The organism is Mycobacterium montefiorense, assembly GCF_003112775.1.
GTDB lineage: Bacteria > Actinomycetota > Actinomycetes > Mycobacteriales > Mycobacteriaceae > Mycobacterium > Mycobacterium montefiorense.
On record NZ_BFCH01000011.1, the window covers coordinates 175154 to 231577 of the forward strand.

Genomic DNA, 56424 nt, shown 5'->3' on the forward strand with positions numbered 1-56424 from the left:
GCGAGGACATCTATTTCGATCGGGTGAGTCAGATCGCGATGAACGGTTGGTCCGACGGGCGGGTGATGCTGATCGGCGATGCGGCAGCCGCCGTGTCGCTGTTGGCCGGGGAGGGCACCGGGCTGGCCATGCTGCAGGCCTATGTGCTGGCCGGTGAATTGCACCGCGCCGGCGGCGATTACAAGACGGCTTTTCACGAATACCAGCGCCTACTGCGGCCGTTCATCACCGGCAAGCAGCGCTCGGCTCAGAGGTTCGCCGCGACGTTTGCCCCGCGGACACGGCGAGGACTATGGGCACGCGACAAGCTCACCAGCCTGCTATCGCTGCCGTTCGTCGGCGACTGGATCATTCATCGGCAGCTCCGCGACGACTTCGACCTGCCGGACTACGGAATATAGGCAGCGGTCGTCGCGAGAAGCACTGTCCCAGAACAAAATTCCGGCTCAGCGGCCGTTGGCGTTCAGAAACGCGACGATCCCCTGCGTGACGGCCGCGGCGTACTTCGCCCGTTCATCGGCGCTTTCCATCCGCGCGGCTTCGTCCGCGTTCCTCATGTTGCCGAGTTCGACGAGCACTGCCGGGTACAAAGCGAGGTTCAGACCGGCGAGGTCGTCGCGCCCGTAGAGGCCGTCGGACCCGACGTAGGTCGACGGGTGAAATCCCGCCTGGACCAGGGCATCGCGCATGGTGTGCGCCAGTTGTATCGCCGGGCCGGACTGGACAGTGTTGCGCGGCGGGCTGGAATTGACGTGAAATCCACTGCCGGACGGCGGACCACCGTCGGCGTGGATGCTCACGATCGCGTCCGGATGCATCGCATTGGCCTGGTCGGCACGCTGGTCGACGCAGGGTCCGACGGAGCTGTCGTTGTCGCGAGACAGCACGGTGTTCACGCCCATTTGCCGCAGCGATTCACTGATCAGGCCGACGACCGCCCAATTGAACGCATGCTCGGGATAGCCGTCGTTAGTCGCGGCGCCCGAAGTTTGGCACGGTTTGGTGCCGCCCCGGCCATTCGGGACTTGCCGATTTATCGAGGCGTCATTCACGGCGTTGTGGCCCGCGTCGAGGAACACCGATGATCCGGCAACTCCAGCCGACGCGACTGGGGCGTCGAGAGTGGCGACAGCGAAAAGCACCGGTGCGACACCGGCAAGTTTCAAGACTTCGCGTCTAGAAGCAGATTTCGGCCGGCCGCACCCTGGTGGCGCAGGCGGTTCGTTCACCGCGCGATGGTAGCAATCCCCCTGCTATTGTCAGCACCAAGCCGATTGATTTGTAAAGGCACGACATCGGGACCCGCCAGCAGACCTTCGGCTATCGACCGGGATATCAGGCCAAATAAGACGACTACAAATCTTGTGCGTGTCGCTTTTGTGGTCTTCGCCAACGGTGGTCAACTGGTCTTGGAACTCAGAGGTTTGGGATGGATACCAATGGGCACTTATTTCGGCATGATCGCCGGTCAAATCATTCGAGTCGCTAACCCCATGGCCGTAGTAGCCGTGGGCCTCGGCACCACTTTCCTTGTCTCCCCTACTCCGTCGGCGTCGGCCGAACCGTGCCCCGACGCTCAAGTGGTATTCGCGCGCGGTACCGGTGAGCCCGAAGGTGTCGGCCCCACCGGACAAGCCTTCGTCGATAACCTGCGCGGGCGCGAAGGCGGAAAGTCCGTCGACGTCTACGCGGTGAACTACCCCGCCAGCAATGAGTGGGAGACCGGCGTGGACGGTATTAGGGACGCCAGCAACCATGTCATATCGATGGCAGGCAGCTGTCCCAAGACCAAGATGGTGCTCGGCGGCTTCTCTCAGGGCGCGGCCGTGATGGGCTTCGTCACCTCCGCGCAAGTGCCCGACGGGGTCGATCCCGCAACGGTTCCCAAACCGCTGGCACCCGAGATCGCCGACCACGTGGCCGCGGTGGTGCTCTTCGGAACACCTAACGTGCGCGCGATGAACTTCCTGGGTCAGCCGCCGTTGGTCATCGGGCCAACCTATGCGGGCAAGACCATCAAGGTGTGCGCCAACGAGGACCCGGTGTGCTCGGACGGCATGAACTTCGCCGCCCACGACACCTACGCCGACGACGGCAGCATGATCGACAAGGGTGTCTCCTTTGCCGTCAGCCGTCTGGACGCGGCCCCCGGCGCACCGGCACCAGTGCCGCACGCACCGACCGGCGGCTTCGGCAACTGACCGGCTTTACATACTAAAAAGTATGTTACGGTGACCGCATGTCCGCGGTTGCTAGCCGCTCGCTGCACGGAATCACCGACGAATTCGTCGCGCGGTTAGCGCAGCGCGCCGACGAAGCTGAGCGATTGCGGCGGCTGCCCGCGGCGACGGTCAGCGAGTTCAAAGAGACGGACCTGTTCCGGCTGCTGCTCCCGGCCCGGTTCGGCGGAATCCAAGCATCGTTTCCCGAACTGCTGGAACCGATTCGGCGGATGGCACACGGCTGCACCTCGAGCGCATGGACGTTAGGGTTCTACGCACTGCACAACTGGATGCTGTCGCTGTTCGACCCGCAGCTTCAGGACGAAGTGTTCGCCTCGGGCCCGGTGTTGGCGCCCGCTCCGCTGGCCCCGACCGGCCGCGGTACTCCAGCCGATGGCGGCGTGCGCCTGACCGGTCGGTGGTCGTGGTCGACGGGCGCGATGGATGCCGATTGGGTAATCGTCGGCGCGCTGGTCGAGCGAGACGACAGCATCGTTCCGGCACTCGTGGTGGTGCCCGCCGACCAGGTCGAGGTCGACGACGTGTGGCACACCGCGGGCATGCGCGGAACCGGTTCTCACGACGTGATCGTCACGGACGTCTTTGTCCCCGAACACCGCATCGCCAGCGTGGCCGATATCTATGGCGGCACCGCGCCGGGAGCGCATGTGCACGGGGCGGCCACCTACCGATGGCCGCTGGTGCCGGCTCTCGCGCTGGTGGCGTCGATGCCGGTGCTCGGCGCCGCCGAACGGGTCACCGAGCTGTTCGCCGAGCGGCTCGGCGGCCGCGTCCTAGCGTATAGCGGTGTGGCGCAAAAGGATCAGCCCGCCGCACAGATCAGGCTCGGCGATGCGACGGTGCGGCTGCGCGCGTTGCGCGCGCTGGTCGCCGAGACCGCCGCAGGGATCGACGAGCTCGTTGTCAGCGGTGAACGTGTTCGGCGATCGGTACGCGCCAACGCCCGGCTGGCGGCGGCGTACACGGTGCACGAGTGCCGCGCGATCATCTCCAACCTGATGGAGTCCGCCGGCGCCAGCGCACACTTCCTGTCCAGCCCGTTGCAGCGCGCCAAGCGCGATGTCGATATTGCAGCGGGCCATGTCGTATTCGATTACGACGTGAGCCGAGAGCTGGCCGGGGCGTTGGCGATTGGAGCCAAGATCTCGCCGATCGCGATGGTGTGATCGCTACTTCGGATCGGCGAGCATCATGTCCAGGAAGCGTTCGTGTTGAGCCGCCTTCTGCGCCTGGCCCGGCGTGGCTGTGAGGTGCAGCAGTCCGATCCCGGCCGCGAACGTCAACTCCGCGCGCAATCGGGCGTCCTCGACACTGAAACCGCAGTCCGCGTACGCCTTTGCGACCGAACGAAGCAGGCGGCGATCGGCGTCGCGGATGTTGGCGGCGGCGGCCTGGTCGGTGCGGGCCCACTCTCGCATGGCGCGTTCGAGCATCCAGTGCTGCGGCCGAACCAAGGCAATCATCATGGTGGACAGCCGTTCCCGGGGCGGCAGCGCATCGATCTCGTCCAGCGATTGCCGGTCCTGCTCGCGGAACGTGTTCCACGATTCGACGAGTGCGGCGCGGTAGCTATCCATATCCTCGAAGTGCCAGTAGAAGCTTCCGCGGGTAGCGCCGACTTGCCGGCAGAGCCGTTCGATCTTCAGGGCGCGTGCGCCCTCTTCGGCGAGCAAGGTGTACCCAGCCTGCAACCAGTCGTCGGCTGACAGGCGCGTCGAGGGCTTACGCGCGGCCACGTCGTGCAACGTTACGGGCAATCAGACCGCATCGTGAGACTTGTGCGAAATTAACGCCGCGTGTCGGTTGGGATCGTTGGCAGCCGCGCGGTTTCGTCCAGGTCGACATCGAGTGCGTTAAGCATCAACGCAAGCCCCGCGTACCTGCTGATAACCATCAGCACCTCCACGGTGGCCTCGGCTCCCAGTGCCTCGCGCACGCCCTCGAATAGTGCGGCCGCGACTGAGCGGGTGCTGACAAGTTCGGTTGTCAGTGTCAGCACCGCGAGCTCGGTCTCATCGAAATAGCCTGTTTGCCAATCGGACTCGGATATGACGGCGCCGATCTCGTCGGCGCTAAGCCCCGCCGTGCGCGCGACGTCGCGGTGCTGGCCGAGCTCGTAGGCGCAGTCCATCAGCGAAGCGGTCCGCAGCGTCACCAGTTCACGCAACCGCCGGGGCAGCACCGGACTGGTCAGGGCGTCGCGGCCGGCCAGCATCCAGCCGGTGAAGGCGTTCTCGGCGTTCGCCAGCGTGCGGTAGACGTTGAGATTGCCGCGCTCCCCGGTCAATTCGCGGGCCTGCTCGGTCATGTCTTCGGGCCGCCGATACGGGATGCGCGTCATTCGATATCCAAGTCGACGGCGTTGAGGACCAATGCCAGCCCGTAGTAGCAGCTGACGATCATCAGCAATTCGGTCAGCACCTCGTCGCCGAAGACGGCCTGGGCGGTCGCGAACGACTCGTCGCGCAGGTGGTGGGTGGTGCACAACTCGGTGACGACCTCGACGGCCGTGCGTTCGGTGTGGCTGAAACCGGCTCCGTCGAGTTCGCCGGTAGCAAGCGCGTCGAGCTGTTGCTCGGTGAGCCCGGCGGCGCGGCCCAAGAGCAGGTGCTGGGCAAGCTCGTAGGCCGAGCCCTGCAGGTTGGCCACCCGCAGCACGATCACTTCCCGCATGCGCGCGCTAAACGTCGGGCTGGCGTAGAGCTCGTCGACCATCTGCGACCAGCCGGGAAACACGTTGGGCGCGTTGGCCAGTAGCCGGAAGACGTTGAGGTTGCCGCGCCGGTCTGCCCACTCGCGAATGGACTCGGGCTGCTGGTCGAGGTCGGCGAGCTCGATGCGTGTCATGGCATCACTGTGCCGCGAGGGTGAACGTCCAGTCCAGCGTGACGAAGGGTTCGTCGGCTTTGGTTCCATCCGGCGCGATGCCCGGCTCGTGGCGCGTGAAGTCGGCCTTCAACGAATCCTGCGCCGAGAACACCGCGTCGCAGTCGATGTACGGGTCGTCTTTGAGGAATAGCTGCGTGATCAGCGACTGGTAGCCGTCGGCCTGGAACCAGAAGTGCACATGCTGGGGGCGCATCACGGATCGATTGGCGGCTCGCATGATCTCCCCGCACGGGCCGTCGGTGGGCACCGGGTAATAGCGCGGCGTGATCGAGCGATACCAGAATTCACCGTCGTCGTTGGTGGTCAGCAGCGCGCGCATGGCGAACTCGCCGTGCAGCTGCTCGGTCAGCTGAACATCGTAGAACCCGGTGCCGTCGCTATGCCAGGTGTCGACCTTCGCGCCGGCGATCGGCTCGCCGCTTTCGTCGACGACGCGGGCAGTCACGAACATCGGGGTTCCCGCGACGCCGTTGGAGATGTCGGCCCCGTTGGGGACGGTCGGGCGGCCCTCGACGTAGAACGGGCCCAGCAGCGCGGAGTCGGTGGCCGACCCGCCGGGGTTCTCGTTCATGGTGTCCAGCAGCATCGACAGCCCGAGGATGTCAGAGAGCAGCACCACCTCTTGACGGGTGGGGCTGGAGATTTTTCCGAGCTGTTCGACGAAGTCCATTGCGGTGAACCATTCGTCGCCGGTCAGCCGCACCTCCCGGGCGAAGTCGTGCAGATGCTGGGTCAGGCTTTGGAAAAGTTGGCGGAAGCGATCGTCGGTCGATGTGTCGAAGGTCTTCAGCACTTCGTCGGTAATCGTCTCTTCGGTGAGATTGGTCGCCATTGTGGTTGCCTTCCTTAGGGATTGATCACGACGCGGCCGGATACTTGGCTGGCGACCGCTTGATAGGCTGCCGCGCTGTCGTCGAGGGAATAGCGCGCGGTGATGGGCAGCGGGCGAAAGTCGCCGGATTCGAAGTGGGGCAACATCTTCTGCAGGATGTGCGCGGAGTCGACGACACTGAGTTTGCCGCTGTCGACGCCCAGGATGCGGGTTTCGTTGCGGTACAACGCCCTTATATCGATGTCGACCTTTGGCGAGCCTGCCGCACTGATGACCACCAGCCGGCCGCGCCGGGCCAGCGACGCAAGCGCCGCGTTCGTCGTCACGCCGCCGACCGCGTCGTAGACGACGCCGACTCCGCTGCCTTTGGTGAGCCGTCTGATTTCGGCGGCGACGTCGGTGTCCAGGGCGACGAACTCGTCGATCACCTTGGCGGCGGGTGTATCCGGCTCGGGTTTGCGACGGCTCACGCCGATCACCGTGGCGCCGAGCGCGTGCGCGATCTGGGCGACGGCGCCGCCCACTCCCCCGGAGACGCCGAAAATGGCGATCGTTTCGCCTTTGACCAGTCGCGCCGTCTCGACGGCGCCGGCCCAGGCGGTGACGAAGTTGACGCCGACGGTGGCGGCTTCGTCGAAGCTGAGCGCTTCGGGTTTGCGTGCCAGTGCTTCGATAGGCACTTCTATGAGCTCGGCGTGCGAGCCGTCGCGGGTGAATCCGACGTCGCCGCCGGTGCCCCACACTTCGGCGCCCTCCCATTCGGGCGGGCCGCTGACGACGACACCGGCGAAGTCGCGTCCGGGGATGCGCGGCAACACGGTCCAGTCCATCAGTCCGGCAACATTTTTCATGTCGGACGGGTTGACGGATGCCGCTTCGACGCGAACGATCGCTTCCTGCGTCGTCGGGTCCGGCAGATCGGCGACGTGCAGGACACTCGGATCACCGAACGTGTCGAAACGCAAGGCTCGCATGGCTGCTCCTCCAATGAGGTGATGGTCACTTTAGCTGCCAAGCCAAGGAAACACCTTCGGATCGATCGCGTCCAACGTTGAAAATCGATCAGAATGATCGCCGTTCGCGATAGATTGTTGGGATGGAGATGCGGCAGCTGGAGTACTTCGTCACGGTGGCCTCAGAGTTGAACTTTTCTCGGGCGGCCCAGCGGATCCACGTCGTGCAGTCCGCGCTGTCGGCGTCGGTAGCGAAACTGGAAAAGGAACTCGGCGTCGAGCTGTTCGACCGGTCAAAGCGCCAGATCGTGCTCACCGCGCCGGGCGAGGTTTTTCTGCAGCATGCCCGCGAAGTCATCCACACTGCGCAGCGGGCTCAGGCGTCCATGGCGGATTATCGCGATCAGCTGACCGGCACCGTCACACTCGGCACCCTGATGTCTTGGGGTGGGTTGAATCTGGCGACCGTACTCGAAGAGTTCCGGCGGCTGCACCCGCTGGTGACGGTTCAGCTGCGCCAAAGCCTCACCGGGTCGGCTGGCCATCTGGAGGCGATCGCCGACGGGAAGATGGACCTCGCCCTGGTGTCTCTGTCCGCCTCGCCATCTCGGCTTGTCGCGGTGCGCGAACTGACCCACGAGCCCATGGTCTTCGTCTGCAAGCCCGGCCATGAGCTGGCGGGTCGCCGGCACGTGAAGTTGGGCGACCTGGACGGGCAGGACTTCATCCAATTCCCGCGCGGGTGGGGGATTCGTCAGCGCCTGGATGCGGGTTTCGCCGCCGTCGGGGTGCAGCCGACGAGTGCCTACGAAGTCGCCGACTACGCGATCGCCGCCGAACTCGTCAGGCACCGACTGGCAGCGACCGTGCTGCCCGTCAGCGCGGCCGAACGATACCCCGACCTACGCGGTATCCCGTTGAGCCCGCCGGTGACGTGGACGCTGTATCTCGCATCCGCCGCGTCGCGAACCGGCGCCGTGACGGCACTCGTCGACACGATCAGCCGTTACATCGAGGGGTGAAATTCACTGTGTCGCATGAGATCTGCGCCGGGGGGTCTCGTCGTAGAAGTCGGCCCGAGTTGGCTCACGTTAGTGCGCGCGTCGGCGCGGATCGCGGTGAGGGTGTTGCCGAGGTCGTCGGGGTGGCGGGCCGGTGGTGCGGGTCTGGTTGTCAGCGTTGAATTTCACGACGCAGTTGCTGCGCGTATCGCGAACGAATTTCCTGATACCCAACCCGTTTGGGCTTTGATCCGGTGCTGGTCATGACCGGCGGCGGTGAGCTACCTAGTTGGTTGTTGGTGGTGGTTGGGGTTGGAAGGGTTGGTACCACCACCAGTTCGCGCGTTCGCCGGTGGGGCCGGGGCACGGCCGGACGGCGGGCGGGGCATGGGTGGGCGGGCGCGCAAGCGATTCTGCGCTGAGTGGTCGCCCGGAGCGGTCGGCGACCGTCAGGTCGCCGGCGGGTCCGGTGATGGTGATGACACCTCGGTGGTGCAGCCGGTGGTGGTACGGGCACACCAGCACTAGGTTGAACAACTCGGTCAAACCGCCGTCCTCCCAGTGCCGGATGTGATGTGCGTGCAAACCGCGGGTGGCCCCACAGCCCGCAACCGCACACGTTCGGTGGCGGTACTCCAGCGCGCGGCGAAGCCGCCGGTTGATCACCCGGGTCGCTCGCCCGGCGCCGATGACCTCGCCGTCGCGTTCGAACCAGACTTCACAGGTGGCATCACAGGTCAGATATTGGCGTTCAGACTCAGTAAGTAACGGACCCAGATGCAGCGCCGCGGCGCGCTGCTCAACATCGACGTGCACCACCACAGTGGTGTGCTGCCCGTGCGGGCGGCGGGCCGCCTCGGCGTCCCACCCCGTCTCGACCAGGCGCATAAACGCCTCGACAGTGCCCGGCAACGGCGGCACCTGATCGCAGGCCCGGTCATCCTTGTCGTGATCGTGCTTCCACTCGGCGATCAGCGCATCACGATAAGACGCCAGTGCCGCATCGAATTTCGCGGCGTCCAGGTGCGGGAGTTTGATCCGCCAACACGTGAACTCCTCGTCAGTGGACTGGGTGATCGAGGCCTGCGGACCCGGCCGAGCCGAGTCGGGTTCAGGTTCGGGTCGCGGTTCCAGATTGACCGCGGTACGCAACTGGCTGACCGTCGCCACCGGGGCCAGCTCCGCATAGTGCTCATCGGATCCCTCGCCCGCCCGCGCCGCGATCACCCCGATCTGATCCAACGACAGCCGACCCTCCCGCATGCCCGCCGCACAGCGCGGAAATTCCTCAAACCGGCGCGCGACCGTAGCGATCGTGTGGGCATTTGCCGATGACGAGCCGAGCTTCCACGACATCAACGCCGCCACCGACCGCGCCCCCGTCATTCCGCATAGCTCGTCGCGCTCCATCTCGGCGGCAATCTCCACGATGCGCCCGTCGATGGCGTTGCGCTGACCGGCCAACTCCGCCAACTCCTCAAACAACACCTCCAGACGCTCCGTAGGGCTCAACGCCACGGGAGACGATGCGGTCCAAGACATAACGACATCATCGCAGCCAGGTACGACAAATCTCGACCGCCCAATTCCACGCCGGCCACGCCTCGCGTCCGTATCCACAGTCACGAGTTTGTCCACAGACTCTGCCGACCATCGACCATGGGTGGCGGTGGCTCGTCGCAGCCACCGCCATCCCCAAATCGTCAGCCAAGTCAGGTCATACCGCTCAGCCCGCCGCTGTATCTGGCCTCCGCGCAGTCCCAAACCGGCGGCGCCGTCACGATCACGCGTTATGTCGATGGCTGAAATTTATTGTGCCGCGCGAGATCTGCGGCGGTCTCCGTCGTCGAAGTCGGCGCCTAATGCGGCGTAGGCGCCCACGTACTTGTTCGTGAGTCGGGCACGGTCGGACTCGGCCAAGTTCGCCAGGCGCTCGGGATCGGTGTTGTCGGCCAGATCCGCGAGCTTCACTTCCCGCGCGGTGGGGTGCTCATTGATGCGTTGGTAGTAAGTGGCCGACGGCTGGTCGTCGCGGCGGGTGAGTAACTCGATCGCGTCGATCGCCGCTTGTGAGATTCCGCGATTGGTCAGTTCCGCCGCGTCGATGCCGGTGTCCTCAATAAGGTCGTGCAGCAAGGCCGCGACGACGGCGTCGGTGTTGGCGGGGTCCACGTAGGAGGCCACGCGGCGGACGTGTCCCACGTAGGGCATGCCGGCCTTGTCGACCTGGCCCGCATGCGCCTCGGCTGCAATGGCGTCTGCGGTAGCTATGGGGTCCACGGGCGCCCTCCTTTCAGTCGTCGTCGGGACGGATGCCTTCCGACTTCAGGATGTCGAGAACATCAATCGCCGATGGATCATCGACGTCGACATCGATTGCGATGGGCTCGATTTCGCCGCCCTTCTCGTACAAGAAGCGCTCGCGGTACGCCCAGTAGGCGGCGTCGGCAATCGCCGTGACTGCCTTCCAGTTCAAGGCGGCGCCAATGCCGACTCCGATGATAGGCACCAGTTGACCAAGCTTTTTGATCGCCAACGACTCGCCAAAGTTGACGGCGAACTTCTGAACCACGTTGGCGAACGCTTGTTGATCGAGTTCGTGCCAAGCCTCATCTCGAGCAAGGCTTTCGGTCAAGATCGCAAGCTGTTGGTAGGCAGCGGCTTTCGCCGATGTTGAGCCTGCCAGCCCCAATCCGATGACTTGCATTACGAAAACCTCTTCGGCGGGGTTACGTGGATCGTAGCCGTAGTAGAGTGCATGCTTAGCCACCACTCCAGTGCACGCGGTCAACAGCGCTGCGGCATCGACACCCATCGCCGTGGCGACCGCGCCCAATCCGGGAACGGCCGCGGCTCCAGCAGTTGCCGCCGCCCCCGCGGCTGTCACCGCCTCACCCCCGCTGATCACCAGGCCGGCTGCCGCACCTTCTGCGGCTGCCGATAGCGAGTAGGCATGATGCAGCAGCGTGAACGACGCGACGTCGTCGATCGTCTTCAGGTCGAGCTTCTTGATGTCGTCGAGGTTTTGTACCGCATGACCTTTTTTCGCGTAGGCACTGATGACGCGCGAGTCGGACGTAGTGAGTTGGCTCGTCCGGCTCATGACCTTGCCCGCACCCTCGGCGGTTGTGTCCAGCAGTTCCACGACGGGTTCGGTCACCGTCTTGACTCCCGGCGCCTTCATCAGCTTGTTCATGAGCCCGGGGCCGATGCCGCTGATATCGAAGGGGATCAGTCGGCGCGACTCGCGACCGAGGATGCGCGCCTTATGTGCGGCGATCTTCTCGAGCTGTTTCTGCTCGTATTCAGATAGCGCCACCTGCTGCTCCCCACGTGATTGTTCTGAGCAACATCACAGCACACAAATGCCGACTGGATTAGTTTGCGATTGTGCCCCGTGCGGCCACACGAACGGGTGGGGCCCCGGGAGCGGCGGCGGGGTTTTAGGGCATTTGCCCACACTGTTTGATGTCTGGTGCGTCACCACCCGCAATCGGCCGGGCCGGTCATGTACCTAAGCGATGTTTGATCGTCACGCGTGTTCGCCGGTGTGAAAGGCGTCAAAGCTGCAGAATGGCGAAGTGGTTGGGGCAATGGACCAGGATGCAGTGCGCGCGATGGCTATCGAGTGGGTTCAGCAGCGATCACTAGGTGGCACGGTGCCGATCAGTCGTGATGCACTTGCCAACGACTTCTACATCGGAGACGTTCGGTTTCCACTCATCGACCGAGGCCGTGGGATTCGCAAGCCTTTGGGCTGGTCAACGGCACTGTCGATTCTGACGGTTTTCCCCAAGAGCGGCGTACGGCCATATGCAGACGCAACAGGAGCAGACGGCTTACACCGGTACAAGCTCCGGCGAGATCAACTGGGCACTATCGAAAACGAAAGCATGAGGGATGCGGTCCGTCTGAGAGCTCCACTCATTTGGTTGGTTGGAGTTGCGCCTGGCCTGTTCAACGTGGTCGCGCCCGTTTTCTTGATTGCAGAGGAGGCGAGCGAAGCTCAATTCGTCATGGCGCTGACAACCGGACAACTAGGAGTCGATGTCGACTCGCCCGTGGAATCTGCCTTGCGGCGCTACCTTTTTGCCGAGACGAAGCGTCGACTTCACCAGCCCGTCTTCGCGAGCCGAGTCATGCTGGCCTACGAAAGTCGGTGCGCGGTTTGCAGCCTGCAGCATCGCGAACTACTCGACGCCGCACATATTGTTCCAGATAGCGTCGCTGGGTCTTTGGGCGAACCCGTTGTGGCAAATAGCTTGGCATTGTGCAAGATTCACCATGCAGCCTATGATTCGAACATCCTTGGTATCCGGCCCGACCACGTCGTCGAGATACGGTACCAACTTCTCGACGAGATCGATGGCCCCATGCTGCAACACGGGTTGCAGCACCATCATGGACGCCAGCTCATGAAACTCCCCGCCAAGCGAACCGAGCGGCCAGACCCCGATCGGTTGGCTTTTCGCTATCGGGAGTTCAAAGTCGCATGATTGCAGTCCGAAGCCCGTTGAGGGGCCCCTGCAGCACGCACGAAAGCCGGAAAGCGAGTTGTGACGAACCGGCGCGTTGAACTACGAAGGTGCGTCCTGAGTTGTGACGGCTTTAGATGGCCTTGCCCTTCCGGCGAGCTGTATGTGGCCTGGAGCCAGTTACCATCTAGTTTTTGTTGAGGCCGAAGTGTCGAGTCAAGAGAACGTTTTTCCAATACGATTCGCGGTCGCGGACTTCGTCATCGGAGGTGCGCATAGACCAAAATTCCAGCAGCGCGAATCGGAGGTTGGACCGAGCGTAGTCAGAACCCTTCTGACCCACCAGCTCCTTGAGCGCAACGTTGTTGCCGTGCAGGCCATCGACATACTGGCGTAGTCTGGCCCATATCCCGGTGTCCCCGTAGGCAGCTCCGACGTAAGCCTTACCGGTAGCGATGTCGTGAATGACGTACACGCCCTTCATGTATTGCAGGGCTCCGCGCCAATCGTTCCACTCCTGTGCAACCGCAGTCTCCAAGACACCGATGGTGTGATTGATTCGGTTGTGCCCACGAAATGGCTCACCCGTGTACGGCAGCTTGGAGATAGACACCACCTCGATGTCGTCGAGGTAGGTGTCCATGTTTAGTCGGATTGCCCGACCTGTCGGTCGGAACCTCACCCACAGGCGCTGGACGTAAGGCCCCATCAGGTCGTCGCGCAATGCAATCCTGTACGAGTGGGCATTCGGCTTATCACCCCGAGCCATGACTTCGAAAATGCCGCCAAAGAGCCATAGAGTCGGGTCGTTTCGGTCCCGTGCAAGCGTGAAAATGAATCGGCGGTTGAACTCATTGCGGGCGGGCCGCCATCGGCTCCATTTGACCCACTCGTCCCATGAGCGTGTCAGGACATCGATCGGGTGGTCAGTGCCATTGAAGACCGCGCAGTGCAGCTTGCACTCGGCCGCGTCGAGGTCGCCTATCAGGCTTCGTAGTGAAATTGCCGTCATTGAGCGGAGGCTACTGTCCCGACCCAAGTTGCAACGGGCGGCCCCACACATCAGCAAGCGCGACAACGGCAGGCTCAAGCTCAGTGTTCCGCACCATACGTGCCAGGGCGAGCGGCTTTGCCTCTACCCGTTCCCAAACGATCAGCGCCTCGGGTTGTGAGAACAAAAAGTAACTGAAATCTCCCTCGTACTCCGACCCGGATCCGTAGTCTCGCAGCGCATCCTCAATCTGTGTCCGACGCTCAGCAACAAATCTTGCAAGCGTTTGCCCATAGGAAGCTGCTTCGCCGACGTCGATGCTTGGTTTGATCTGGTTGAGTACTTCGAAGGAGAGATCTCGCTCGCCAGGCTCGCTGACAAACGTGAGAAACCAACGCTCGGCCTCGTGTAGCAAGAGCGCACTGCCGTATCGCGGGTCCTGTTCCAACTCGGTGATCACGGTGTCAACCTCCTCGTCAAACATCTCAACAAGGACCGACAACCTCGCGATCTTTCGAGCGATCGCCGGAGAAGGATCGATCAGAGGCTTGTAGATGAGGCCGTGTTCCAAGTACGCCCATACGTCCTGCGCCTGCGTACGAAGTTGGATTTCACACTCGACAGGCAAGTCGTCGCTGGTTAGGACATCCAGGAGCCCGATCTGGACGTGGACGCCCGTGTACCGAACCTCTCGCGGATCTCCGGTGTACATCGACTTGTCGGTGGTCCCTAGGTAGCCCAACCCTTCTACCCCGTCCTCCAGAACCTTCCGGAGGTCGCGCACTTCGCTCAGCTTGTGCACCACGACCTGGGCTCCGACCTTGTCGGTCGTCTTATCCCAACAGTCGTCACCGTACTTGCGCAGCTTCTTAACGAAGCTACTGATTTCCTTTGCCCTCACCTTCACGTGCGCGTCCGGGATGCCAGAGTTCCGCAGAACATCCGCAAGCCGTTGCCGAAGCAGTTCAGCAGCTCTCTGGAAAGTCGGAAACTCGCCGATATATCTGAGCCGAGCCTCCTCCAGAGCGGCGGTTGAAGCCACCTAACCAGTTCGCTTCCCGCTCGCCCCACCCATCTGCTTAACCTTGTCGCGAAGGGTTATTACCGAATCCACCCCGTCGCCATTTTGGACAGTCAGTGATCCGTCGCTGAACATGTCGGGTGGCGCGAAGACATCGGCACCTCGTTCAGTGCGTATCCTCATACGGCGAATGTTGTTCTTAATCAAGGTCGTATCCTTTACGAATGACTTTATGGGTAGTCCTTCGTCCTGAATCCGCTCTAGGAACAGGTCTTGGTCATCTTCTCGCAGATGGTCAGCCGCAAACTTCTCCGGCTGGATTGTGTCAGATGAACTTTGTAGGTCCGCCAATAGTGCGATCTCATAGACGGCATTCTTCTCCGGATCATCCCGGCTGCGCTCGGCAATGAATTGTTGAGCCAATTTGAGAAAAGTTTCAGTCTGAACGTCTGCTTGCTGCCGGAACCGGCAACCTAGGAACGCAATGAAGTAGTCGGCAACCCCACCAAATCTCTGTTGATCATCCACGACATGACCATCCAGATCGCCCTTAGCGGACGCGACGAAAACCCCTACCTTAAACACCCGGGTTCCGTCACCAAGGATCAGGTCTCGCAGGTGTTCGGCCTTAAATGTTCGTTGTCCCTGTTCGTTAGTTGTCTGCTCAACCCGCATGCCCTCTTGGTGTTCCATTTTTGCGACAACCACACAACGCGCCCCACCAACATCGCCGATCACGGTCATGACAAGCCCGCCTGGGCTGACCGGCTTTTGATGAAGGTGAAGCAAGCGAGCAAACTCACGACTGTGCCCGACGAAATTCTCGGACGAAGCCAGCAACTCTCGCAACTTATCTGGCACTTCCGAGCCGATGGAAGCATCCTCATCTACGGGCCGTGCGTATCCACCAAGGCTCTGCCGCAGTCGTCGCTGTATGAATGCGCGATCGTCGGCTGTCAGAGCGATGGGCGCCTCGGAATAGAGGAGCTCATCTGCTCCACCTGACGACGCCTTTCCTTTCGGGACTGCATGCATGATCACTTCGACCGGCTTGAAAACGCCAGCTTTAAATGCAGACACCGCCCACCACCTTTCCTGCATCGAACTGAGATATCTTCACAACTCGGCCGTGGTAGTAGGAGTAGGCACGCCGAGAATTCAGCTCGCAGCGATCTGACTGACTTGCCGCTTCCTTGCACCCGCAGGAAGCTACGCAGACGGCTTCAACCCTTCGTAGACGACCGAGTTCAGTTCCTAGGCAGCTATTGAGACAGCTCAGGGTTGTTGAAAATCTGCGTTGACAGACCCTCGGCAGAGGCCATCGCGTCAATAAGCGCGGTGGCGAACTCGTTCTGCAGGTCAAAGCTGGCCGAGAACTGCGCAAGCGAGTTGTTCTGAGCTTGTTGTCGCAGGGTCTCGCTTTCTTTGAGGCGGTCCTCGATATGGGTGACGACGTTGCGGACGCTGGAGTCGGAGCGCTCGCCAGAAAGCAGGTCATCGATCTGTGCCGACAGGCCGAACGTGGCCGCAACGAGCAGATTCGAGTGCCTCCAACAGCGTCTCACTCTGCGCCAACGGGTGCTTCGCATTGGCCCTTGCCCAGGTGCTTGGCTCTCTAGTCCATCAACCAGCGGACCGCGAGGGAGGCTAAGTTCGCGCAGTGGCCAACCCATAACCGGCCGCAAGAAAATAGTGGGTCAACGCAATCCATCAGGACCCCTCTCTCGACGTCTGGCACCATCACCCTTCGAACAGTCCTACGGCCGCGGTGGCAACGCCGCCAGCCATCCATCCGTAACCAGCTCGATCATCTGCCCATCCGGGTCGCGGATGATGCCCATCATTTCCGACACCGCCTCCTCGACCACCGATCCTCCGAACTTCGGAACCTTCGCCAACACAGCAGCGAGGTCCGACACCGACATCGAAATGTGTGTCAGCCCAACCTCATCCATGACGCGCGTCGCCCCGGCGTGCACTTCGCGCTTCGAATAGTCGATGAGTTCGAGCACGAAGCCGTCCTTCACCAGATAGGTCGCCTTCACCCCGAGCGGCTCGGGAAGCTGTACAACCTGCGCCGTCATGGCGTCCGGCGGTTCGAGCTCCCACCAGTACTGGAAACCGAGCACTTCCTCGTAGAACCGTCGCGACCGCTCGGTATCCCTGACACATAAGCCAACGTGGTTGAAAACCGTTCGATTATCAGTCATCGCTCCTACTTCAGTTGCGGCCCCAGAAGCTTAATAATGCAAAGATAGCCAGAATGCAATCGAGGCCCAACCCACCCGGCGTCAGCGCTGACGCCGTGGTCGACTTCGACCACCACTCCGATGAGTTCAACCTCAACCTGCAGGCGGCCAACGCCGACCTGAGACAGAAATGTCCCGTCGCCTGGAACACGAAGTACGACGGCTTTTGGTACCTCAGCAGCTACGACGCCGTCAGCCAAACCGCTCGAGACGACGCAACCTTCTCCCACAAATACGACCCCGACGCCGAGAACGGCGTCAACTATCAAGGTGAGATGGGTGTCCCGCGCCCCGAAGGCCAACCGGCCCTGGGCATTGGCGAGATCGACGGCGACTACCACTTGGCCCTACGGCACGCGCTGGCCCCGTTTTTCTCCCCCGGCGCCGTCGACAAAATGAAGCCACTCATGGAGGAGAAAGCCCACGAGTTCCTCGACCAACACATCGAAAACGGCGCGATGGACTTGGTGCTCGACTACGCCAGCCCGGTCCCGGCCATCCTCACGATGAAGCTGATGGGCCTCCCACTCGACAACTGGCACATTTACGCCAGCATGTTCCACAACGTCATGGCCGTCCCGCAGGACAGCCCCGAATATGCCGAAGCCATCGCCAAAGTCCCGGCCATGATGGAAGAAGTCCTCCAACACGCGGCCGCCAGACGGGCCGACAAGAAAGAAGACCTGACCAGCTTCCTGATCCAATTCGAGTTCGAAGGCGAAAAACTCGACGACACACAGCTCCTCAACATCCTGTGGAACCTGATCGCCGGCGGCGTCGACACCACCACCTCCCAAACCGCGCTCACGCTAAGGCATCTGGGCACACACCAAGACCTCAGACAGCAACTGATAAACCACCCCGAGCTTTACCGCACCGCCACCGACGAATTTCTGCGCTACTTCACAGTCAACCGGTCACTCAGCCGCACCGTCACCAAAGACGTCGAGCTCAACGGCCAACACCTCAAGAAGAACGACCGGCTCATTATCAGCTGGCTCTCGGCCAACCACGACGAAAAAGAATTCGAACGACCCGACGAAGTCATCCTGGATCGAACGCCTAACCGCCACCTAGCCTTTGGTCTCGGGCCCCACAGATGTATCGGCTCGCATCTGGCGCGTCTGATGTCCGAGGTGTTGGTCAAGGCGGTCCTCGATCGGATCCCGGACTACCAGGTCGAAGAAAACGACACATACCAATACATGAGCAACCCGAGCATGACAGGCCTGAGCAAACTCCCGGTCACGTTCACGCCGAAAGCCAAACGCGATTAGACCACCGCCAGCACCGGCCAGCGACCGCGCACACCCCGAAGTTCGTGCGTGCCCTGGCTTTTGAACGCGATCCGAGACCCAAGCACCAACGGCGGAACCACGCCGGACACGAATACTTCCCCGGGCCCCGCCATCGCCATGATGCGCGCCGCGACATGAACCGCGATCCCGTACACGTCGTTGTCCACCATCTCCACCTCACCGGTGTGCAGCCCGGCGCGAACCGTGAGTCCGAGGTCTTGCACCGAGTCGCGAATCGCGCACGCGCAGTTGATCGCTCGTGCCGGCCCGTCGAACGTCGCCAAAGCGCCGTCACCAGTGAACTTGACGACTTCACCGCGCGCACTCAAGACATGCTTTTTCACGATCTCGTTGTGTGCATCGAGCTCGACCGCCCACGCATCGTCGCCGATAGATTCGGCGCGTTCGGTCGATCCGACGATGTCGGTAAACATCACCGTCGACAGCACCCGGTTGGTCGGCGCGGCCGCGCGCCCCCCGGTGACGAACGATTCGATCTCGTCGACCACCCGGTCGGCGTCGCCGGCGAACCACACGTCGTCGTCCCCGTCGAGCTCCACCAACCGCGCCTGCGGGATGCGATCGGCAAGGTAGCGACCGTGGCCGTCGATCACATGGCGGTCACCGCTGCGATGCATCAACAGCGTCGGCGCCTGGATGCTGTCCACCGCAGGCCGAACATCGGTGCGCAGGAACAGGTCGAAGACCTCCTTGAAATATCCGGGGCCGCCGGACAGCCGCTCGCCACGCGACCACCAACGCCGCTTACCGGCATCGCGAGCAAAGCTGGGCCCCAAGTTATCCGTCACACCGCCACGCCCGACGGTGTCGCCAAAGGAGTCGACGTACCGGGTGAACGTCGGTTCGGGCATCCCGTGCGGATAGTCGTCGGCGCGCTGAAAGCGCGCATACGCACGCACAACACCAGCGACCGCACCCGGTGCGGATGGCTCGCGGCCAGCAGCATGACCGGAAGCGCCGACTCGGACATCCCGAACACCGTCGCGCACTCACTCCCGACGGCGTCGAGCACCGCGACCAGCCCGTCGGTCCACGCCTGCATCGCCGGGCGGTCGTGGATCGGCACCGCATCCGAGCTGCCCACCCCGAGTAGGTCGGTCATGATCAGCCGGCTGAACGACGCCAGCCGACGCAGGTGCCCGGCGACGGTCGGCTCGTCCCACAGCAAGTCGATCGGGAACGTGCCGGTGGGGACGAACAGGAGGTCCGGCCCGTTGTCGGCCACGACCTGATACGCGAGATGGGCATCGCCGTCTCGCGCATAGACCGTTTCGGGCACGGCCGCCATGCAAGAAGCATGCCACCCTCGCGAACTTGACCGGCGGTCAATCTGGGTCCACTGTCGGGTACATGAGCATCGATGACGACCCGGTCACGACGCTGGACGACCTCAAGAACGACTTGGCGGGCCGGCACAAGTGGACGCCGAGCGGCGGCTCCTTGGTCGACCCCGCGATCGTCGACGCCGACATGGCGGCCCTGGACCGCGATGGCTACGTCGTCTGGGAAAACCTGCTCAGTGCCGACGAGTGCCAGCAGATCCGGGACACCGTCACACCCTGGCTCGACCACACCGGGCGCAACGCCTTTGAAGGGCGGCGCACCCAGCGCATCTACAGCGTGCTGAGCAGAACGCGCGGGTGCGACCGGCTTGCCGATCATCCGCGGGTGCTGGCGGCGCTCGATCGGCTGCTGATGCCCAACTATCTGCTTTCGGCGTTGCAGGCCATCAACATTCAGCCCGCGGAGTCCGCGCAGCTGCCCCATCACGACGACGGGTTCTACCCGATTCCGCGACCGCGAGCGCCGTTGACCGCCGCGACGATCTGGGCTATCGACGACTTCACCGCCGACAACGGCGCCACGGTGATATTCCCCGGCAGCCATCGCTGGGGCCCGCGCCCGCCCGGACCGGATGACCCGTCAATACCTGTCGTCATGCCCGCCGGCTCCTGCGTCTTCTTCGTCGGAACGACGTGGCACGGCGGCGGCACCAACACCACCGACCGCGCACGACTAGCCGTCACCGCCCAGTACTGCCAACCGTGGCTGCGGCCGATGGAAGCCTTCACCCTGTCCATACCGCGCGACGCCGCGCGAACGGTCTCGCCGGACATTCAGCGCATGATCGGCTACAGCATCCACCCGCCGTTCGTCGGCGCGGTCGACGGCCTGCACCCCTTGCGGTTGTTGGAGCAGCCCCAGTAACACCGCCTACAGTGTGCGTTCATGGGCGACATCACCGAGCAGCTCGCGGACATCGTCGGAAGCCACAACCTCCTAGAGGGCGAAGCGATCCCCGACGACTATTGGCACGACGAGGAGCTGACGCATCCGCCGCAGCAGCCTGCCTACGTCGCGAAGCCGGCCACCGCCGAGGAGGTCGCGCAGCTGCTGAAAGTGGCTACGGAACAACATATTCCGGTGACGGCCCGCGGATCCGGGACCGGCTTGTCGGGTGCGGCGATACCGCGCGCGGACGGGCTGGTCATCTCCTTCGAGCGGATGAATGCCGTCCTCGAGGTCGACACCACCAACCAGGTCGCCGTCGTCCAACCGGGCGTGACGCTGCTCGAACTGGACGCCGCGACCGCCTCGGCAAACCTGCGCTACATGGTGCAACCCGGCGAACTGTCCTCCAGCATCGGCGGCAACGTCGGCACCAACGCCGGCGGCATGCGCGCGGTCAAATACGGCATCGCCCGCAATAACGTGCTCGGCCTGCAGGCCGTGTTGCCGACCGGCGAGATCATCCGCACCGGCGGCAAGATCGCCAAGGTGTCCACCGGCTACGACCTGACCCAGCTGATCGTCGGCTCCGAAGGCACCCTAGCTTTGGCCACCGAGGTGATCGTCAAACTGCATCCGCGGCTCGGACACAGCGCCACCGTGCTCGCCCCGTTCGCCGACTTCGACCAGGTCATGGAGGCGGTGCCGCAGGTCATCGCCAGCGGCCTCGGCCCCTACATCCTGGAGTACATCGACAACGTGACGATGGCCGCGCTCGTGCACACCCAGAACCTAGAGCTCGGCGTTGCGGACCAGATCCGCGACAGCTGTCAGGCGTATCTCGTTGTGGGACTTGAGAATCGCACGGCGGATCGGCTGGACGAGGATGTCGAGCGGACCGGTGAGCTGGTCGCCGAGCTGGGAGCCCTAGACGCCTATGTGCTCGAAGGCGGCTCGGCGCGCAAGCTGATCGAGGCGCGCGAGAACGCGTTTTGGACGCTGAAGGCGATCGGCGCCGACGACCTGATCGACACGGTCGTGCCCCGCGGCGCGATGCCGAAGTACCTTGCCGCCGTGCGCGGCCTGGCGGCCGCGGTCGGCGGTGGCGCGGTGGGCTGCGGGCACGCCGGCGACGGCAACGTGCACCTGGCGATCTTTTGCCCGGACCCCGACACCCGCAAGAAACTCCTGACGGACATCTTCGCGCTGGCAATGGAGTTAGGCGGCGCGATCTCGGGCGAACACGGCCTCGGCCGCGCCAAGGCTCCCTACTGGCGCGAGCTCGAAGACCCGGTCAAGGTCGACCTGCTGCGCCGGATCAAGCAGAGCTTCGACCCGGCCGGAATCCTCAATCCCGACGTGGTCTTTGCTGCAAAAGTCTGAGTGACCCCGGCACCCGCCGCATCACCGATCCAGATTCCTTTCCCAGATTGCAATCACATGAGCTGAGCAGTGCTGGCAGCGCCGAGGGACCCGGCCCATACGGCCTCAAAACGGTTCGGTGAAATTGCCAGACAGGCTAGCTGTACGGAGGACGGAAGCTCGCGCCGTGGATTATCCTGCATGCGAAAACCGCATCCGACAGGGCAGGAAATGTTCTCACTGACACGACGCCGAACCGCGGTGGCCGTGTTGGCGACTGTCGGGTTGCTCGTATACGGCGTGCTGCTGTTCACCGAAAATAGCTCGTCGGATCGCGCGCTGACCGGCCCGGTGGGGCTCTGGCTTTTGAGCGTGTTTGCCAACGGCTGCGCCGTCGTCGCCGCCCGTGCCTCTCGCGGCCGCCAACGTCTGGCATGGACGGTGCTGAGCATCGGGCTGGCCGGCTGGACTGCAGGCCAAGCGGTGTGGTGGTACGTGAGTCTGGGCGGTATTCCGCCGATGCCGGAAGTCTCGGCGGCCAACTTGGGCTACGTGGTCTTACCGCTGTGCGCGTTCGCCACCGCGGTGACGATTCCCAGCCGCGACGACTCCCGATTCGGCGTCGGCCTGCTGCTTGACGGCCTGCTCGTCGCCGCATCTTTGTTGATTGTGTTGGCCATTCTGGTGCTGGGCCACTTCCGCCGACCTGCACAAATAGTCAGCCTCCCGCAGCTGATGTTGGCCACCGCCACGGCCGTATACCTCGGGCTTGTCGTCATGTCGTTCATCACCGTGCGGAAAGCCGAGCCGGGCCGCAAATTCTCACCGACGCTGATGACGCTGGGGTGGATCGTGATCGCCGTGGCCGGGATCGTCCGCGTCTTCGAGGACCACCCCGAACAGGTGCCTTGTCACGTCGTCATTTTCGGATGGGCCGTCGGAATGTACTTCGTCGCCCTGTCGGGAATTGCGTCTCGCCCCGGACCGGACCTCGACCTCGGATTTTCTCAACCACTGTCGAAAACGTCGTTGTGGCTGCCGTATGGACCTGTGCTGTTGGCGATCGCCGTGGGCGGTGTGCACTTTTGGCCCTCGGACCCGGGCGATGCGTTCGTCTTCTCGGTCTGCGTGGTGCTATTCCTCACCACACTGGCCCGCCACTTGTTGCTGCTCGATCGCAAACAACATCTGCTTGCCGCGCTGTCTGACGCCGCCCTGCGCGACCCGTTAACCGGGCTAGCGAACCAGCGACTATTTGACGATCTGCTCTCGCACGCGGTCCGGTTGCACATTCACCACGCAGTTCCGGTCAGCGTAATTGCGCTCAATATCAGTGACTTCGCCATGGTCAATGACACGCTCGGTTATCCCGTCGCCGACGAACTATTGCGCAGCGTCGGCGAGCGGCTGCAGGCCAATGTCCGCACTAGCGACACCGTCGCGCGGATGAACGGGGATCAATTCGCGGTCCTGGTGGAAGACCGCCCCGAGGTCGCCGCACAGGTCGCCAGGAAGCTCGCCCGGTCCTTCGACGAGTCTCTCGAACTCGAGGATCACCGGCTGCATGTGCACCTCAACATCGGCGTGGCGTCGGCCACCGCGGAATTCGGCTCAGCCCTGACCCCAGGCGAACTCCTCGAGCAGGCCGACGCGGCCCGGAGCTGGGCCCAGCAGGCCAGCTCAACCGATGTGCAGACATTCACCCCCGACATGGACGTCCGGCTCGGCAAACACTCGACGCACGGCGACCGTTTGGCCCGGGTGCAACTGCTTGGTGAACTGCGACATGCCATTGACGAACGCCTGCTAACGCTGCTGTATCAACCGAAATTCGACATGCTCACCGGTTCCGTCTGTGGCGCAGAGGCACTCGTGCGATGGCAGCACCCCGAACTCGGCACGTTGGCGCCCTCCGAATTCTTACCGTTGGTCCGTCAACACGGGCTGATGGACGCCGTCACCGACCTGGTGTTGTCGCGGGCGGTCGCGGACGCGTCGCAGTGGTACGCCGCGGGGGCCGCTATTCCTGTCGCGATCAACTTGTGGGCGCCTTCGCTCGACGAGGATGCCTTGCCGGACCGGATCATGTCCGTGCTCGACCGTCGCAGCATGTCCGCCAGTTCGCTCACGATCGAGATCACCGAGGACCTGTTGGTTGGCGACCTCGCAAAGGCGCGCGCGGTGCTCAATCGTCTCCGCGAGGCCGGCATTCGAGTCGCGATCGACGATTTCGGCAGCGGTTACGCCTCGCTCACCTATCTGCGTGAGCTGCCGATCGACGACGTCAAACTCGACCGTCAATTCATCGCGCCGATCCTGCACGACGACCGCGCCGCCACGATCGCACGAACGGTGATCGAGTTGACCACCACGTTCGGCATCGCCACGATCGCCGAGGGCGTCGGCGATGCGGAAACAGCCCAGCGACTCAAGGAATACGGTTGCGACGCCGTGCAGGGCAACTTCTTCTGCCCGCCGTTGCCGGCTGCCGACATTCCCCAGGTCCGCCATAACACCACGCTCGCGGCGCTCTAGTCACGCGACGGAATAGGGTTGCGCCGTGCACATTGACGTGATGGTGGTTCCGCAACCGTTGGGTGAGATCGGCGGCCTGGCCCAGCGCGCTCAGGCCGCGGGATTCTCCGGTCTGCTGTTCACCGAGACCGGGCGCACGGCCTACCTCAACGCCGCCGTGGCCTCGCAAGCCGCTCCCGGACTCGAGTTGTCCACCGGTGTCGCGGTCGCCTTTCCCCGCAGTCCTTTCGTCACCGCGGCCGAGGCGTGGGAGCTGCAGGAGGCGACCGGCGGCAAGTTCCGGTTGGGTCTGGGCACGCAGGTGCGCACGCACGTCGTGCGCCGCTACGGAGTCCCGTTCGAACGCCCCGGCCCGCGGCTGCGCGATTACGTGCTGGCGGTGAAGGCGTGCTTCTCGGCGTTCCGGACGGGAAAGCTCGATCACCACGGCGAGTTCTACGACCTGGACTTCATCACGCCGCAGTGGAGCGCGGGCCCCATCGACGCGCCCGACCCCAAAGTCGATATCGCAGCGGTGAATCCGTGGATGCTGCGGATGGCCGGCGAAGTGGCCGACGGGGTGCACGTCCATCCGCTCGGCGAGCTCGGCTATCTGAAACGCCATGTGCTGCCCAATGTTGCGGCGGGTGCTGAGAAGGCGGGCCGCTCGGCGTCGGACGTCACCGTCATCGTGCCGGCGATGACGATTGTCGGCGACAGCGACGAGGAACGCGACACCCAACGCGAGACGGTGCGCGCCAGCATGGCGTTCTACGGCAGCACCCCCAACTACGCGTTCATTTGGGACGAGGCCGGATTCGAGGGCACCACCGCGCGCATCCGCGAGAAGCAGAAGGCCGGCGACTTCCAGGGTATGGCCGCCCAGATCACCGACGAGCACATTGCGGCGTTCGCCATCGAGTCGACGTGGGACGGCTTTGCCGACGCGCTGACCACAAAGTACGGCGGAATCGCCACCCGCATCGCCCTTTACAACGCACTGGGCGACGACGAGCGCTTCGCGCGATACGGCGAAGTCGCCCGCCAGCTGCGTTAACCGCGTCCGCCGGCCAGCCGGTCGACGTCGATCACTTCGCCGCGATTGATGCTGACCCAATCGCGACCGTCGAGATAGGGACGCAGGCTTTGACCGATCAGCTCGGCATCAGCCGGTGATTTCGGCCGCTGAAGTTCGTAGACATGCGGCAGCTCGGCCATGCCGGTGACGACGTCCCACAGTTTGAGGGCCGCCGGCCCGGTCGGTGGATTCACCAACACCGGCCCGAACAGGCACTGTCCATCCATGAACAGCGTCGGGACACCGTAGCCGCCCGCATCCACCACTCGCTGATGGTCGGCGCGAACATCGTCATGCGTAGTCAAATCATCAAGTGCTGCATCCAAAGTCGCTTCGTCGATGCCGATGTCAGTCAACAAGCGTCGCGCCACCGCGGGTTCGTGCGGTTTGCCGCCTAAAGTGTGCAATTCGTGGCCGATCGCGGCATACCACCGGTCGAGCAACGACATGTCGGTGCGACGCAGCAGTGCGCCGATCCGCATCAACGACCAGCCATAGGACCAGTCCCGCTCCCACGGGTGTTTCTTACCCGCTACCCGGTTGATCTCTTCCAGGCTGAAGAACCGCCAACTAACTGTGATGCCGAGCTGTGCGCGAACGTCGCGCATCCACACCGAGGTCTGAAACGCGAAGGGGCACATCGGGTCGAAGTGAAAGTCCACGGCGGTGCTCATCCCGTGACCCTACGACTTCGGACGCACTCCTGCGGCGCGATAAACGAAGACCGGGTCAACCGGGAACCGCAGCGAGGTGGTCGGCAGCTTTTCCAGCACGTCGTCGGGGACTTCCCTCTTGTAATGCAGCTTTATCGAACCGCTGAAGGCACGGTCCACGCCACGTAGGTCGATATCGATCAGCAGACCCTTCTTGGTGACCGTCGCGGACGCCGGACCCTTGGCGGTATCCCACGAGCAGTCGACGGACCGCAGATTGCTATCCCCACGCGTAGGAAAGGTGGCGACGATCCGCATGGGGCTGAAGGCGAACGCGCCCATATAGCGCGAGACACCCGACGCCGAAAAGACACCCGGGACATGCCCACTGAAATACCGCAGCACGCCGACCCGGTGGGCAAGAAAGATGAGCCCCTCGGCTTCGAGCTCGTCGCGAAGCCCGGCAGGCACGTTGGTCAGCTGCGACCAGTTGCGACGGAAGCCAAGCACAGCCGAACGCTAGCCGCCCCGCGGCCAGTCCGCAGTGGATCACGCGACAACCTTTGTTGCCTTTACTGCACCGTCACGATCGCCGTGTACTGGCACACCGGCGCGGAGTTTTTGCCCACGAAGCTGGAGTAGTTGGTGGAAATCGTCGTCGTCCCGGGCTTCAGCGCCGTGAACATCCACACTTCGGTGCCGGGCGCTCCCAACACGTCGCTGCTCGGTTGCACATACTGGTGACTGGTCTGCTCGATGATGGAGGTATCGGCGATCTTCGTCGCGGCCAGCCACCGGAACGGGGTGCTGTAATTCGCACCCAGCTGCAGCTTCAGCGTGTACCCGACCGCGAGAGTGACGTTCTGGGTGATGTTGTTCTGCTTCAGCACCTGTTCCATCGGAACCACGAGGGTCTTGCCCGTCGGCGGGTTCCTGCTCTCGAAGTGGCAACCCACCAACATCGACGAGACGAGAATCGCGACGGTCACGAAGCGGCTGATCTTCACGAAAGTCATCACCTCCATTATGTCTGGGCGCAAAATGGTCCCGTTCGGCATCCGGCGACCGGAGGTTTGTGATGATCACCATGTTGGCGGCGCGACTGCTCCTCGCGGGAGTCTTTGCCGTTGCTGCGCTGGCGAAACTGGCGGATCGCAGCGGCGCGTGGCGGGCGGTTGCGGCATTCGGCGTGCCGCGGGCGGCCGCGCCGATCGTAGGGACCGCGATGATTGCGACCGAGTTCGGCATCGCGGCGCTGCTGACGACAGCACCATGGAACCGGGCCGGCGCCGTGGCGGCGTTGGTCGTGCTTGCCGGATTCGAAGCGGTGGTGCTGGTGAATCTCGCGCGGGGCCGACGTCCGGAATGCCACTGCTTCGGGCAGCTGTCCTCGGGCCCGCTCGGGTGGCCGACGCTGGCCAGGAACGCGTGTTTGGCGGCACTCGCCGCGTTCGTGGCATTCGACGCGCATTTTGGCTGGCCCTTAACGGCTTTCGGGATTGTGATGCTCGCCCTGTGGCTCGGCCCGGCGTCGCGTCGGCGCTGGCGGGCACGCGCGGCCGCGGCCGCCGGCCTGGCATTGCCGGACCAAGCCGGCGACATCTGGACGTTGGACAAGCTGCTGGAGCGCAGGCGGCCGCTCGTACTGATCTTCAGCCAGCCCGGTTGCGGGGCATGCGATCTGTTGCTGCCCACGGTGGCTCGGTGGCAGGGCGACCTGAACGGTCGCGTCAACATTGCCCTCGTCAACGGCGGACCTGCTAGCCACCGTGTCCCGGTCGAACTCGTCGATGAGCGTCGGGCCGCATTTGCCGCCTACGGCATCACAGCCACGCCAAGTGCCGTGCTCATCGACGAAGGCCGAAGGCCCGAAACAGCGCGTGGCGCAACGGCCATCAGCGACCTCGTCGACAAAGCCGTCCGAGTCTCGGAGCAGTCAGCATTGACTCGGCGGGGACTGTTGCGTCGAGCATCGGTGAGCCTGCTTCCCGTCGTCGCAACCACCGCTGCCGCCTGCGATTCCGGCAGCAAGAGCGACGCCAAAGCCCTCCAGGTCGAAGACATCTGGATGTGCGACCAAACCTTCGCGCTGTGCACCACCGCCCCCTGTGTGCCGTCACCGACCGACCCCAACATCTCGGTGTGCGACTGCGTCGTCGTCAACGGCAACTCGATCGGATCCAAGAACTGCACCGACCGGGCTCAGTCCGGCAACAAGATCCGGTCTGCCTTCTCGACGGTCAACATCAACGCGAACTTCGCTGTGCTGAGCTGCCCGTCCGGGGTGCCCTGGGCGAACTGCCTCGACGTGGAATGCGAGATCGATCCCGTCAACCCCGCCCGGGCCAAGTGCCAGTGCGTGACAGTGAAAACCGGCCCGTCGATCACGTTCGGCGGCGGCTGCGACACCGCCACCTGCACCTCGACGACCTGGTCGGCCGCGAGCCCGCAGATGTATCAGGACGGCATGCGGCAGCTCCGGACGGCGATGGATCGGGTGGGTAAGCCGGTCACCTTTCCCAAGCCCTGCCCCGCGCCAAAGTAAGCCAGCGTTTCGGTCCCCAGGTTTGCTGGACGTCCGGTAGCTTCAGTGCATGTTCGGCATCATCCGGCCCTGCCGTCATCGACTCGGCGACGAGCTCGCAGCAGCCTGGACCGCGCAATTGTGCGGATTGTGCCTGGCACTGCGCGACGACTATGGCCAGTCCGCCCGCATCGCCACCAACTATGACGGCCTTGTGGTCTCGGTTCTGGTCGAGGCGCAGTCGCCCGAGCGGCCCTCCCGCCGCAAGGCCGGACCGTGTCCGCTGCGCGGGATGCGGCGCGCCGAGGTGGCCACCGGTGACTGCGCGCGACTGGCCGCAGTGGTGTCGTTGGCCTTAGCCGCCGCGCGCGTCCGCGATCACGTCGACGACCGCGATGGCATGGTCGGCGTCGCGGGCGTACGACCGGCCGCACGGCGCATCGCCGAACGCTGGGTGCGCCAGGGCACCGACACCGGTCATGCCCTGGGTTTCGACACCGGCGTGCTCGTCGCCGCGATGGACCGCCAAGCCCAGCTCGAGGCGACGGCCGGACCGGGCAGCTCGCTGTTGCTGGTGACCGAGCCCACCGAAACCGCAGTCGCGGAAGCCTTCGCGTACACGGCAGTGCTGGCCGGCCGCCCCGCTAACCAAGCACCGCTGCGCGAGATAGGGCAGCTGTTCGGGCGGGTGGCGCACCTGCTGGACGCGGTCGAGGATTACGACGACGACCTGGCCCGCGGTAAGTGGAATCCGTTGGCCGCCACCGAAACTCCGATCGGTAAGGCTCGCCTCCTGTGCGACGACGCGGCGCTGGGCATCGAACTGGCCCTGGCCGACGTGGAGTTCACCGACGGACGTCTGCCGCAGCGGTTGTTGACCCGCGAGGTGCGGCGCGCGATCTCGCGCACCTTTACCCACTCCGGCCGTCCCAGCTGCGGCACACCACATGGCCAGCAGGAACCCATCAACTTCGGCGGCCAAGCCGTCGGAGCCGGCTACCCCGGCGGCCCCATCCCCGAGGGCCAAGAACCAGTCCCCGCGCCCGGGCGCAAGGGCGGCGGTTCCGACGGCAGCTGCATCTGCTGCTGCGATAGTTGCGATTGCTGCTGCGACTGTGGCGACTGCTGTGACTGCGGCGATTGCTGCGACTGCTCATAACCAGCTGATCGAACTCGTTGCGCCATTACGTCTTTGTGACGTGTTTCGGCCCAGATAACTAGTCGCGATCCGGTACGGCAGGATGGGCACGTGTTTGGGCTCGAAGTCATTGTTGCGCTCGTCTCGGCCGTCATCGTCGGAACGGTGCTCGGCCGGCGCTACCGCGTGGGCCCGCCGGTGCTGCTCATATTTCTCGGCACCCTGCTGGGTCTGATCCCCGCCGTCGGCCATGTTCACATCAATGGCGAGATCGTCCTGCTGCTGTTCTTGCCGGCGATCCTGTACTGGGAGGGCCTGGGCACCAGCCTGCGCGAGATCCGGGCGAACCTGCGCATCATCGTCTTCCTGTCCGTCATCTTGGTAATCGTCACCGCGGTCGCCGTGTCGTGGACGGCACGCGCGCTCGGCATGGAACCCCACGCCGCGGCGGTGTTGGGTGCCGTGCTGTCCCCCACCGACGCCGCCGCCGTGGCCGGCCTGGCGAAAAAGTTGCCGCGCCGAACGCTGACCGTGCTGCGCGCCGAGAGCCTCATCAACGACGGGACGGCGCTGGTGCTGTTCTTCGTGACCGTGCATGTCGCGATAGGCGGAGCCGAAATCGGCCCGGGAGATCTGGTGCTGCGGTTCGTCACGTCCTACCTCGGCGGCATCGCCGCCGGGCTGCTGGTCGGCGGATTGGCGACCCTGGCGCGCAAGCGGATCGATGCACCGCAAGAAGAAACAGCCATGAGCCTGCTGACGCCGTTCGCGGCATTCTTGCTGGCCCAGGCGATGGGGTGCAGCGGTGTGGTCGCGGTCCTGGTGAGTGCCTTGGTGCTCGCTTATGCCGGGCCGGTAGTGATCCGGGCGCGCTCCCGGCTGATGACCTATGGGTTCTGGGAAATGGCGACGTTCCTGATCAACGGGTCACTATGGGTGTTCGTCGGGGTGCAGATCCCGGGCGCGGTACGCGGCATCAACGGCGTCGACGGCGGAATTCGGCACGCGCTGTTCATCGCTGCTGCCATCACCGGTGTCGTCATCGTGTCCCGGATTTTCTGGGGCGAAATCACCACGCTGCTGCTGCGCCTGATCGACCGTCGTGAGGCACAGCGGGCCCGCCGGATCTCGTGGCGTCAGCGCTTCGTGACCGCCTGGGCCGGATTCCGCGGCGCCGTGTCGCTCGCCGCGGCGCTCGCCGTCCCGGCGGCAACGCTGAGCGGAGCGCCGTTCCCCGACCGTAGCCTGATTATTTTCATCGTTGTCGTCGTGATTCTCACGACCGTTCTGGTCCAGGGCATCACACTGCCCGCCGTCGTGCGCTGGGCGCACCTGCCCGAAGACACCGCGTACGAAGAGGAGCTCCAACTGGCCCGCAGTGTCGGCGCCAAGGCTGCTCTTGACGCGCTGCCGCTGGTCGCCGGTGAACTCGGCGCCACCCCGAAAATGCTGAGCCGGCTGCAAAAGGAATACGACGAGCACGCCGCGCTCGTGACGGAGTGCGAGGACGGCACCTCGACCGGTGCTCTGACCAAGCGCGACGACCTGGTCCGGCGGGTACGCCTCGGGGTGCTCTCGCACAAGCGCCGGGCCATCACCACGCTGCGCAATCAAAAGGTCATCGACGACATCGTGCTGCGCGAGTTGCAGTCCGAGATGGACCTCGAAGAGGTGCAGCTGCTCGACCCCGCCGACAACTGATAACGCGTCGGAGCCTGACCGTACAGTCGGCGGCATGTTGCAGACGATTGCTGTTCGGGGGTATCGGTCACTGCGTGAGGTCATCCTGCCGCTGGGCCGGCTGTCGATCATCACCGGCGCAAACGGTGCCGGAAAGTCGTCGCTCTATCGCGCGCTGCGGCTATTGGCAGGTTGCGGTCGCGGCGAGGTCATCGGCTCGCTCGCCCGTGAGGGAGGGCTGCAATCGGTGCTGTGGGCCGGGCCCGAGCAGCTGGCTGGCGCGCGCCGCACGCGGAAAACCGAGGGCACCGTTCGCAGCCGACCGGTATCACTCGAAATGGGCTTTGCTGCTGATGATTTCGGCTATCTCGTCGACCTGGGTATGCCGCAGTCGGCCGGGAAGTCGGTCTTCGTCCTGGATCCGGAGATCAAACGGGAAGTGTTGTTCGCCGGACCGGTGCTGCGGCGCAGTGCGACGCTGGTGCGCCGGTCGCGGGTGTTCGCCGAAGCCGTCAGCTCGGGCAACGGCTTTGACGAGCTGTGCCGGTCGTTGCCGTTGTACCGCAGCGTGCTGGCCGAGTACGCCAACCCGCACGCGCTTCCCGAACTCGCGGCCGTACGGGATCGGTTGCGTGGATGGCGATTCTACGACGGTTTCCGCGTTGACAGCGGGGCGCTGGCCCGGCACCCGCAGGTGGGCACCCGCACCCCGGTGCTCTCCGACGACGGCAGCGATCTGGCCGCGGCGATTCAAACGATCCTCGAGTCCGGGTCCGACGACTTGAGCCGTGTCGTCGCCGATGCCTTCGACGGCGCCACCATCGCGGTCGCCATTCATGACGGGCTGTTCGACCTACAGCTGCGCCAGCGCGGAATGCTGCGCCCATTGCGCGCGGCCGAATTATCTGATGGCACACTGCGATTCCTGCTGTGGGCCGCCGCGTTGTTGAGTCCGGAGGTGCCGTCGCTGATGGTGCTCAACGAGCCGGAGACCTCGCTGCATCCGGACTTGGTACGCCCGCTTGCCTCGCTGATCCGCACCGCGGCCGCGCTGACTCAGGTTGTGGTCGTCACACACTCGCGGTCGCTGCTGGAGTTCCTCGACACCGTGCCGGTCGCCGAGGGCGATGCCGACGGTGCGGTCGAGATCGAGCTCTACAAGGATTGGGGCGAAACCCGTATCACCGGCCAGGGCCTGCTGACCACGCCGCCCTGGGATTGGGGCAAGCGCTGAGCGTGCGTCCTGGGCGGCAGCGCCCGGCGTGTCGCCGCCCTAGCCGCACGCTCAAATCCCTCAACGCACAGCCTCTTCGGCGGGCAAGAATCAGCGGAATTCATGGAGTGTTAAGGCACGCGACAGGCCTGCATTGTTGAGTGCACACAAGCGCCGCGTGTCCTCAGCGTATGCGCGTTGTACAGGTCGCCAACTTCTATGGCCCTCGGTCCGGCGGTCTTCGTACCGCGGTGGATCGATTGGGCGCGGAATACAGCGCCAACGGGCACGAAGTGTTTTTGATCGTTCCCGGTCCGCGCTCAGAGCGTACCCTGCTGCCGACGGGTGTGGTGCGAATCACTATGCCCGCCTGGCTAATTCCCTTCACCGGCGGTTACCGCGCAGTGATGCCGGGTCCCGTCAAGGCGCTGCTGGAAGCACTGCAACCAGATGCGCTGGAGGTTTCCGACCGGCTCACGCTGAGATCGCTAGGGCGGTGGGGCCGCGAACACGGCGCCACCACAGTGATGATCTCGCACGAACGTCTGGATCGCCTTGCCGGCCAAGTACTTCCGCGCCGGCCGGCGCGTAGCCTCGCCGACTTCGCCAACGGCCGCACCGCCGCTGACTACGACACCGTGGTGTGTACCACCGGATTCGCGCGCGAGGAATTCGACCGCATCGGCGCGACCAACGTCGTCACGGTGCCCCTGGGCGTGGACCTGAAGACGTTTCACCCGAGTCGGCACTCTCCGCTGCTTCGCCGGGAATGGGCCACACCCAAGCAGCTCCTACTGGTGCACTGCGGCCGGTTGTCGGTGGAGAAGCGAGCCGACCGCAGCATCGACGCGTTGGCCGCGTTGTGCGATTTCGGCGTCGACGCCCGACTCGTCGTCATGGGCGAGGGACCGATGCGTGCCAAGCTGCAACGACAGGCCACCGGGCTGCCGATCGATTTCACCGGCTTCATCTCCAACCGGGATACCGTCGCCGGCCTGCTGGCCTCCGCGGATGTCACGCTGGCGCCGGGGCCGCACGAGACATTCGGGTTGGCCGCGCTGGAATCGCTGGCCTGCGGGACGCCGGCGGTGGTCTCCCGCACCTCGGCGCTGACCGAGATCATCACGCCGGACAGCGGCGCCTCGGCGGACAACCACCCGGAGGCGATCGCCCGGGCAGTCGGCACCGTCATCAGCCTGCCCGAATATCACCGCCGGACCTGCGCGCGGCGCCGAGCCGAGAACTTCACCTGGCAGCGGGCCGCCGCCGGCATGCTGGCGACGTTGGGACCGGTAATCGCCGGCCCGGGCAACGATTCCGAGCACACCGCATAGCGCTTAGAAGTCCGAAGCCGCCCAGGAACCCGCGGGATAGGGCGGAACATGGCCGGCAAAGGCGCCATCGGTCAGGCTGCACAGCGTGTCGGTGATGGTTCCCGCGTTTGCTAACATCTTCGGCTGGTTGCCGGGCAGGACGCGCGCCACCACCGCTTGCCAGAAATAGCCCACTCCGCCGTGCTCGTACCAAACGAACCAGTCGGCGTCCCGATTCCCGGCACGGATCAGTCGCCGGAACGGCAGCGTCGGGTCATTCACCGAATCCGTCGCGTTGAACGGTGCGCCGATGTCGGCGATCGGCGGCAACAGTTTGACCAGCTCGGGTGGCAATTCGGAGATGCTGCGCACTTCCCGCACGGGTGTCGCCAGCGGGCACTGGGTATTTGGCATCGCCCCGGCCGGCGTCGCCGTCACGACGGCGAGGGCGAGGCCCGCCGCGACTGCAACCCGATAGATGTTGCCCATGTCGGCTCCCGTCGCCCCCGGTGATGTTCGGGACCTTACGCCGCACTTTGCTGAGCGCAAATGCTTTTCGACCGACGGCTAGGCTCGTGACAGACAACAAGGAGGTGGATCGTGGAAGCCCGCGACCAGGTGCTGATCACCGCTACGGAGCTGGCCGACCTTATCGAGGCCGGCGACCCGCTGACCGTATTGGATGTGCGTTGGCGACTCGACAAGCCTGACGGACGTGCGGCTTACGAGCAGGGCCACCTTCCGGGCGCGGTATACGTGTCACTCGACGAGGAACTCAGCGATCACACCGTCACCGGGCGGGGCCGTCACCCATTGCCCTCGGGGCCAAGCCTTCAGGCCGCGGCACACCGCTGGGGCATCCAGCAGGACTCGCCGGTCGTCGTCTACGACGACTGGAATCGGGCCGGGTCCGCGCGAGCATGGTGGGTATTGACCGCGGCCGGGCTTCCCAACGTCCGCATCCTGGACGGCGGCCTGGGTGCGTGGCAGTCGGCCGGGCGAGACCTCGAGACGGGTCCGGTCACCCCGCAGGCGGGGAATGTGACTGTGCCGCATGATGATTTGTATGCCGGCGCTCGACCCACCCTAACGGCCGAACAAGCCGGCGCGGGCGCCGTGACGCTGCTCGATGCACGCGCACCCGACCGCTACAGCGGCGACACCGAACCTGTCGACGCCGTCGCCGGGCACATCCCTGGCGCGCGGAATCTGCCGAGTGGCTCGGTGTTGGCGGCCGACGGCACGTTTCTCGGCGAACTGGCTCTTGCCCAGCAGCTGTCCGACCGGGGCATCGACCGCACCGGTCCGTTGGGCGCCTACTGCGGCTCCGGCGTTACCGCCGCCATCGACATCGCGGCGCTCACGGCGATGGGTTGCGAGGCGGCGCTGTATCCCGGGTCGTGGTCGGAGTGGTCTTCGGATCCGAGTCACCCGGTGGCGCGCGGTCCCGAATAGTCAGCCCGCGGGCCAGCTCTGCAGGAAGGCGGCCGTCACGCGCGCGGCGTTGGTAGCGGCGACCTTCTTGTAGACGAAGAACTGAAACGGGAAGCCGGGCAGCCGAAGCGGATCCCCCGGGCCGTCCGAGATGCCGCGGATACCAAGGAACGGAATGCCGTGCGCATCGGCGACGGCCTGCGCCGCCGCTGTCTCGTTGTCCGTCGCGACGAAGGCCGGGTCCGCCGCCGATACGATCTTCGCGTTACTGATCAGCCCGTGTCGCAGCCACGGCCACGCTGCCCGAAAGAAGTTGCCGGTGTAGAAACGCGAGCGATCGGGAGCGGTCCGAGGCTGGCAGCCGAACACCCCGCCGCCGTTGGGGATGCACGGGAACGCCTGACCGTTGTTGTTGTCGTATGTGCAGCCGTCACCGCCGACCTGCAGCAACGGCAGGTGCACCATCCCTCTGGCGTGGTCCAGTGCGACGGAGAGCTGTTCGGCCACCGCGAGCATGACAGCATCGACCGGATGGAATGCCGCACCGTTGTCCAGCGTCCAGCGCGCCGGCACGGCCACGTCGGCAATGCCTGTCCGCCCGGCGCCGCCGGCCACACCCGAAAAGACCACTGCGCCAACGGCGCCCGAGAAACGGGCCAACGCGGTCTCAGTGCTTTCCGCCGCGTTCACCGCACCGATACCGGTCATCGCCACGATGACCTTCTGGCCGCGGATCGAGCCAAGGTAGAAATGCCGGCGGTCAGTGACCACTACCGGGTCGCAGTCCAGCACGGTATCGGACAGCACCGCCTCAGCCTCGACGGGAAACGCCGTCAAGACCAGCGTGCGCTGCTCGCATGAATCCACCGGCACGTTCGACACTTCCTTGGGTTCGGCGGTGCCCCAACAGTATCGTCCTTTTCCCTCGTCGACGGTGGCCAAGAAGCTAGTCTAGGAGCGCGACAAAGGAGTCGGCCCCATGCTCGAAGTGATCGAGAGAGCACCGCAACGCGAGTCCGGCAATGCACCGTTGCTCTTCGTGCACGGTGCCTGGCACGGAGCCTGGTGCTACGACGAATACTTCTTGGACTTCTTCGCCGAAAAGGGCTATCGGGCGCTGGCGTTGAGCCTTCGCGGCCACGGAAACAGCACCGCACCAAAGTTCCCGCGGTTGTGTTCGACAGCGGACTTCGTTGACGACGTCGATTCAGTGGCAAGAAGACTTCCCGAGCCGCCGGTCCTGATCGGCCACTCCATGGGTGGCTTCGTGGTGCAGAAGTACCTGGAAACGCACGACGCACCCGCCGCCGTGCTGCTCGCCTCCGTGCCGCCGAGCGGGATTACCGGATTCTTGCTGGGCAGGTTCAAACGGCACCCGTGGCTCACCGTATCGGCGCTGGCCAGAATGAGGTCACTGCGCGGTATCGGCGGTACGCCCGAATTGGCTCGCGAAGCCTTCTTCTCCGCATCGAATTCCGACGCCGATGTGTCGCGCTACACCGCGCTGCTGTGCGAGGAGTATGCCGCGAGAATCGCGATCGATATGTTGTGGGTGAACCTGCCCAAACCGCACCTCGTCACCACCCCGCTGTTAGTTCTCGGAGCCGAGGACGACGCCTGCTTCACCCAAAAGGAAGTCCTTTCCACCGCGGCGGCATACCGGACCGAGGCCGAGTTCTTCCCCAAAATGAGCCATGACGTGATGCTCGATCCTGGTTGGGTCGCCGTGGCCGAGCGAATTCTCGTCTGGCTCGAAACACTTGCCGCGCAACGTAAGTCAACCGGTGCTGCAGGGCAGGCGTTTGATCCCATGAAAGAACGATGAGCGCAGCCGGTCGGGCGGCCCGGTGACCGTCAGCGCCGGCACGTTTAAGTAGAGCTCCTCGAGCATGACCCGCAGTTCCAGACGGGCCAGCTGAGCACCCAGACAGAAGTGCACTCCCCCGCCGCCGAATGCGGCGTGACCTGCGTCGGGGCGAGTGACGTCGAATTCGTCGGCCCGGTCGAACACCTCCTCGTCGCGATTGGCCGACAAGTAATGCAGCAGCACCCAGTCACCTGCGGGGATGTGCTGCCCACGGATTTCGACGTCACTGGTGACGGTGCGACGAAAATGCATGACCGGAGTTGCCCACCGCAGCAGTTCCTCGACCGCGGGCTTGACGGTTTCTGGATCGCGGCTCAGCAGGGCCTGCTGCTCTGGGTGCTCGGATAGCGCCAAAATGCCATGGCTCAGCGTATTTCGGGTGGTTTCATTGCCAGCAATTGCCAGCAGCAGGAAGAACTCGTTCAATTGGTCCCGGTTGAGCTTTTCGCCGTCCACCTCTGCAGCCAGCAGTGCCGATAAGATGTCGTCGGTGAGCCCGTACTTGCGCCGGTGTGCCACCAATTCGCCACAGTAGGTGAACATTTCAGCTGCGGCTTGTCCGAGGGCTTCCGGGGTCGGAGCGTAGTCGGGGTCTTCGATGCCCAGGCTTCCGATGGCGTTACTCCACCGGAAAACGTCCATTCGGTCTTCGGCGGGCACCCCGAGCACATCGGCGATCACCTGCAGTGATATCTCCGCGGAAATGTCTGTCACGGCGTCGAATTCACCCTTGGTGGTGATGTCGGCGACGATGTCGCGGGCGACTTTGCGCATTTGCGGTTCCAGACGCTGCACATTGCGGACGGTGAAGCCTTGGTTGATCAGCTTGCGGTAGAGGACGTGACGTGGTGGATCGATACCGGGCAGCAGTGCCGAATTCGGTCCCGCCTCGACCTCGACCAAGGTGTTGCCCTGGCTACTGGTGAAGGTGTCGGTGTCACGGCTGACGAGCCGAACGTCGGCATGCTTGGTCAGCAGCCATGCTCTGGGCAGGCCGGGTAATTGCACCGGATGCACCGGTGAGCCGGCCCGCAGCCGGGTCAACGCATCGAACGGGGCGCCCGTGACAAAAGTATCGGGGTCCAGCACCGCCGCCGCATCGCGATCGGATGCGGTCTGCTGGTTCTCGACGATCAGCGACCCCAGCACATTGGCCTTGGGAATGCTCATCGCCTCAGTCATCCCCCTTTCGAGGACGCCGTGATTCCGGCGACGATCACATCCAGCCCGGCGCGAAAGTGTGCCGCCATCTGGCGCCTGGCGCGGGGCGCGGCCTCAGCGGAGCGTGTTTCCTCCAGCGCTATCGAACCCAGTAGGTACGTGTACAAGACGGTGTGGGCCGCGGCCGCAGTGGCTTTCGCGAGTCCCGCCTCGGCGAGCAGCGAGCGGCTGTGCCGATCGAGCCGGCGCGCGGGTTCGTTCCCGGTACTGGTTTGCAGGATGCTAGCGACACCGGGCACGCCGAGGATCAATTCCCTTGCAGCACAATATAGCTCGATGAGTCTGGTCATCCACGGTCCATTGTCCGGCATCGGGACTTCCGCGAGTACTGACTCGGCAACCAGCTCAAGCGCCGCTTGCTTACTGGGGACGTGGTAATACACCGAGGGCACGGCGGCGCCGAGTTCGGCGGCGAGCTCGCGCATCGTGACGCGCTGCACACCCACGCGGCGCGCCAGATTGCGCAAGGCGATTACCACCTCGTCGCGATCGAGCTCGCCATAAGTGCGGCGAGCTCCAGCCATCGTTGTGACCTGATCCCCCTTGGCTACCAAGATGTCATTCCCCCATTCAGATTCGAGCGTTGATAAAGATGGATTCGAGCATTGTTAGAATCTACCCGCTATCGGGCGGCCGAAATCAAAGAATTTGCTATGTAATATTTGCCCAATGACGGGCCGGTTAGCGGGCAAGGTGGCGATTATCACCGGGGCCAGCACCGGCCTGGGGCCGGTTCTGGGCGCGGTGTTCGTCCGCGAAGGTGCGCGGGTACTACTAGCGGCCCGGCGCGAGGAGCTAGTCCACGACGCGGCGGCAGCGGCCGGGGCCGGCGCCATCGCGATGCGAGCCGACGTCACCAACGAGGACGACGTCGCCGCCATGGTGGCACGTGCGGTCACGGAGTTCGGCCACGTCGACATCCTGTGCAACAACGCAGCCGCACCAGGACAGGACCGCTGGATCTGGGAGCAGACACTCGACAACTGGAACGCAACAATCGCCATCGACCTCACCGCCGCGATGCTGTGCACCCGCGAAGTGCTCAACCAGTCGATGCTGCAACGCCGCTCCGGTGTCATCCTGAACTTCTCCTCCACGGCCGGTTACCACGGCATCGTCCGCAAAACCCACTACGTCACCGCGAAGGCGTCGCTGCGTGCCTTCACCAAGTCCGTCGCACTCGAGGTCGGTCCGCACGGCATCCGTTGCAATTGCATCGTGCCGGGTGCCATCGACACTGACCTATATCGCAATTGGTTACAGCGGACCGCCGACGAGCAGGGTGTCGAGGTCGCGACCGTGCGCGCGAAGTCCCTCAAAGACGTCGCGTTGCGTGATATTTCGTCTCCCGACGACGTGGCCAAATTGGCATTGTTCTTGGCCAGCGACGAGAGCCGAACCATCACAGGGCAATCGATCCCTGTCGACGCCGGAGGGTACATGCAGGGATGAGCACGCCGCGCGCAAAGTTGTCGGTGTCCACACCGGTAGTGATCACGATGCCCCAGCTCAGTGCCGCCTGGGAGCGGGACTCCTCGATCGAGGAGCTCACTCAAATCGCCGAAGCCGCAGACCGGCTCGGCTACCACCACCTGACCTGCAGCGAGCACGTCGCGCTGCCCGCAGTAGAACACCAGCGACGGGGTATGAGTTACTGGGACCCGCTCGCGACGTTGGGCTATCTTGCCGCGCGCACACAACGAATACGGTTGGCTACCAACGTGTTAGTGCTCGCGTACCACCACCCGCTGGAAATCGCCAAGCGCTACGGCACGTTGGATAAAGTCAGCAATGGGCGGCTGATTCTCGGCGTCGGCGTCGGCAGCCTCAAAGAAGAATTCGACCTTCTCGGAGCTCCTTTCGACGACCGCGGACCTCGCGGCGACGATGCACTGCGCGCGTTGCGCGCATCCTTGTCGGTTCCCGAACCCGCCTACCACGGCGAGTTCTATTCGTTCGAGGGCATGGTCGTCGATCCGTGCGCCGTCCAGGATCACGTCCCGATCTGGATCGGCGGACGCACGCAGCGATCGCTGCGCCGGGCCGTAACCCTGGCCGACGGCTGGGCTCCTTTCAACGTGACGCTGCAACAGGCCCGAGAGTGGTTGGGTCGCTTCGAACTTCCGGCAGGCTTCGAGGTGGTGTTGCCGCCGCCGGCGCCCCTGGACCCGATCAACAATCCCGACCGCACCCGCGAACTGCTCGCCGATACCGCCGCGCACGGCGCCACCATCGTCAGCGCCTGGTTCAGGCATGACTCGCTGCAGCAATACCTGGAGAACCTGCACGCTCTTGCCGAGCTTCACCCCCCGGGCGGCCCCGCGTCAGGGCAGGCATTTTCAGCCTCACCACACCGGCCGACGATGAAAGCGGTTATCTGCGTTGGCACCTGCTCGATCACATGCCAGAGCAATATCAACTTGCGGGCATCGTGCACGGGTTGCGTTGGATCGCGGACGGCGACTACCTCCACCACCGTTTAGCGGCTCACGGGCCGCTAAGCGAGGTTGGCAACGTGGTGCACTATCTGGTCGGCGACCCCGTTGAAGAGACCTTCGACGACTTCGTGGCATTAGGGCGCACATTGCGGGACAACGGTCGCTTTCCCGTCGCGCGGCCGCTACTGCAAATCGCGGGGCTGCGCCTGCTGCAGTGGCACTGTTCACCGCACGCCCTCATTTCCCCTGAGGTGGTGCCGTTTCGGCCGCACCGCGGCATCCTGCTGATCGTCGAAGAACCCACCGACGGCCGCTCCAACGACTGGCTGCAATGGCTACACGCCGAACACTTCCCAGCCCTGCTCGCCACCCCGGGCACGGCGGGCGCATGGACATTCGGTTCGAGCGCCGGCTGGAGCCACATACCCCGCGGATGGCGAAACGATCATCAATACATCACCGTCGTTTACCTCGACGGCGACCCACTCACCACGACAGCCGCCCTGGCCCCGCTCGTCGAAGAACGCTGGCGATCGCGAGCGGTGCGACCCGTATTCGCCGGTCCGCTGCGAACGATGATCAATTGGGAGGCCTGGCCGTAGCGTAGGAACGACTGGCGACGTTCGAGGAGGGCTTGCGATGACGAATCCCGACGCTCGGCGGGGAATCGGCCGCCGTGTTGCCGGGTTCGGCGTGGTCGTATTGGTCGGTTTGTCGGCGTGTTCCACCAAGGGCGGCGGACCCGCGTCTCCGGCCAGCTCACCGCCGGCTCTCACGCACACAACCGTCATGCTCGATCAGCACAGCCATACGATCACCGCAAAAGTCGACTGCACCACCACCGCCTCGGCACCGCACGCCACTCCACCGGAGTCGGGAGATCTGACTACGCGCATCGGCGTTCACGACGATTCGGCGGCGGTGTCTTTGACGTTGTCGGACGAAACGCCGCCAAGCGTTGACGGTATTTCGATTTCACTCAAAGTGGGAAACGGCCAGTACCAGTTGCCCTATCAACCGACCCAGCCCGCCAACCACGTGCAGGTAACCAAAGACGGCAAGAGTTACACGAGCACCGGCAGCGGCCAGGGGACGATGCCGGGCCAAACCGGTATGCGACAAGTCACATTCGGCATACACGTGACCTGCGCTTGAACACGCCGTCGGCCAAGCACCGGTTGTCTAACCACGATCCCCTCTGGGATGCTTGCAGCTTGGACATCTTCGCGGAGTGGCAAAAGGGTGGTACCGAACTTCGCTGGCGGTCGACCACTGCTGCCAACGGTGGGCAGGAACTGGGGGTGTTCAGTCGCCGCTTCGGCATACCCGGAGCCCCGCCGCTCGTGCTCGTCCACGGCTTTCCGACGTCGAGCATGGACTATTTCGATCTGGCACATGAGCTGAGCTCCGATTTCGACATGTACATGTTGGACTTTCCGGGCTACGGATTGTCCGACAAACCACCGGAGCCCTACGCCTATTCGTTATACGACGATGCGCGGCTACTCGTGCACGCCATCACCGACGTGTGGAAGCTGAGCGAATTTCGAATCCTCACCCACGATCGCGGCAGCAGTGTCGGCATGATCGCGCTCGACATGTTGGCGGCACTGGATCCGCCGGTGGTACCTCTCGACCTCATCCTGACGAACGCGAACATCTACCTTCCGCTGGCGAACCTCACGCTGTTCCAAACCGCACTGCTCGACCCGGAAACGGGGCGCGCCACCGCCGCGGCGACCACGCCCGAGACCCTGGCCGCCGGCATGGGAGCCAGCACCTTCATGCCGAGAAGAAAACTGACCGATCCCGAAATCGCGGCGCTGGCCAAATGCTTTGCGCACAACGACGGAATCCGGGTACTGCCGGACACCATCCAGTATCTGCACGAGCGCGCTGCGGACGAAACCAATTGGCTTGAAGCGCTTTCCAGCAGCCAGGTGAACACCACGATGGTTTGGGGCCTGCACGACAACGTCGCGCCGCTGCGGGTCCCTAACCACGTCTGGCTGACCTACCTCAAAAGCAAGCCCGGCCGAAACCGCTACTGGGTGGTGCCGGACGCCGATCACTACGTTCAGTGCGACGCTCCCCGGCAATTAGCCCAGATCATTCGTCTCACCGTGCAAGACGAAGACATTTCGTTGCAGACGCTCGGAAACCAGCCCGACGGCGCGGTTCTCGTCGATCAGAGCACTGGCGAGCCCGAGCAGTAGAACCGTAAGGGCACAATCCGTGGTGAGCCCCCTGCCATGACCGTCGAATCGGATGGCAACCGCAAGTGGCTGACTCGCGGCGTCGGGGCGGTTGGGGCGACGAGCTTTTTCTCCGACGCGAGCCACGAGGTGACCACCTCGGTTTTGCCCACGTTTCTCACCGGGACGCTAGGAGCATCCGCCGCGGCCCTCGGTGTGGTCGACGGGGTCAGTGACGCGCTGATCGGTGTGATGAAGCTGGTCGGCGGACCGCTCGCGAATGACCCCGAACGTCGTGGACGGATCGCGTCCGGCGGCTACCTGGCTACGGCAGCGGCGACGGGATCGATCGGCCTAGCCGCAACGGTCTGGCAGGTCGGCGTGCTCCGTGCGCTGGCTTGGATGTCGCGGGGCGTGCGGTCGCCGTCGCGCGACGCCCTGCTGTCGTCCCTGAGCCCAGAGTGGGCGCGCGGCAGGACATTCGGGCTCGAACGGGCCGGCGACAATCTCGGCGCGGTGGTGGGCCCGCTGCTTGCGGCCGGGCTGGTGGCCTGGGTGGGCATTCGGCCCGCCCTCTGCCTGGCAGTGATTCCGGGTCTCTTCGCCGCCGTGGCGATTCTGATAGCAGCCCGCGAAGCCCGTCGCCACCACCTGGCCGGCGGCCCGGCGGTCAGACGGCGGTTAGAGTTCGCAGCGCTGCGCGACGCCGGCATGCTGCGGGCCCTGCTCCCGGTGGCGCTGTTCGAATTCGGCAATATCGCAACGACGCTGTTGATCCTGCGCTCCACCCAGCTCCTCACCTCGCCCGAGCGGACAGTGACCGCGGCGACTTCGCTGGCGATCCTGATCTATGCGGGCCACAACGCGGTCGCGACAGTGGCGTCGCTGGCCGCGGGCCGCTGGTACGACCGGACCGGACCCCGCGCGGTATTCGCCACCGGCTCTGCCGTCTACGTGATCGGCTACTTGGTATTCGCGGCCGGGACACACAATGCGGTCGTCATCGCACTGGGCTTCGCGCTGGCCGGGGCGGGCATCGGGCTCGCCGAGCCGACCCAATCGGCCGTCGTGTCCCAGCTGCTGCCAGATCGCCTGCGTGGTAGCGGGTTCGGCGTGCTGGGCGCGGTCCAGGCAACCGGTGACGTGATAGCGACCGTCGTCGCGGGTGTGCTCTATACCGTTGCCTCACCGGCAATCGCCTTCGGCTACGCGGCCGGGTGGATGGCGTTGGCGGCCCTCGCCTCGGGCATGTTGCGTCCGGCCAGCGCCTGACGCAACGAGCAGGGGCATCACCCCACGAGAACAGGCAAGCGCGCCCACCCACGCACGCTCGCAGTGTGCGCCCGTTGGGCGTTGGCATAGTCGACTTCCCAGTCGGGCCAGCGTTTGAGGACTTCTTCGAAGGCCACCCGGGCTTCCAACCGGGCCAGCGCCGAGCCCAAGCAGAAATGCAGGCCCTGCCCGAAGCTGAGATGAGCGCCGCGGCGGTGGATGTCGTAGCGGTCCGGATCCGGGAAATGGCTTTCGTCGCGGTTGGCGGAGGCGTTCAGCAGCAGCATGAACGATCCTTCGGGAATGCGACGGCCGTAGAGCTCGGCATCGCGCGCGACGTAGCGGGCCTGCACCGGTGACGGCGGCTCGTAGCGCAGTGTCTCCTCGATCGCGCCGGGAATCAGCGACGGGTCCGCGGCAAGTTCGCGGCGTTGATCGGGGTGATCGGACAGCAACTGTCCCATGAAACCGATTAAGCGAGCGGTGGTTTCGTTACCGGCACCGGCGATCATTGCGGTGTAGGACAGCACCTCGGTCCGCGACAGGGGGCGCCGGGTGCCGTCCGGCTCGTCGATCTCGGCACGCAACAGTTCGGTCATCAGGTCATCGGACGGATGACTGGCGCGCCATTCGATGTATTCGGCGAACATGGCAATGGAGCTGGCGAAAACATTCGCATCGACCGCAGCGGGATCGCTGCCCTTGGGCAGTTCGATGTTGGCGACGCTGCGGTCCCGGATCTTTTCTTGATCCTCTTCGGGGATGCCTAGGAGATACCCGATGGTCCGCATCGGCATCATCGCGCCGAGGTCGGCGATGAAATCGAAGCCACTCGCGCCGACCAACGGATCGAGCTCGCCGACACAGAACCCGCGCACCATAGACTCGACCGCGAGCATGCGCCGCGGCGTGAAGACACGGGACAGCAGTTTACGGTGCAGATCGTGCAGCGGAGGATCTTCGAAGAGCAGAATGCCCGGCGGCACTTCGATATTCGCGAACAGGATGTCGGCGGTGGTCCCGCGGCCGGACCGGTAGGTCTCCCAGTTCGGCAATTCGCGCACCACGTCGTCGTATCGACTCAGCGCGTAGAAGTTGTACTTGTCGTTGTGGTACAGCGGCGCTTCTTCACGCATCCGCTTCCATACCGGATACGGGTTCGAGTCGATGTCGACATCGAATGGGTCGTAGTACAACTCAACGGCACTGGGGCTTGTCATGGTCGGATCCCTAACTCAGTCGTTGCGGTGTAAGAAGCCGTGCAAGAGGGCTTGAACGAGTTCCTCGACGATCACCTCTCGCGGCGGTGGTTTGTCCCCGAAGTAAGTCGAACGCAGAGCAGCCATTCCCGCGATCATCGACACCGTTGAGTGGGCCGGTAGGTCTGGGTGGTCGGACCGTAATCCCCGTAATTGCATTCCCTCGACGCTGATTTGGCCCAGCACCGTGACCGCCCGGCGGATCTCGGCGATGCCGGCGTCCGCCTTTTCCTCGTCGCTGAGACTCTCGGCCGCCATCAGGGTCAACAACAGACCCTGATGTTCGACGAACACGTCGTAGAGCCGCGAGACGAAAAGCCGAGTGAGCTCCTGTTCGTCGGTCTCCTCGGGCACCAGCGACTGCCAGGTTCGGCCGAATTCGTCGACGAAGCTCACGAAGGGCAAAACGAGTGCCTCGCGGAACAACGCGGCCTTCGAACCGAAGTTGCGGAACAGCAGGTGTTCGGTGACGCCGGCGGCCTGGGCGATTTCGCGTGTCGTGGTGCTGCGATAGTCCTGGCCGGCGAAAAGCTCTCGGGCGGCGTCGAGCAGCAGCCGGCGCGGCTCCCCGCGGGGCCGTCGCACCGCCGTGGCCGGTATCTGCTGCTTAGTTGCTCGCTGGGGCACCGACGTCCACTCCTGTCGCAACGGCTCGTTGTCGGGATAGTATCCGCTATCCAGATAAGATAGTATCCACTACCTTAAAGGCGAAACCATCGGAAGGGTGACACCATGGGCGCTGTCATCATGCTCGGCACGCTGTTCGGGCTGATCATCTTGATATTCGGGCTGGTACTTCGCTTCGATCCCGAGGCTCGGCGCGCGCCGGGCGACGAGGGACGCCAGTGAACACCGAGATGACGCCGGTGATGGCCGGGGCTCAGTACTTTTCCTACGTCGCGAGCATCGCGTTCCTGATTGTCGGGATCTATCTGAGCTACCGTCGCCGCCGCATCCACCCGCTGCTGCTTCTTGGCATCTCGGCGATCTCGTTCTCGTGGATCGAGTCACCCTACGACTGGGCGATGTACGCACAGTTTCCGCCCGCTCTGCCCCGCATGCCGTCCTGGTGGCCGTTGAACGTGACGTGGGGCGGGTTGCCTCTAGCGGTGCCGATCGGCTACGTCTCCTACTTCATCATTCCTGCCATCACCGGGGCCGCCCTCGGACGCTGGTTGAGCGCAAAGTTCAACTGGCGCAGGCCGATTACCTTGCTCGTGGTCGGCCTCGTCGTCGGTTTCTGCTGGGCATTGTTTTTCAACGCCTACACGGGGGCCCAGCTCGGCAACTTCTACTACGGTTACGTGATCCCTGGCCTCGCGATCTTTGAGGGGACCAAACACCAGTACCCGCTCTACGACTCGCTGGCGATGGGCATCCAGATGATGGTCTTCACCTATCTGCTCGGACGCACCGATGCGCAAGGACGAAATGTCATCGATACGTGGGCCGACAAGAGATCGAAAACTCGGCTGCAGTCGTCGGTGCTCTCCATCGCGGCCGCCGTCGTCGTCGGGCACCTGGTGTACGGCGCGGTGTTTGCGCCCCATCTCATTACGAAGCTGGGCGGCTTTGTGACCGCGGGCCCGACCGAGCAGCTGTACCCAGGCGTACCGAACCAACCCAAGTAAAGGCAGCGGGAGACCGAGTGAGTTACGAGAGCAAAGCCGAGCCCATCAAAATCGGCTACCTGATGGACTTTCTGCTGCCCGAGGGCTTCCCCAAGACGTACTTCGAAGATCTGACAAAGCCTTTCGACCTCGTCTTCCAAAAAGGTGTCGAGCAGGGGCTGATCGATCGGCCGATCGAGATCATCTACCGCGAAGTCGAAGGCCTGCCCAAGGGATCGGTCAAAGCGGTCATCGACGCCTATGGCGAACTGTGTGACGAGGGGTGTTTGGCCGTTTTCGGCCCCAACATCGGCGACAACGTGATCCCGGCCCGGGAGGCCATCGAGGAGCGCTTCAAGGTTCCCTGCATCAGCGTGACGGGATCCGACGTGGCGCTGGGTGAATGGGTCTTCGCGTTTCCGATGGGCTCACACACCGACGAGCCGATCTTCTGGTCCGACCTACTGGCCAAGGGCGGGCACACCGAAGTCGGCGTGCTGGTGGAGCAGTCCCTGGTGGGCGAGACATATCTCAAGAACTTCCGGGAAGCCGCTAAGCGCAGGGGAATTCGCGTTATCGCTGAAGCGTCCATCGCGCAGACAGCCGGAGACGTCACGGCCGCCGTCACCGCGCTGCACGACGCCAAGGTACAAGCCATCGTGCACTGCGGCTTCGGCTTCGGGGTGGTGTTCATCAATCCGGCGCTCGAGGCGCTGGGGTGGGATCCGCCCCGGTTCTGCGGCACCGCCTTCCAGAATGCCTGGCTCAACCCGATCATGTGGAGCGCGTTCATGGGCTGGACCGGCGTCGACCAGTACGACGAGGGCAATACGGTCGGGCAGGATTTCCTCGACGAGTACAACGCGGCCTACGGACGGCGACCGGAATGGTGTGTGCCCGTGGTCAATAGGGATGTCGCGTACACGCTGCTGCGCGCGCTCGCCGACGCTCACCCGTTAAGCCCGCGGGGCGTGAAGGAGGCACTCGAGCGCGTCAAGATGATGCCGGCCGCATCCGGCGCCCCGGGAACCCGAGTGTCGTTCGGCAACTGGACGCGTCGAGCCTGGATGGGTGCGGGCTATCTAGTGGCACGCCGGCTCGATGCCGACGGCGTCAATTCCCATCTCGTCGATCGCTTCGGCGAGGAGTAGCCGTTAGCCCAGAGCCTGCGGCAGCACCACTTCGCCCACGCGCTGGAGATACGGCCACGCGATCTCCGGTGGCAGGCCGCCACACAGCGGCGACAGGTTGAGCACCTGGCCCGCCTTCACCCGCGAAATCGCCTCTGGCACACAGATAATGATGTGCGACGTCCCCGTCTCGCGCAGCTCGTCGACGGTGTTGACGTGGCTGAATCCCGCCGTCGTCTGGTCCCCGGGATTCCAGGCGGCATAGGTTCGCACGTCGTGCAGCAGGTGCTCGCCGATCTCTTTCCACGCCTGGTCCACATCGTCGGCGACGAATACGACCGAGGGAGTGTTGCGGTCGGGAAACATCGTCGGCCCCGGCGTGTGGCCGTGCTCGCGGCATGCCTCTTCGTAGGCCTCCTGCATGCCCGGCTCGTTGGCGTTGCCCAGCATGCCCAGGCCGTACGTGCCGGCACGGCGGGCCGCGGCGACCGTCCCGCCACCCCACATCATTGCGGGCCCGCCGGCGGTCAGCGGGCGGGGTGTCACGGTGATCTGCCGTCCGTCCTCGACGACGGTTTCACCGGCAAGTAGTCGCCGCAACAGCGCGAGTTTCTCGTCGCAGACGCGACCGCGTTTCTTGATCGACACCCCGAAGTGCTCGAACTCCTCGGGCCGGTAGCCCAAGGCCAGGATGTAGGACGCCCGCCCACTGCTGATGATGTCGAGGACGGCCATGTCCTCGGCGAGGCGCACGGTTTCGTAGAACGGAAGGATCAGGATCAGGCTCAACCCCAGCCGCTGCGTCCGCGCCGCGACCGCCGAGGCCAGCAGAAACGGCGACGGCAGGTAGCCGTCCTCGGAGCCGTGGTGCTCGCAGATAACGGCGGCCAGACCACCGTGTTCTTCGGCCCAGGCGCACATTTCGGGTGCCGCGGCGTACAGATCGGCTGGGGCCGCGGCCCATTCGGGATCGCGCATGTCGAAGCGCAGTGTGTACACGGCAAACTCCTAGGTGGCCTAATCTTTGTGATGCACGTTACACGTTCAGTCGAAGGCGTAAAGCGGCAGAGTGGTCGGGAGGTCGAGCGAGCTCAGCAATCCCGGGGACGCGTCCACGACATACGGGATCGCGTTGACCACCCGCATGGCCGTCGATGCCATCGCGGCGTGCCCGGCGGCATGACCTTCGGCCGCCCCGAGCGTCAGCTCGCAGTGGATGTCGGGATCGCCCTCGATATCGACCCGGTAGGTGGCGTCAGACTCCGACGTCGGCCAGGCCGGGGCGACGTCGCGCGCCATCCGGATGATGTGCTCGATGACGATGGCTTCGTCTCCGTTGACGACCCCTGCCGCCCGGGTGCGGACCGCGCCGCAGGTGCCGGCCTTGACGGTGCCGAATGCGACCTCGATGTCGCGGTCGGTCAGCTCACGGTCGAGTGAACCGCGAATTTCCTCCACCTCGACACCGAGACCCACTGCCATCAGATAGATCGGTGCCTTCCAAGCCATTTCGATGAACCCGGGTGTCTTGAGCATCGGCTCGAATTCCAGCGGCCGGCCAAAACCCATCCCGTCCATCATCACGTCGGCCACCGGATAGTGGTCGTTGAGCGCAACCTCGCTGGCCGTGATGCGACGGATGCTCTTGGATTGTGTCGTCATCAGCAACGCGAGCTGATCGGAAGCGAAGCCGGGAAAGATGCCCGATGCGTAGAACGACGCCCGGCCGGCTTTGGCCGCCGCGTCCAGCTCGTCGCGCCAGTTGGGCGCGAAATAAGAGGGCGGATAGACCAAACTGGTCGACGACGTCGACACCACGTTGATGCCCGCCGCCAGCAGACGCAGGTAGTCGGGCACCGCCGCTCCGTCGCGGTCGGGTCCGCTGGCCGCGTAGACCACGCAGTCAGGCGCCAGCGCGATCAACGCGTCGGCATCGTTGGTGGCCGCGACGCCCATCGGCTCACCGCCTGCCAGCACGCCGGCATCCTTGCCGACCTTGTCGGGCGAATGCACCCACACCCCAACAAGTTCCAGATCCGGTCGGCGGCCAATGGCATCGATCGCGATGGAACCGACTCCCCCGGTCGACCACACGACAACCCGCATGATGAGTCTCCTTTGACTAGGCCCGCGCGCTGGCGGCCGCGGCGCGCTCGAGATAGGGCCAGGCGATGTCGGGCGCGATGCCGCCACAAAGCGGAGCCAGCGGCAGCAGTTGCCCGCCGCGCACGTAGTCGGTCGCCTCGTCGGACGTGAAGATGCGGTAGGGGCCGTTGTCCTCGCGAAGCGCCGCCACGCTATCGGCCCGGGTGATGCTGGCTACCGAATCGTCGTGCGGCCGATAGGACGCCGCTGTCTGCGCGTCGTGCAGTAGGTGCGGCCCCAGCTCGTCCCATGCCTCGTCGACATTGTCGGCCACGAAAACCGCTGTCGGAGTATCTGGTTGGGGAAGCTGGATTGTTCCGGGTTGGTGTCCGTGCGCGCGGCACTGCTCCTCGTAGTACTCCTTCAAACCCGGCGAGGCGGTCTGGGAGATGAACCCCAGGCCGTGGCTGCCGGCGCGGCGCGCCGCGGCCAAGCTGCCGCCGGCGATCAACAGCATCGGCCCGTTGGGCGACGCACCCGGTGGAGTGACGCGGACCTCGCGGCCCCGGTACTCGACGGTTTCGCCCCGCACCAGCGGGCCCAGCACGGCGAGCGTCTCGTCGGCGACTCGACCGCGCGTGCTCATGTCGACGCCGAAGTGGTCGTATTCCTCACGTCGATGTCCCACGCCGAAGGCATAGGACACCCGCCCACGACTGATCAGGTCCAGCACGCACATCTCCTCGGCGAGCCGGACAGGATCCCACAGCGGAATCGGCACGGCCGCCAGCAGAATCGGCAAACTGTTCGTCCGGGCCGCGATCGCCGAAGCCAACGTGAGCGGTGCCGGTAGGTGCCCGTCGTCGGCACCATGGTGCTCAGATAGCACGGCCAGCGCGGCGCCGCGCGTCTCCGCCCACGCGCACATGTCGATGGCCGCGACGTACAGATCGGCCGCCGGCCCGGCCCACGCCGGGGCGCGCATGTCGAATCTAAGCGTGAACAATTGCCCGCTCGTACCTCACACCCCGCACATTAACCTAAGATTTGTTCATTAGGATAGTACTTGCTCTCTTAACCTCTTGACCGTGCGGGCTCGCTGCTGTTAGCTTCCGAAGCGGACGTGGGTAACTGCTGCCGTAAGGGCAACGGCCACCACAGGTTTCATCGCGTATTCAACTGAGGAGAACCAGATGACGGCTCAGCGTGTAGTTGTGTGGGCGACGGGTGGAATCGGTTCAATCGCCATCCGCGCCATCCATCGGCGCCCCGATCTGGATCTAGTCGGCGTATGGGTGCACTCCCCGGAAAAGGACGGCAGGGACGCCGGCGAACTCGCCAATGGCGAGCCGATCGGCCTGAAGGCCACCAACGATGCCGACGCACTGATCGCTCTCAAGCCGGACTGCGTGATCTATGCGGCCAGCGGCCCGGAACGCGACGCCCTGGCCATCCCGGACTACGTCCGGCTGCTCGAAGCCGGAATCAACGTCGTCACGACCAGCACCACGCGACTGGTCAATCCGCATGCGTACGAACCCGCCCAATGGCGCGATCAACTCGTCGCCGCGGCCAAACAAGGCCAGGTATCGCTCTACGCGTCCGGGATCGAGCCGGGCTTCGCCGCCGATTACCTGCCGTTGGTGCTGTCCACGCAATCGTCGTCCATCGACAAGATTCATGCATACGAGATCGGCCTGTACGACGACTACGGCGTCCCCGACATCATGAGTGACGCACTGGGTTTTGGCCGACCGCTCGACTACGAACCGTGGATCGGCTTTGCGGGTGCGATTGCCGGCGAGTGGCAGGGCCAGATCCGGTTGATCGGTGACGCGCTGGGAGTCGAAGTCCAGGAAGTCCGCGAGTTTTTCGACCGCGCAGTCACCAACCGGACGCTGGAGGTCGCCATGGGCACCGTCGAGGCCGGAACCTGCGGCGCCCTGCGCATGCGGGCGACCGGCGTGGTCGACGGCCGCGAAGCCATCGTCATCGAGCACATCACCCGGCTCGCGCACGACGTTGCCCCGGACTGGCCGGAAGGGATCGGCGACCTGTCTTACCGGGTCGTGATCAGTGGCGATCCCGACATCGACTGCTCGCTGGCAGCAACGCTGAAGGATCCGCGCAAGGCCGGAGTCGGGGGCATGACGTCGGGTGCGGGCGCCATGGTCGCCACGGCAATGCGCGTGGTGAATGCCGTGCCGTACGTCGTTGCCGCGGAGCCGGGCCTGTTGAGTTCGGTTGACCTGCCGCTGACGATCCCCCGGGGCGCGTTTGTCACCGGGTGAGTCCGCGTGCGGCATCCGCAGCTTAGTCTGCGAGAGTGACGCTTAATCCGTTCGAGGAACTCACCCTGCAGCACCTGCAGCAGCGCACCAGCATGAAGTGGCGCGCGCATCCCGCTGACGTGCTGCCGTTGTGGGTTGCCGAGATGGACGTGCAGCTGCCGCCCACCGTGGCCGACGTGCTGCGTAGGGCTATCGACAACGGTGACACCGGCTATCCGTCGGGCACCGCGCTGGCCGAGGCGGTCGGTGAATTCGCTTCGCGGCGTTGGGAATGGCACGATTTCGAGGTCGGCCGCACCACGATCGTTCCAGACGTGATGCTCGGAATCGTTGAGACACTGCGACTTATCACCGATCCGGGCGACGCGGTGATCGTCAACCCGCCGGTCTATGCGCCGTTCTACGCTTTCGTCACGCACTCGGGCCGTCGGGTGATCGAGGCACCACTCGATCACGAGGGACGAATTGCGTTGGACGCCTTGGAGGAAGCGTTCACGCATGCGCGAGCCTCGGGCCGAAAGATCGCATACCTGTTGTGCAATCCGCACAATCCGACCGGGACGGTGCACACCTTCAACGAATTGCGCAGCGTGGCCGAATGTGCCCAGCGCTCTCGGGTCCGAGTGGTGTCCGACGAGATCCACGCGCCGGTCATTCTGCCGGGCTCGCAGTTCACTCCCTACCTGAGCGTCCCGGGCGCCGAGGACGCGTTCGCCCTGATCTCCGCCTCAAAGGCGTGGAATCTTTCCGGGCTGAAGGCGGCCCTGGCCATCGCCGGACCCGCGGCGGCGGCGGATCTGCACCGGATGCCCGAGGAGGTCAGCCACGGGCCGAGCCACCTCGGCATCATCGCGCACGCCGAAGCGTTCCGCAGCGCCGACGACTGGCTCGACGCGCTACTGGAAGGCCTGGACGCAAACCGGACGTTGCTCGGCGAGCTGGTCGCCGAGCATCTGCCCGGCGTGAAATACCAACGCCCGCAAGGTACTTACCTCGCTTGGCTCGATTGCCGAGAGCTCGGTTTTGCCGAAGATGCCGCGGATGGCCTTGCGGTGGTGGCCGACCTATCCGGGCCTGCTCGCTGGTTTCTCGACCATGCACGCGTCGCGCTTAGCTCCGGCCATGTCTTCGGCACCGGCGGCGCCGGACACGTGCGGCTGAATTTCGCTACCTCACAAGCCATTCTGACCGAGGCCGTATCACGTATGGGTCGTGCGCTCGTCGATGCCCAATAACGCTGTACGACATAATGTTTGCGTTATGCGGGGATTTCCTCGGTGCCGCGGCCCAGGTTCCGGAAGCCTTCGGCAGGCTTCTTGAGGCCCAACAGGAACGGCACTGTGCTCAACTCGAACTTCGCCGTCATACCCAGCCGGCCAAAAAAGCCGCGCTGTGGGGGTGCCGGTGGCACCTCCGAGGTGGCGAGGTCGATGTAATGCGTCGACGTTGCACCGATGCCCTCGAAATCGTGCGTCAGCGGCATCGAAAGCCCCCGCATCGACTCGTCGAGGCACGCCGCTACCGGATCGGTCATCAGCACGTACTCCGGCACTGGCACCTGATTTTTCAGCATCCGGTGCACCAGGATGACGTCGACGCCGGCCAGTTCGACGTGGCGTTTGACCTTTTGTTCGGCCACCTCGCCTTCGTGCGCGACGAACTTCAGCGACAGGCTGTCGAGTTGGGAGCAGCTCGCACACTCGCAGGCGATGTCGGCTTTGATCCGCTGCCGCCGCGCCAGGAACGACTGTCGCATGTGCCAGAGCCGATCGCACACCAACGCTTTGGCGTTACCGTCCGGCGCCCAGAAGAATGCGGCGTCGCCCTCCAACTTAGCCAACTTTAGGCCTTTACCTGCGTCGATAACCGACTCGAGCAGCTGCGCCACCGTCTGCTGCGCGTGCGCGAGGTGCGTCCGGTTCCAAGCCATGTACTGCGTGTAGCCGCCGATATCGGCAATCAGCAGAACGGCGCGACGGATGGCCATAAGTTCGCTATTTTAGTGGCCTGCCGGCTTCTTCCCCAATGAAATCTCGTACTGGACGAAACGCGCTCTGCGGAGAGAGGCTTGCAGGGGTGCCCGTCCACCGGAGGAGCTGAATATGGATGTGCTGCGAACCCCAGACTCCCGATTCGAAAACTTGGAAGGCTATCCGTTCGTAGCGAACTACATTGACGTGGCGGCAAGCGACTGCCCTCCGGTGCGCATGCACTTCCTCGACGAGGGACCTTCCGACGGGCCGCCGATCGTGCTGCTGCACGGCGAACCCACCTGGAGCTACCTGTACCGCACGATGATTCCGCCGCTGGTCGAAGCGGGAAACCGCGTACTCGCACCCGATCTGATCGGCTTTGGCCGCTCCGACAAGCCCAGCCGGATCGAGGATTACACCTACCTGCGGCACGTCGAGTGGATCACGGCGTGGTTCGAACGCCTCAGGCTGAAGGAAGTCACGCTGTTCGTCCAGGATTGGGGCTCGCTGATCGGTTTGCGCATCGCCGCCGAGCAGGGCGAGCGGATCGCGCGCATCGTCGTGGCGAACGGCTTTCTGCCGACAGCCCAGCGGCGTACCCCTGCCGCCTTCCACGCGTGGCGAACTTTCGCGCGCTACTCCCCCGTACTGCCCGCGGGTCGCATCGTCGCCGGCGGCACCGTCCGCCGGGTTCCTCCGAAGGTGCGAGCCGGTTACGACGCGCCATTCCCCGACAAGACCTATCAAGCCGGAGCCCGCGCGTTCCCGCAGTTGGTACCGACCACGCCCCAGGATCCTGCCATTCCGGCCAATCGAGCGGCCTGGGACGCGCTGGGCCGGTGGGAGAAGCCCTTCCTCGCCATCTTCGGAGCTCGCGACCCGATCCTGGGCCAAGCCGACCGACCGCTGATCAAACACGTCCCGGGGGCGGCCGGCCAGCCGCACGCCCGCATCAGAGCCAGTCATTTCATTCAAGAAGACAGCGGACCTGAACTGGCCGAACGCGTTCTGTCCTGGCAGAAGGCGCCGCTCTAAAACGCGGGAACAGCGCGAGCGCATTCGTGCGATCGATCGCGCTGCGGGCGTCCGTGTCGAGTCCAGGGTAGGTTTCCAGGCCGGCGGCGAACAACTTTCCAACCTCGACCGGCCCGAAGGGAAAGTCGGAACCGAAAGTGACGTGCCCGGGTTTGGCGAAGGCGAGCAGGCTCGGCAATGCGGCGGCGGTCGAAGACAACGCGGTGTCGAAGTAGAAGCCCGCGAAGTCGTCCAGGGTGTCCGTCAGGCTGCCTCCGGTTTCGCTCATGATGCCGATCGCCATTCGGTGCGAGGCATAGGGCACAAAGCCGCCCGCATGGCTCAGGATGAATTTAATGTTGGGATACTTGCGACGAATCTCGTTGCGAACCAGCAGATATGCCGCGCGGGTGGTGTCGAGCAGGAAATCGGTCGCGAATGGCAGAACACCGTCGATGGCGGGCCCCGGCAGGTCGGCCGGGTGGATGAAGACCACCGCCGAACGCGCGTTCAGCGCCGCGAACAGGTCGTCCTGGCCGTCCTGGCCCAGGTAGACTCCGGCCGCGTTGGCCAGCAAGATGACGCCGTCAGCGTGCAATTCGTCGAGCGACCTAACAACCTCGCTGACTGACTCGTCGACATGCGGCATGGGGATGGTCGCGAAGAATCCGAACCGATCCGGCTGAGCAGCGACCACAGTGGCCAGGTACTCGTTGAGGTCGCGGGCAAGCGCGGCAGCGTCGGCCGGATTCGGCAGGAACGTGGTGCCCGGCGCGGACACCGACAGAATCGCCGTCCCCACGCCGAGTTCGGACATCGCCTGCAGTGAGCCGTCCGGACTCCATTCCGGCACAGCACGACCACCAGCATCGTCAATACCGGCTTTTTGCAACAACTCTCGGAAAAAGGAGGGGACGGCGTGATGGTGGGTGTCGATCCGCATCAGCGTTGCTCCTTG

Annotated in this window: 57 protein-coding genes and 1 pseudogene (1 of these 58 running past the window's edge); 28 read left to right on the forward strand and 30 right to left on the reverse strand. The window is 64.3% G+C overall.

Annotation, left to right across the window (positions count from 1 at the left end; all coding sequences use genetic code 11):
- Positions 1-401: the 3' portion of an FAD-binding domain gene (locus DB708_RS08450; protein WP_108921489.1), read on the forward strand. It extends 784 nt beyond the left edge of the window; the window shows 401 of its 1185 coding nt (coding positions 785-1185); the start codon falls outside the window, past its left edge; it ends in the stop codon at positions 399-401.
- Between the two features lie 45 nt (positions 402-446).
- Here DB708_RS08450 and DB708_RS08455 read toward each other — a convergent pair whose 3' ends face one another.
- Positions 447-1229 carry an Rv3717 family N-acetylmuramoyl-L-alanine amidase gene (locus tag DB708_RS08455; RefSeq protein ID WP_108921490.1) on the reverse strand — a complete coding sequence of 261 codons (783 nt, stop codon included), beginning with the start codon at positions 1227-1229 and terminating at the stop codon, positions 447-449.
- Between the two features lie 228 nt (positions 1230-1457).
- Here DB708_RS08455 and DB708_RS08460 point away from each other — a divergent pair, with 228 nt between their 5' ends.
- Both DB708_RS08460 and DB708_RS08465 read left to right on the forward strand, forming a co-directional pair.
- Complete coding sequence (locus DB708_RS08460; RefSeq protein ID WP_235616699.1) at positions 1458-2201, forward strand: cutinase family protein; 744 nt, start codon at positions 1458-1460, stop codon at positions 2199-2201.
- Positions 2202-2239: 38 nt separating this feature from the next.
- Positions 2240-3409 carry an acyl-CoA dehydrogenase family protein gene (locus DB708_RS08465; protein ID WP_108921492.1) on the forward strand — a complete coding sequence of 390 codons (1170 nt, stop codon included), beginning with the start codon at positions 2240-2242 and terminating at the stop codon, positions 3407-3409.
- A 3-nt stretch (positions 3410-3412) separates the two neighbouring features.
- Here DB708_RS08465 and DB708_RS08470 read toward each other — a convergent pair whose 3' ends face one another.
- Genes DB708_RS08470 through DB708_RS08490 form a run of 5 tightly spaced genes read right to left on the reverse strand, consistent with a single transcriptional unit; the run spans position 3413 to position 6938 of the window.
- Complete coding sequence (locus DB708_RS08470; RefSeq protein WP_108921493.1) at positions 3413-3979, reverse strand: TetR/AcrR family transcriptional regulator; 567 nt, start codon at positions 3977-3979, stop codon at positions 3413-3415.
- A 50-nt stretch (positions 3980-4029) separates the two neighbouring features.
- On the reverse strand, positions 4030-4584 hold the full coding sequence (locus DB708_RS08475; RefSeq protein ID WP_108921494.1) for a carboxymuconolactone decarboxylase family protein: 555 nt from the start codon (positions 4582-4584) through the stop codon (positions 4030-4032).
- Positions 4581-5090 carry a carboxymuconolactone decarboxylase family protein gene (locus DB708_RS08480; protein WP_108921495.1) on the reverse strand — a complete coding sequence of 170 codons (510 nt, stop codon included), beginning with the start codon at positions 5088-5090 and terminating at the stop codon, positions 4581-4583. The genes DB708_RS08475 and DB708_RS08480 overlap by 4 nt, the downstream gene beginning before the upstream one ends.
- A gap of 4 nt (positions 5091-5094) precedes the next feature.
- Positions 5095-5964, reverse strand: a complete 870-nt coding sequence (locus DB708_RS08485) for a dioxygenase family protein (RefSeq protein WP_108921496.1) — start codon at positions 5962-5964, stop codon at positions 5095-5097.
- 14 nt (positions 5965-5978) lie between these two features.
- On the reverse strand, positions 5979-6938 hold the full coding sequence (locus tag DB708_RS08490) for a quinone oxidoreductase family protein (protein ID WP_108921497.1): 960 nt from the start codon (positions 6936-6938) through the stop codon (positions 5979-5981).
- A 122-nt stretch (positions 6939-7060) separates the two neighbouring features.
- Between DB708_RS08490 and DB708_RS08495 the strand changes: the two genes are divergently transcribed.
- The gene (locus DB708_RS08495; protein ID WP_108921498.1) at positions 7061-7939 is read left to right on the forward strand and encodes a LysR family transcriptional regulator; all 879 of its coding nucleotides are present in this window, start codon (positions 7061-7063) and stop codon (positions 7937-7939) included.
- A gap of 264 nt (positions 7940-8203) precedes the next feature.
- Here DB708_RS08495 and DB708_RS08500 read toward each other — a convergent pair whose 3' ends face one another.
- From DB708_RS08500 to DB708_RS08510, 3 genes are all read right to left on the reverse strand, one after another.
- Positions 8204-9460 carry an HNH endonuclease signature motif containing protein gene (locus tag DB708_RS08500; RefSeq protein ID WP_108921499.1) on the reverse strand — a complete coding sequence of 419 codons (1257 nt, stop codon included), beginning with the start codon at positions 9458-9460 and terminating at the stop codon, positions 8204-8206.
- A gap of 267 nt (positions 9461-9727) precedes the next feature.
- On the reverse strand, positions 9728-10198 hold the full coding sequence (locus tag DB708_RS08505) for an HD domain-containing protein (protein ID WP_108921500.1): 471 nt from the start codon (positions 10196-10198) through the stop codon (positions 9728-9730).
- 13 nt (positions 10199-10211) lie between these two features.
- A complete protein-coding gene (locus tag DB708_RS08510; protein WP_108921501.1) occupies positions 10212-11237 on the reverse strand; it encodes an EcsC family protein in 1026 nt (341 codons plus the stop codon).
- Between the two features lie 274 nt (positions 11238-11511).
- Between DB708_RS08510 and DB708_RS08515 the strand changes: the two genes are divergently transcribed.
- Positions 11512-12414 (forward strand): HNH endonuclease, encoded by a 903-nt coding sequence (locus DB708_RS08515; protein WP_235616685.1) that lies wholly within the window; start codon positions 11512-11514, stop codon positions 12412-12414.
- A gap of 166 nt (positions 12415-12580) precedes the next feature.
- Here DB708_RS08515 and DB708_RS27220 read toward each other — a convergent pair whose 3' ends face one another.
- From DB708_RS27220 to DB708_RS08540, 5 genes are all read right to left on the reverse strand, one after another.
- On the reverse strand, positions 12581-13405 hold the full coding sequence (locus tag DB708_RS27220; RefSeq protein WP_108921502.1) for a GIY-YIG nuclease family protein: 825 nt from the start codon (positions 13403-13405) through the stop codon (positions 12581-12583).
- A 10-nt stretch (positions 13406-13415) separates the two neighbouring features.
- Positions 13416-14426, reverse strand: a complete 1011-nt coding sequence (locus DB708_RS08525; RefSeq protein ID WP_108921503.1) for a RelA/SpoT domain-containing protein — start codon at positions 14424-14426, stop codon at positions 13416-13418.
- Positions 14427-15485: a nucleoid-associated protein gene (locus DB708_RS08530; protein ID WP_165839771.1), complete on the reverse strand. Its 1059-nt coding sequence runs from the start codon at positions 15483-15485 to the stop codon at positions 14427-14429.
- Positions 15486-15667: 182 nt separating this feature from the next.
- Positions 15668-15970 carry a hypothetical protein gene (locus DB708_RS08535; protein ID WP_235616686.1) on the reverse strand — a complete coding sequence of 101 codons (303 nt, stop codon included), beginning with the start codon at positions 15968-15970 and terminating at the stop codon, positions 15668-15670.
- Between the two features lie 192 nt (positions 15971-16162).
- Positions 16163-16615 (reverse strand): VOC family protein, encoded by a 453-nt coding sequence (locus DB708_RS08540; RefSeq protein ID WP_108921505.1) that lies wholly within the window; start codon positions 16613-16615, stop codon positions 16163-16165.
- A 53-nt stretch (positions 16616-16668) separates the two neighbouring features.
- Between DB708_RS08540 and DB708_RS08545 the strand changes: the two genes are divergently transcribed.
- Positions 16669-17931: a cytochrome P450 gene (locus tag DB708_RS08545; protein WP_108921506.1), complete on the forward strand. Its 1263-nt coding sequence runs from the start codon at positions 16669-16671 to the stop codon at positions 17929-17931.
- Here the strand turns inward: DB708_RS08545 and DB708_RS08550 are convergent.
- Together DB708_RS08550 and DB708_RS27580 are read right to left on the reverse strand one after the other, a co-directional pair.
- On the reverse strand, positions 17928-18824 hold the full coding sequence (locus DB708_RS08550; protein WP_235616687.1) for an adenylate/guanylate cyclase domain-containing protein: 897 nt from the start codon (positions 18822-18824) through the stop codon (positions 17928-17930). The genes DB708_RS08545 and DB708_RS08550 overlap by 4 nt on opposite strands.
- Positions 18758-19261, reverse strand: a complete 504-nt coding sequence (locus tag DB708_RS27580; protein ID WP_235616688.1) for an alpha/beta fold hydrolase — start codon at positions 19259-19261, stop codon at positions 18758-18760. The genes DB708_RS08550 and DB708_RS27580 overlap by 67 nt, the downstream gene beginning before the upstream one ends.
- A gap of 62 nt (positions 19262-19323) precedes the next feature.
- Between DB708_RS27580 and DB708_RS08555 the strand changes: the two genes are divergently transcribed.
- From DB708_RS08555 to DB708_RS08570, 4 genes are all read left to right on the forward strand, one after another.
- The gene (locus DB708_RS08555; protein WP_108921507.1) at positions 19324-20181 is read left to right on the forward strand and encodes a phytanoyl-CoA dioxygenase family protein; all 858 of its coding nucleotides are present in this window, start codon (positions 19324-19326) and stop codon (positions 20179-20181) included.
- 21 nt (positions 20182-20202) lie between these two features.
- Positions 20203-21585 carry an FAD-binding oxidoreductase gene (locus tag DB708_RS08560; RefSeq protein WP_108921508.1) on the forward strand — a complete coding sequence of 461 codons (1383 nt, stop codon included), beginning with the start codon at positions 20203-20205 and terminating at the stop codon, positions 21583-21585.
- Positions 21586-21795: 210 nt separating this feature from the next.
- Complete coding sequence (locus DB708_RS08565) at positions 21796-24099, forward strand: putative bifunctional diguanylate cyclase/phosphodiesterase (protein WP_165839772.1); 2304 nt, start codon at positions 21796-21798, stop codon at positions 24097-24099.
- Between the two features lie 25 nt (positions 24100-24124).
- A complete protein-coding gene (locus DB708_RS08570; RefSeq protein WP_108921510.1) occupies positions 24125-25135 on the forward strand; it encodes a TIGR03617 family F420-dependent LLM class oxidoreductase in 1011 nt (336 codons plus the stop codon).
- Here DB708_RS08570 and DB708_RS08575 read toward each other — a convergent pair.
- The 3 genes from DB708_RS08575 to DB708_RS08585 all read right to left on the reverse strand — a co-directional run bounded on the left by DB708_RS08575 (position 25132) and on the right by DB708_RS08585 (position 26816).
- Positions 25132-25830, reverse strand: a complete 699-nt coding sequence (locus DB708_RS08575; RefSeq protein WP_108921511.1) for a mycothiol-dependent nitroreductase Rv2466c family protein — start codon at positions 25828-25830, stop codon at positions 25132-25134. The genes DB708_RS08570 and DB708_RS08575 overlap by 4 nt on opposite strands.
- 9 nt (positions 25831-25839) lie before the next feature.
- Positions 25840-26319, reverse strand: coding sequence for a hypothetical protein (locus DB708_RS08580; protein ID WP_108921512.1), 480 nt, complete (start codon positions 26317-26319; stop codon positions 25840-25842).
- Between the two features lie 62 nt (positions 26320-26381).
- Positions 26382-26816, reverse strand: a complete 435-nt coding sequence (locus tag DB708_RS08585; protein ID WP_409347577.1) for a protease inhibitor I42 family protein — start codon at positions 26814-26816, stop codon at positions 26382-26384.
- Positions 26817-26887: 71 nt separating this feature from the next.
- Between DB708_RS08585 and DB708_RS08590 the strand changes: the two genes are divergently transcribed.
- From DB708_RS08590 to DB708_RS08610, 5 genes are all read left to right on the forward strand, one after another.
- Entirely contained in the window at positions 26888-28354 is a 1467-nt protein-coding gene (locus tag DB708_RS08590; protein ID WP_108921513.1) for a MauE/DoxX family redox-associated membrane protein, read from the forward strand.
- A 49-nt stretch (positions 28355-28403) separates the two neighbouring features.
- Positions 28404-29492: a DUF5685 family protein gene (locus DB708_RS08595; protein WP_108921514.1), complete on the forward strand. Its 1089-nt coding sequence runs from the start codon at positions 28404-28406 to the stop codon at positions 29490-29492.
- A 90-nt stretch (positions 29493-29582) separates the two neighbouring features.
- Entirely contained in the window at positions 29583-31172 is a 1590-nt protein-coding gene (locus tag DB708_RS08600; RefSeq protein ID WP_108921515.1) for a Na+/H+ antiporter, read from the forward strand.
- A 34-nt stretch (positions 31173-31206) separates the two neighbouring features.
- A complete protein-coding gene (locus DB708_RS08605) occupies positions 31207-32385 on the forward strand; it encodes an AAA family ATPase (protein ID WP_108921516.1) in 1179 nt (392 codons plus the stop codon).
- A gap of 170 nt (positions 32386-32555) precedes the next feature.
- Positions 32556-33698 carry a glycosyltransferase gene (locus DB708_RS08610; RefSeq protein WP_108921517.1) on the forward strand — a complete coding sequence of 381 codons (1143 nt, stop codon included), beginning with the start codon at positions 32556-32558 and terminating at the stop codon, positions 33696-33698.
- A gap of 3 nt (positions 33699-33701) precedes the next feature.
- Here the strand turns inward: DB708_RS08610 and DB708_RS08615 are convergent, their stop codons facing one another.
- Complete coding sequence (locus DB708_RS08615) at positions 33702-34166, reverse strand: hypothetical protein (protein ID WP_235616690.1); 465 nt, start codon at positions 34164-34166, stop codon at positions 33702-33704.
- Between the two features lie 111 nt (positions 34167-34277).
- Between DB708_RS08615 and DB708_RS08620 the strand changes: the two genes are divergently transcribed.
- Positions 34278-35132 carry a sulfurtransferase gene (locus DB708_RS08620; protein ID WP_108921518.1) on the forward strand — a complete coding sequence of 285 codons (855 nt, stop codon included), beginning with the start codon at positions 34278-34280 and terminating at the stop codon, positions 35130-35132.
- Here the strand turns inward: DB708_RS08620 and DB708_RS08625 are convergent, their stop codons facing one another.
- Positions 35133-36053 carry a 5'-methylthioadenosine/S-adenosylhomocysteine nucleosidase family protein gene (locus DB708_RS08625; RefSeq protein ID WP_201263462.1) on the reverse strand — a complete coding sequence of 307 codons (921 nt, stop codon included), beginning with the start codon at positions 36051-36053 and terminating at the stop codon, positions 35133-35135.
- Positions 36054-36090: 37 nt separating this feature from the next.
- Here DB708_RS08625 and DB708_RS08630 point away from each other — a divergent pair, with 37 nt between their 5' ends.
- The gene (locus tag DB708_RS08630; protein ID WP_108921519.1) at positions 36091-36936 is read left to right on the forward strand and encodes an alpha/beta hydrolase; all 846 of its coding nucleotides are present in this window, start codon (positions 36091-36093) and stop codon (positions 36934-36936) included.
- On the opposite strand, the gene DB708_RS08635 is transcribed toward DB708_RS08630, so the two are convergent.
- Positions 36889-38148, reverse strand: coding sequence for a cytochrome P450 (locus DB708_RS08635; RefSeq protein ID WP_108921633.1), 1260 nt, complete (start codon positions 38146-38148; stop codon positions 36889-36891). The genes DB708_RS08630 and DB708_RS08635 overlap by 48 nt on opposite strands.
- An 8-nt stretch (positions 38149-38156) precedes the next feature.
- Positions 38157-38723: a TetR/AcrR family transcriptional regulator C-terminal domain-containing protein gene (locus DB708_RS08640; protein ID WP_108921520.1), complete on the reverse strand. Its 567-nt coding sequence runs from the start codon at positions 38721-38723 to the stop codon at positions 38157-38159.
- Positions 38724-38868: 145 nt separating this feature from the next.
- Here DB708_RS08640 and DB708_RS08645 point away from each other — a divergent pair, with 145 nt between their 5' ends.
- From DB708_RS08645 to DB708_RS08670, 6 genes and pseudogenes are all read left to right on the forward strand, one after another.
- Positions 38869-39651 (forward strand): SDR family NAD(P)-dependent oxidoreductase, encoded by a 783-nt coding sequence (locus DB708_RS08645; protein WP_108921521.1) that lies wholly within the window; start codon positions 38869-38871, stop codon positions 39649-39651.
- Positions 39648-40523, forward strand: a pseudogene (locus DB708_RS08650) (LLM class F420-dependent oxidoreductase); the annotation flags it as partial. The gene DB708_RS08645 and the pseudogene DB708_RS08650, both read left to right, overlap by 4 nt.
- Positions 40469-41239: a hypothetical protein gene (locus DB708_RS08655; protein WP_338103926.1), complete on the forward strand. Its 771-nt coding sequence runs from the start codon at positions 40469-40471 to the stop codon at positions 41237-41239. The pseudogene DB708_RS08650 and the gene DB708_RS08655, both read left to right, overlap by 55 nt.
- Before the next feature lie 37 nt (positions 41240-41276).
- Positions 41277-41792: a lipoprotein LpqH gene (locus DB708_RS08660; RefSeq protein ID WP_108921524.1), complete on the forward strand. Its 516-nt coding sequence runs from the start codon at positions 41277-41279 to the stop codon at positions 41790-41792.
- Between the two features lie 59 nt (positions 41793-41851).
- A complete protein-coding gene (locus DB708_RS08665) occupies positions 41852-42853 on the forward strand; it encodes an alpha/beta fold hydrolase (protein WP_108921634.1) in 1002 nt (333 codons plus the stop codon).
- A 36-nt stretch (positions 42854-42889) separates the two neighbouring features.
- A complete protein-coding gene (locus DB708_RS08670; RefSeq protein WP_108921525.1) occupies positions 42890-44104 on the forward strand; it encodes an MFS transporter in 1215 nt (404 codons plus the stop codon).
- Positions 44105-44121: 17 nt separating this feature from the next.
- Here DB708_RS08670 and DB708_RS08675 read toward each other — a convergent pair whose 3' ends face one another.
- Both DB708_RS08675 and DB708_RS08680 read right to left on the reverse strand, forming a co-directional pair.
- Positions 44122-45324, reverse strand: coding sequence for a cytochrome P450 (locus DB708_RS08675; RefSeq protein ID WP_108921526.1), 1203 nt, complete (start codon positions 45322-45324; stop codon positions 44122-44124).
- Between the two features lie 15 nt (positions 45325-45339).
- Positions 45340-45990 carry a TetR/AcrR family transcriptional regulator gene (locus DB708_RS08680; RefSeq protein WP_108921527.1) on the reverse strand — a complete coding sequence of 217 codons (651 nt, stop codon included), beginning with the start codon at positions 45988-45990 and terminating at the stop codon, positions 45340-45342.
- Between the two features lie 218 nt (positions 45991-46208).
- Here DB708_RS08680 and DB708_RS08685 point away from each other — a divergent pair, with 218 nt between their 5' ends.
- Positions 46209-46994, forward strand: coding sequence for a spirocyclase AveC family protein (locus DB708_RS08685; RefSeq protein WP_108921528.1), 786 nt, complete (start codon positions 46209-46211; stop codon positions 46992-46994).
- Positions 46995-47011: 17 nt separating this feature from the next.
- Positions 47012-48124, forward strand: a complete 1113-nt coding sequence (locus DB708_RS08690) for an ABC transporter substrate-binding protein (RefSeq protein ID WP_108921529.1) — start codon at positions 47012-47014, stop codon at positions 48122-48124.
- Between the two features lie 3 nt (positions 48125-48127).
- On the opposite strand, the gene DB708_RS08695 is transcribed toward DB708_RS08690, so the two are convergent.
- The 3 genes from DB708_RS08695 to DB708_RS08705 are packed head-to-tail and all read right to left on the reverse strand — an operon-like array spanning position 48128 to position 51194.
- Positions 48128-49102: an LLM class flavin-dependent oxidoreductase gene (locus DB708_RS08695; protein WP_108921530.1), complete on the reverse strand. Its 975-nt coding sequence runs from the start codon at positions 49100-49102 to the stop codon at positions 48128-48130.
- Between the two features lie 45 nt (positions 49103-49147).
- Positions 49148-50209 carry an NAD(P)H-dependent amine dehydrogenase family protein gene (locus DB708_RS08700; protein ID WP_108921531.1) on the reverse strand — a complete coding sequence of 354 codons (1062 nt, stop codon included), beginning with the start codon at positions 50207-50209 and terminating at the stop codon, positions 49148-49150.
- 16 nt (positions 50210-50225) lie between these two features.
- Entirely contained in the window at positions 50226-51194 is a 969-nt protein-coding gene (locus DB708_RS08705) for an LLM class flavin-dependent oxidoreductase (protein ID WP_108921532.1), read from the reverse strand.
- Between the two features lie 187 nt (positions 51195-51381).
- Here DB708_RS08705 and DB708_RS08710 point away from each other — a divergent pair, with 187 nt between their 5' ends.
- Positions 51382-52479, forward strand: coding sequence for an NAD(P)H-dependent amine dehydrogenase family protein (locus DB708_RS08710; protein WP_108921533.1), 1098 nt, complete (start codon positions 51382-51384; stop codon positions 52477-52479).
- A gap of 35 nt (positions 52480-52514) precedes the next feature.
- Positions 52515-53714, forward strand: a complete 1200-nt coding sequence (locus DB708_RS08715) for a MalY/PatB family protein (protein ID WP_108921534.1) — start codon at positions 52515-52517, stop codon at positions 53712-53714.
- A 23-nt stretch (positions 53715-53737) separates the two neighbouring features.
- Here the strand turns inward: DB708_RS08715 and DB708_RS08720 are convergent, their stop codons facing one another.
- Positions 53738-54466 carry a DUF2652 domain-containing protein gene (locus DB708_RS08720; protein ID WP_108921535.1) on the reverse strand — a complete coding sequence of 243 codons (729 nt, stop codon included), beginning with the start codon at positions 54464-54466 and terminating at the stop codon, positions 53738-53740.
- Between the two features lie 115 nt (positions 54467-54581).
- Between DB708_RS08720 and DB708_RS08725 the strand changes: the two genes are divergently transcribed.
- On the forward strand, positions 54582-55487 hold the full coding sequence (locus tag DB708_RS08725; RefSeq protein ID WP_108921536.1) for a haloalkane dehalogenase: 906 nt from the start codon (positions 54582-54584) through the stop codon (positions 55485-55487).
- Here DB708_RS08725 and DB708_RS08730 read toward each other — a convergent pair.
- A complete protein-coding gene (locus tag DB708_RS08730; protein ID WP_108921537.1) occupies positions 55420-56412 on the reverse strand; it encodes an amidohydrolase family protein in 993 nt (330 codons plus the stop codon). The two genes, DB708_RS08725 and DB708_RS08730, sit on opposite strands and share 68 nt — an antisense overlap.
- Positions 56413-56424: the final 12 nt, after the last annotated feature.

Bases quoted from the DNA above. Each gene is read 5' to 3' on its own strand.
- DB708_RS08590 (WP_108921513.1), top strand. From the start codon at position 26,888: ATGATCACCATGTTGGCGGCGCGACTGCTCCTCGCGGGAGTCTTTGCC.
- DB708_RS08545 (WP_108921506.1), top strand. From the start codon at position 16,669: ATGCAATCGAGGCCCAACCCACCCGGCGTCAGCGCTGACGCCGTGGTC.
- DB708_RS08565 (WP_165839772.1), top strand. From the start codon at position 21,796: ATGTTCTCACTGACACGACGCCGAACCGCGGTGGCCGTGTTGGCGACT.
- DB708_RS08720 (WP_108921535.1), bottom strand. From the start codon at position 54,466: ATGGCCATCCGTCGCGCCGTTCTGCTGATTGCCGATATCGGCGGCTAC.
- DB708_RS08660 (WP_108921524.1), top strand. From the start codon at position 41,277: ATGACGAATCCCGACGCTCGGCGGGGAATCGGCCGCCGTGTTGCCGGG.
- DB708_RS08700 (WP_108921531.1), bottom strand. From the start codon at position 50,209: ATGCGGGTTGTCGTGTGGTCGACCGGGGGAGTCGGTTCCATCGCGATC.
- DB708_RS08465 (WP_108921492.1), top strand. From the start codon at position 2,240: ATGTCCGCGGTTGCTAGCCGCTCGCTGCACGGAATCACCGACGAATTC.
- DB708_RS08500 (WP_108921499.1), bottom strand. From the start codon at position 9,460: ATGTCTTGGACCGCATCGTCTCCCGTGGCGTTGAGCCCTACGGAGCGT.
- DB708_RS08480 (WP_108921495.1), bottom strand. From the start codon at position 5,090: ATGACACGCATCGAGCTCGCCGACCTCGACCAGCAGCCCGAGTCCATT.
- DB708_RS08560 (WP_108921508.1), top strand. From the start codon at position 20,203: ATGGGCGACATCACCGAGCAGCTCGCGGACATCGTCGGAAGCCACAAC.
- DB708_RS08670 (WP_108921525.1), top strand. From the start codon at position 42,890: ATGACCGTCGAATCGGATGGCAACCGCAAGTGGCTGACTCGCGGCGTC.
- DB708_RS08635 (WP_108921633.1), bottom strand. From the start codon at position 38,148: ATGAGCATTCCCAAGGCCAATGTGCTGGGGTCGCTGATCGTCGAGAAC.
- DB708_RS08675 (WP_108921526.1), bottom strand. From the start codon at position 45,324: ATGACAAGCCCCAGTGCCGTTGAGTTGTACTACGACCCATTCGATGTC.
- DB708_RS08495 (WP_108921498.1), top strand. From the start codon at position 7,061: ATGGAGATGCGGCAGCTGGAGTACTTCGTCACGGTGGCCTCAGAGTTG.
- DB708_RS08575 (WP_108921511.1), bottom strand. From the start codon at position 25,830: ATGAGCACCGCCGTGGACTTTCACTTCGACCCGATGTGCCCCTTCGCG.
- DB708_RS27220 (WP_108921502.1), bottom strand. From the start codon at position 13,405: ATGACGGCAATTTCACTACGAAGCCTGATAGGCGACCTCGACGCGGCC.
- DB708_RS08610 (WP_108921517.1), top strand. From the start codon at position 32,556: ATGCGCGTTGTACAGGTCGCCAACTTCTATGGCCCTCGGTCCGGCGGT.
- DB708_RS08645 (WP_108921521.1), top strand. From the start codon at position 38,869: ATGACGGGCCGGTTAGCGGGCAAGGTGGCGATTATCACCGGGGCCAGC.
- DB708_RS08460 (WP_235616699.1), top strand. From the start codon at position 1,458: ATGATCGCCGGTCAAATCATTCGAGTCGCTAACCCCATGGCCGTAGTA.
- DB708_RS08540 (WP_108921505.1), bottom strand. From the start codon at position 16,615: ATGACTGATAATCGAACGGTTTTCAACCACGTTGGCTTATGTGTCAGG.
- DB708_RS08710 (WP_108921533.1), top strand. From the start codon at position 51,382: ATGACGGCTCAGCGTGTAGTTGTGTGGGCGACGGGTGGAATCGGTTCA.
- DB708_RS08640 (WP_108921520.1), bottom strand. From the start codon at position 38,723: ATGGCTGGAGCTCGCCGCACTTATGGCGAGCTCGATCGCGACGAGGTG.
- DB708_RS08595 (WP_108921514.1), top strand. From the start codon at position 28,404: ATGTTCGGCATCATCCGGCCCTGCCGTCATCGACTCGGCGACGAGCTC.
- DB708_RS08630 (WP_108921519.1), top strand. From the start codon at position 36,091: ATGCTCGAAGTGATCGAGAGAGCACCGCAACGCGAGTCCGGCAATGCA.
- DB708_RS08725 (WP_108921536.1), top strand. From the start codon at position 54,582: ATGGATGTGCTGCGAACCCCAGACTCCCGATTCGAAAACTTGGAAGGC.
- DB708_RS08490 (WP_108921497.1), bottom strand. From the start codon at position 6,938: ATGCGAGCCTTGCGTTTCGACACGTTCGGTGATCCGAGTGTCCTGCAC.
- DB708_RS08615 (WP_235616690.1), bottom strand. From the start codon at position 34,166: ATGGGCAACATCTATCGGGTTGCAGTCGCGGCGGGCCTCGCCCTCGCC.
- DB708_RS27580 (WP_235616688.1), bottom strand. From the start codon at position 19,261: ATGGCGGCCGTGCCCGAAACGGTCTATGCGCGAGACGGCGATGCCCAT.
- DB708_RS08555 (WP_108921507.1), top strand. From the start codon at position 19,324: ATGAGCATCGATGACGACCCGGTCACGACGCTGGACGACCTCAAGAAC.
- DB708_RS08515 (WP_235616685.1), top strand. From the start codon at position 11,512: ATGGACCAGGATGCAGTGCGCGCGATGGCTATCGAGTGGGTTCAGCAG.
- DB708_RS08605 (WP_108921516.1), top strand. From the start codon at position 31,207: ATGTTGCAGACGATTGCTGTTCGGGGGTATCGGTCACTGCGTGAGGTC.
- DB708_RS08485 (WP_108921496.1), bottom strand. From the start codon at position 5,964: ATGGCGACCAATCTCACCGAAGAGACGATTACCGACGAAGTGCTGAAG.
- DB708_RS08550 (WP_235616687.1), bottom strand. From the start codon at position 18,824: ATGCCCGAACCGACGTTCACCCGGTACGTCGACTCCTTTGGCGACACC.
- DB708_RS08475 (WP_108921494.1), bottom strand. From the start codon at position 4,584: ATGACGCGCATCCCGTATCGGCGGCCCGAAGACATGACCGAGCAGGCC.